Origin of the sequence: Photorhabdus bodei (assembly GCF_003287735.1) — a bacterium.
Taxonomy (GTDB): Bacteria; Pseudomonadota; Gammaproteobacteria; order Enterobacterales; family Enterobacteriaceae; genus Photorhabdus; species Photorhabdus kayaii.
Map to the genome: position 1 here is coordinate 1 of NZ_NSCM01000016.1, position 57,671 is coordinate 57,671.

At 41.4% G+C, this 57,671-nt stretch carries 51 protein-coding genes and 2 pseudogenes (1 of these 53 running past the window's edge); 26 read left to right on the plus strand and 27 right to left on the minus strand.

Features of this window, described 5'->3' with window-relative positions:
• Positions 1-280 precede the first annotated feature (280 nt).
• The 4 genes from CKY02_RS11455 (at position 281) to lhgO (ending at position 6,317) form a co-directional block, all read left to right on the plus strand.
• Positions 281-2,548: a glycoside hydrolase family 65 protein gene (locus tag CKY02_RS11455; RefSeq protein ID WP_205068467.1), complete on the plus strand. Its 2,268-nt coding sequence runs from the start codon at positions 281-283 to the stop codon at positions 2,546-2,548.
• On the plus strand, positions 2,532-3,746 hold the full coding sequence (locus CKY02_RS11460; protein WP_112895384.1) for an MFS transporter: 1,215 nt from the start codon (positions 2,532-2,534) through the stop codon (positions 3,744-3,746). Before CKY02_RS11455 ends, CKY02_RS11460 begins: the two co-directional genes overlap by 17 nt.
• A gap of 11 nt (positions 3,747-3,757) precedes the next feature.
• Entirely contained in the window at positions 3,758-4,858 is a 1,101-nt protein-coding gene (locus tag CKY02_RS11465; RefSeq protein ID WP_112895385.1) for a DegT/DnrJ/EryC1/StrS family aminotransferase, read from the plus strand.
• A gap of 268 nt (positions 4,859-5,126) precedes the next feature.
• Entirely contained in the window at positions 5,127-6,317 is a 1,191-nt protein-coding gene (lhgO, locus tag CKY02_RS11470; protein WP_112895386.1) for an L-2-hydroxyglutarate oxidase, read from the plus strand.
• 261 nt (positions 6,318-6,578) lie between these two features.
• On the opposite strand, the pseudogene CKY02_RS11475 reads toward lhgO, so the two are convergent.
• Positions 6,579-7,141 (minus strand): annotated as a pseudogene (locus CKY02_RS11475) (helicase-related protein); the annotation flags it as partial.
• A 353-nt stretch (positions 7,142-7,494) separates the two neighbouring features.
• Between CKY02_RS11475 and CKY02_RS11480 the strand changes: the two are divergent.
• From CKY02_RS11480 to crtB, 9 genes are all read left to right on the plus strand, one after another.
• Positions 7,495-8,604, plus strand: a complete 1,110-nt coding sequence (locus CKY02_RS11480) for an S-(hydroxymethyl)glutathione dehydrogenase/class III alcohol dehydrogenase (RefSeq protein ID WP_112895387.1) — start codon at positions 7,495-7,497, stop codon at positions 8,602-8,604.
• Positions 8,605-8,724: 120 nt separating this feature from the next.
• Positions 8,725-9,573, plus strand: a complete 849-nt coding sequence (fghA, locus tag CKY02_RS11485; protein WP_112895388.1) for an S-formylglutathione hydrolase — start codon at positions 8,725-8,727, stop codon at positions 9,571-9,573.
• Between the two features lie 910 nt (positions 9,574-10,483).
• Positions 10,484-10,813 carry a hypothetical protein gene (locus CKY02_RS11490; RefSeq protein ID WP_112895389.1) on the plus strand — a complete coding sequence of 110 codons (330 nt, stop codon included), beginning with the start codon at positions 10,484-10,486 and terminating at the stop codon, positions 10,811-10,813.
• A 527-nt stretch (positions 10,814-11,340) separates the two neighbouring features.
• On the plus strand, positions 11,341-12,774 hold the full coding sequence (locus tag CKY02_RS11495) for a carotenoid oxygenase family protein (RefSeq protein ID WP_167405301.1): 1,434 nt from the start codon (positions 11,341-11,343) through the stop codon (positions 12,772-12,774).
• Positions 12,775-12,874: 100 nt separating this feature from the next.
• Positions 12,875-13,777 (plus strand): polyprenyl synthetase family protein, encoded by a 903-nt coding sequence (locus CKY02_RS11500; protein ID WP_112895391.1) that lies wholly within the window; start codon positions 12,875-12,877, stop codon positions 13,775-13,777.
• Between the two features lie 20 nt (positions 13,778-13,797).
• A complete protein-coding gene (fni, locus tag CKY02_RS11505; protein ID WP_112895392.1) occupies positions 13,798-14,829 on the plus strand; it encodes a type 2 isopentenyl-diphosphate Delta-isomerase in 1,032 nt (343 codons plus the stop codon).
• A 113-nt stretch (positions 14,830-14,942) separates the two neighbouring features.
• A complete protein-coding gene (gene crtY / locus CKY02_RS11510) occupies positions 14,943-16,118 on the plus strand; it encodes a lycopene beta-cyclase CrtY (protein WP_112895393.1) in 1,176 nt (391 codons plus the stop codon).
• Positions 16,111-17,592: a phytoene desaturase gene (locus tag CKY02_RS11515; RefSeq protein WP_112895394.1), complete on the plus strand. Its 1,482-nt coding sequence runs from the start codon at positions 16,111-16,113 to the stop codon at positions 17,590-17,592. The genes crtY and CKY02_RS11515 overlap by 8 nt, the downstream gene beginning before the upstream one ends.
• Positions 17,589-18,515 carry a 15-cis-phytoene synthase CrtB gene (crtB, locus tag CKY02_RS11520; protein ID WP_112895395.1) on the plus strand — a complete coding sequence of 309 codons (927 nt, stop codon included), beginning with the start codon at positions 17,589-17,591 and terminating at the stop codon, positions 18,513-18,515. The genes CKY02_RS11515 and crtB overlap by 4 nt, the downstream gene beginning before the upstream one ends.
• Positions 18,516-18,900: 385 nt before the next feature.
• On the opposite strand, the gene CKY02_RS11525 is transcribed toward crtB, so the two are convergent.
• Positions 18,901-19,434: a single-stranded DNA-binding protein gene (locus CKY02_RS11525; protein ID WP_112895396.1), complete on the minus strand. Its 534-nt coding sequence runs from the start codon at positions 19,432-19,434 to the stop codon at positions 18,901-18,903.
• A gap of 234 nt (positions 19,435-19,668) precedes the next feature.
• On the opposite strand from CKY02_RS11525, the gene uvrA reads away from it, so the two are divergent.
• A complete protein-coding gene (gene uvrA / locus CKY02_RS11530; protein ID WP_112895397.1) occupies positions 19,669-22,503 on the plus strand; it encodes an excinuclease ABC subunit UvrA in 2,835 nt (944 codons plus the stop codon).
• A gap of 60 nt (positions 22,504-22,563) precedes the next feature.
• Here uvrA and CKY02_RS11535 read toward each other — a convergent pair whose 3' ends face one another.
• Together CKY02_RS11535 and CKY02_RS11540 are read right to left on the minus strand one after the other, a co-directional pair.
• The gene (locus CKY02_RS11535) at positions 22,564-23,502 is read right to left on the minus strand and encodes a pseudouridine-5'-phosphate glycosidase (RefSeq protein WP_112895398.1); all 939 of its coding nucleotides are present in this window, start codon (positions 23,500-23,502) and stop codon (positions 22,564-22,566) included.
• Positions 23,503-23,504: 2 nt separating this feature from the next.
• Positions 23,505-24,590 carry a PfkB family carbohydrate kinase gene (locus tag CKY02_RS11540; RefSeq protein WP_112895399.1) on the minus strand — a complete coding sequence of 362 codons (1,086 nt, stop codon included), beginning with the start codon at positions 24,588-24,590 and terminating at the stop codon, positions 23,505-23,507.
• 688 nt (positions 24,591-25,278) lie between these two features.
• Between CKY02_RS11540 and CKY02_RS11545 the strand changes: the two genes are divergently transcribed.
• Both CKY02_RS11545 and CKY02_RS11550 read left to right on the plus strand, forming a co-directional pair.
• The gene (locus tag CKY02_RS11545; protein WP_036778089.1) at positions 25,279-25,455 is read left to right on the plus strand and encodes a type II toxin-antitoxin system HicA family toxin; all 177 of its coding nucleotides are present in this window, start codon (positions 25,279-25,281) and stop codon (positions 25,453-25,455) included.
• 51 nt (positions 25,456-25,506) lie between these two features.
• Positions 25,507-25,914 carry a type II toxin-antitoxin system HicB family antitoxin gene (locus CKY02_RS11550; RefSeq protein WP_041380398.1) on the plus strand — a complete coding sequence of 136 codons (408 nt, stop codon included), beginning with the start codon at positions 25,507-25,509 and terminating at the stop codon, positions 25,912-25,914.
• A gap of 71 nt (positions 25,915-25,985) precedes the next feature.
• Here the strand turns inward: CKY02_RS11550 and CKY02_RS11555 are convergent, their stop codons facing one another.
• The 4 genes from CKY02_RS11555 to dnaB form a co-directional block, all read right to left on the minus strand.
• Complete coding sequence (locus tag CKY02_RS11555) at positions 25,986-26,240, minus strand: cloacin immunity family protein (protein WP_112895400.1); 255 nt, start codon at positions 26,238-26,240, stop codon at positions 25,986-25,988.
• 303 nt (positions 26,241-26,543) lie between these two features.
• A complete protein-coding gene (locus CKY02_RS11560) occupies positions 26,544-27,743 on the minus strand; it encodes an amino acid aminotransferase (protein ID WP_112895401.1) in 1,200 nt (399 codons plus the stop codon).
• Between the two features lie 53 nt (positions 27,744-27,796).
• Positions 27,797-28,876, minus strand: coding sequence for an alanine racemase (gene alr, locus CKY02_RS11565; protein WP_112895402.1), 1,080 nt, complete (start codon positions 28,874-28,876; stop codon positions 27,797-27,799).
• A 39-nt stretch (positions 28,877-28,915) separates the two neighbouring features.
• Positions 28,916-30,325, minus strand: coding sequence for a replicative DNA helicase (gene dnaB / locus CKY02_RS11570; RefSeq protein WP_112895403.1), 1,410 nt, complete (start codon positions 30,323-30,325; stop codon positions 28,916-28,918).
• Between the two features lie 170 nt (positions 30,326-30,495).
• On the opposite strand from dnaB, the gene CKY02_RS11575 reads away from it, so the two are divergent.
• A complete protein-coding gene (locus CKY02_RS11575; RefSeq protein WP_112895404.1) occupies positions 30,496-31,479 on the plus strand; it encodes a quinone oxidoreductase in 984 nt (327 codons plus the stop codon).
• A gap of 150 nt (positions 31,480-31,629) precedes the next feature.
• Here the strand turns inward: CKY02_RS11575 and CKY02_RS11580 are convergent, their stop codons facing one another.
• The 9 genes and pseudogenes from CKY02_RS11580 to CKY02_RS11625 all read right to left on the minus strand — a co-directional run bounded on the left by CKY02_RS11580 (position 31,630) and on the right by CKY02_RS11625 (position 37,276).
• A complete protein-coding gene (locus tag CKY02_RS11580) occupies positions 31,630-31,902 on the minus strand; it encodes an ASCH domain-containing protein (protein WP_193493121.1) in 273 nt (90 codons plus the stop codon).
• Positions 31,850-32,083 (minus strand): hypothetical protein, encoded by a 234-nt coding sequence (locus tag CKY02_RS26700; RefSeq protein ID WP_162120112.1) that lies wholly within the window; start codon positions 32,081-32,083, stop codon positions 31,850-31,852. The genes CKY02_RS11580 and CKY02_RS26700 overlap by 53 nt, the downstream gene beginning before the upstream one ends.
• Positions 32,084-32,109: 26 nt before the next feature.
• Entirely contained in the window at positions 32,110-32,499 is a 390-nt protein-coding gene (locus tag CKY02_RS11590; protein WP_112895405.1) for a hypothetical protein, read from the minus strand.
• 319 nt (positions 32,500-32,818) lie between these two features.
• Positions 32,819-33,856, minus strand: coding sequence for a tRNA dihydrouridine(20/20a) synthase DusA (dusA, locus tag CKY02_RS11595; protein ID WP_112895406.1), 1,038 nt, complete (start codon positions 33,854-33,856; stop codon positions 32,819-32,821).
• A gap of 442 nt (positions 33,857-34,298) precedes the next feature.
• The gene (nadS, locus tag CKY02_RS11605) at positions 34,299-34,595 is read right to left on the minus strand and encodes a NadS family protein (protein ID WP_112895408.1); all 297 of its coding nucleotides are present in this window, start codon (positions 34,593-34,595) and stop codon (positions 34,299-34,301) included.
• Between the two features lie 49 nt (positions 34,596-34,644).
• Positions 34,645-34,961 (minus strand): annotated as a pseudogene (locus tag CKY02_RS11610) (type II toxin-antitoxin system RelE/ParE family toxin).
• A gap of 178 nt (positions 34,962-35,139) precedes the next feature.
• The gene (locus tag CKY02_RS11615) at positions 35,140-35,724 is read right to left on the minus strand and encodes a VOC family protein (RefSeq protein ID WP_112895409.1); all 585 of its coding nucleotides are present in this window, start codon (positions 35,722-35,724) and stop codon (positions 35,140-35,142) included.
• Between the two features lie 287 nt (positions 35,725-36,011).
• Positions 36,012-36,437: a tail fiber assembly protein gene (locus CKY02_RS11620; RefSeq protein ID WP_112895410.1), complete on the minus strand. Its 426-nt coding sequence runs from the start codon at positions 36,435-36,437 to the stop codon at positions 36,012-36,014.
• A gap of 2 nt (positions 36,438-36,439) precedes the next feature.
• On the minus strand, positions 36,440-37,276 hold the full coding sequence (locus CKY02_RS11625; protein WP_112895411.1) for a gp53-like domain-containing protein: 837 nt from the start codon (positions 37,274-37,276) through the stop codon (positions 36,440-36,442).
• Positions 37,277-37,776: 500 nt separating this feature from the next.
• On the opposite strand from CKY02_RS11625, the gene CKY02_RS11630 reads away from it, so the two are divergent.
• Positions 37,777-38,967, plus strand: a complete 1,191-nt coding sequence (locus tag CKY02_RS11630; protein ID WP_112877401.1) for a lactate oxidase — start codon at positions 37,777-37,779, stop codon at positions 38,965-38,967.
• A 201-nt stretch (positions 38,968-39,168) separates the two neighbouring features.
• Here CKY02_RS11630 and CKY02_RS11635 read toward each other — a convergent pair whose 3' ends face one another.
• Positions 39,169-40,311: a DUF1266 domain-containing protein gene (locus CKY02_RS11635; protein ID WP_112895412.1), complete on the minus strand. Its 1,143-nt coding sequence runs from the start codon at positions 40,309-40,311 to the stop codon at positions 39,169-39,171.
• 219 nt (positions 40,312-40,530) lie between these two features.
• Here CKY02_RS11635 and zur point away from each other — a divergent pair, with 219 nt between their 5' ends.
• Positions 40,531-41,043 carry a zinc uptake transcriptional repressor Zur gene (zur, locus tag CKY02_RS11640; RefSeq protein ID WP_112877398.1) on the plus strand — a complete coding sequence of 171 codons (513 nt, stop codon included), beginning with the start codon at positions 40,531-40,533 and terminating at the stop codon, positions 41,041-41,043.
• Positions 41,044-41,327: 284 nt separating this feature from the next.
• On the opposite strand, the gene lexA is transcribed toward zur, so the two are convergent.
• Both lexA and CKY02_RS11650 read right to left on the minus strand, forming a co-directional pair.
• Positions 41,328-41,933 (minus strand): transcriptional repressor LexA, encoded by a 606-nt coding sequence (gene lexA / locus CKY02_RS11645; RefSeq protein WP_112877396.1) that lies wholly within the window; start codon positions 41,931-41,933, stop codon positions 41,328-41,330.
• Positions 41,934-42,052: 119 nt separating this feature from the next.
• Positions 42,053-42,424, minus strand: coding sequence for a diacylglycerol kinase (locus tag CKY02_RS11650; RefSeq protein ID WP_112877394.1), 372 nt, complete (start codon positions 42,422-42,424; stop codon positions 42,053-42,055).
• Between the two features lie 129 nt (positions 42,425-42,553).
• Between CKY02_RS11650 and plsB the strand changes: the two genes are divergently transcribed.
• Positions 42,554-45,001, plus strand: coding sequence for a glycerol-3-phosphate 1-O-acyltransferase PlsB (plsB, locus tag CKY02_RS11655; protein WP_112895413.1), 2,448 nt, complete (start codon positions 42,554-42,556; stop codon positions 44,999-45,001).
• A 62-nt stretch (positions 45,002-45,063) separates the two neighbouring features.
• On the opposite strand, the gene ubiA is transcribed toward plsB, so the two are convergent.
• The 4 genes from ubiA to pgi form a co-directional block, all read right to left on the minus strand.
• A complete protein-coding gene (gene ubiA, locus CKY02_RS11660; RefSeq protein ID WP_167405302.1) occupies positions 45,064-45,918 on the minus strand; it encodes a 4-hydroxybenzoate octaprenyltransferase in 855 nt (284 codons plus the stop codon).
• Positions 45,919-45,952: 34 nt separating this feature from the next.
• Positions 45,953-46,459: a chorismate lyase gene (gene ubiC / locus CKY02_RS11665; RefSeq protein WP_112895414.1), complete on the minus strand. Its 507-nt coding sequence runs from the start codon at positions 46,457-46,459 to the stop codon at positions 45,953-45,955.
• 11 nt (positions 46,460-46,470) lie between these two features.
• Positions 46,471-46,620, minus strand: a complete 150-nt coding sequence (locus CKY02_RS24570; protein WP_162120110.1) for a hypothetical protein — start codon at positions 46,618-46,620, stop codon at positions 46,471-46,473.
• A 152-nt stretch (positions 46,621-46,772) separates the two neighbouring features.
• Positions 46,773-48,419, minus strand: coding sequence for a glucose-6-phosphate isomerase (gene pgi, locus CKY02_RS11670; protein WP_112895415.1), 1,647 nt, complete (start codon positions 48,417-48,419; stop codon positions 46,773-46,775).
• A gap of 299 nt (positions 48,420-48,718) precedes the next feature.
• Between pgi and lysC the strand changes: the two genes are divergently transcribed.
• Positions 48,719-50,098, plus strand: a complete 1,380-nt coding sequence (lysC, locus tag CKY02_RS11675; protein ID WP_112895416.1) for a lysine-sensitive aspartokinase 3 — start codon at positions 48,719-48,721, stop codon at positions 50,096-50,098.
• Between the two features lie 530 nt (positions 50,099-50,628).
• Here the strand turns inward: lysC and CKY02_RS24575 are convergent.
• Complete coding sequence (locus CKY02_RS24575) at positions 50,629-50,832, minus strand: hypothetical protein (protein ID WP_162120109.1); 204 nt, start codon at positions 50,830-50,832, stop codon at positions 50,629-50,631.
• Here CKY02_RS24575 and CKY02_RS11680 point away from each other — a divergent pair.
• From CKY02_RS11680 to CKY02_RS26290, 5 genes are all read left to right on the plus strand, one after another.
• Positions 50,815-51,039: an acyl carrier protein gene (locus CKY02_RS11680; protein WP_112877383.1), complete on the plus strand. Its 225-nt coding sequence runs from the start codon at positions 50,815-50,817 to the stop codon at positions 51,037-51,039. The two genes, CKY02_RS24575 and CKY02_RS11680, sit on opposite strands and share 18 nt — an antisense overlap.
• A complete protein-coding gene (locus CKY02_RS11685) occupies positions 51,036-52,238 on the plus strand; it encodes a D-alanyl-lipoteichoic acid biosynthesis protein DltD (protein ID WP_112895417.1) in 1,203 nt (400 codons plus the stop codon). The genes CKY02_RS11680 and CKY02_RS11685 overlap by 4 nt, the downstream gene beginning before the upstream one ends.
• Before the next feature lie 144 nt (positions 52,239-52,382).
• A complete protein-coding gene (locus CKY02_RS11690; RefSeq protein ID WP_112895418.1) occupies positions 52,383-53,507 on the plus strand; it encodes an MBOAT family O-acyltransferase in 1,125 nt (374 codons plus the stop codon).
• Positions 53,504-54,967: an AMP-binding protein gene (locus CKY02_RS11695; protein WP_112895419.1), complete on the plus strand. Its 1,464-nt coding sequence runs from the start codon at positions 53,504-53,506 to the stop codon at positions 54,965-54,967. Before CKY02_RS11690 ends, CKY02_RS11695 begins: the two co-directional genes overlap by 4 nt.
• Positions 54,968-55,143: 176 nt before the next feature.
• Positions 55,144-55,266 (plus strand): hypothetical protein, encoded by a 123-nt coding sequence (locus CKY02_RS26290; RefSeq protein WP_274382158.1) that lies wholly within the window; start codon positions 55,144-55,146, stop codon positions 55,264-55,266.
• Between the two features lie 39 nt (positions 55,267-55,305).
• Here CKY02_RS26290 and CKY02_RS11700 read toward each other — a convergent pair whose 3' ends face one another.
• Together CKY02_RS11700 and CKY02_RS11705 are read right to left on the minus strand one after the other, a co-directional pair.
• A complete protein-coding gene (locus CKY02_RS11700) occupies positions 55,306-56,343 on the minus strand; it encodes a DUF2156 domain-containing protein (protein WP_112895420.1) in 1,038 nt (345 codons plus the stop codon).
• On the minus strand, positions 56,327-57,671 hold the 3' portion of the coding sequence (locus CKY02_RS11705) for an aminotransferase class III-fold pyridoxal phosphate-dependent enzyme (protein ID WP_112895421.1). It continues 1,223 nt past the right edge of the window; 1,345 of the gene's 2,568 nt are visible here — the last part of the coding sequence; its start codon lies off the right edge, out of view; it ends in the stop codon at positions 56,327-56,329. The genes CKY02_RS11700 and CKY02_RS11705 overlap by 17 nt, the downstream gene beginning before the upstream one ends.

Sequence of the window (57,671 nt, forward strand, 5' to 3'; positions counted from 1 at the left end):
CTTTCCGGTAAATAAAAGTAATAGATCAAAATTGGCGATTACCGTCAACCCCACTGATATCATCAATACAAAAAACCTGTGTAAGATCACACTATTTTTAAATCAGAAATACGGTGCGGAATGACGGTTATACAATTCGGGATGCTGTTTTGGAAATATGTGAGAAATGGCAATCGGGTTGGTTTATTAACAGTACAAATGTTCTTACAGATCCTTGCTACCATAATATGCTGAATATGAAATACACAGATTGGTCTTTCAATGTATCAAGGAGTCTTTGATGCTGACCATCACTTATGGAAGAAAAGAAGAAAATATATCTGAAGTCGGTTCTGATTCGTCAGCATTTATTTCATGTGTGACAACATTAGCTAATAGTTTTATGGGACTGCGACCACACGTACCAAAAGCATCTGAACGAGCTCAGCGGGTTCAGCTACTTATGGATAAGGTATATACATCAGGTGTTGGGGTTTCACGTGAAATAGTATCACTGCCCGCACCAAAAATTCTCCGGCTTTATGATGTCGAAACTGGTGAACCAGCAATTCACAAAAATGGCCGAGCCGCGAAAATTATTTTATCTCTCGATACAGCATTTGTTACCAGCACTGAATATTTGTGCGTAAGAGGAGGAGAATTCGAGTTAATCATAAGGCAGTTTATTGATGTTCCTAATAAGCTTGAAGTCTCAACTGTTATTGAATTACGTCAATTAAATACTGAAATTGGTCCACGGAGATTACGGTTGGATTACGGGCTTGATATTTCTGCAGGTAACGAATACCTCGGCACGGCTCCTTGGCTAGTCGCTCGTCATTATGATATTAATCAATGTTATTCCAATAAAGATGGTTTTAGCGCGATAGTTACAACCAAAGAACAAAAATTGCACTATGATGTTCAATTATTCTTTGTCAGATACGCAAGCACATGGTCATATCTGGGACAGAGTTGTGCAACATCCGTAACCTTCGACTTTTCCCAGAATGAACATCATCCTCTATTTATACATTGGAAGGTACGTTCAGGGGATTGCAGGGTAGGACTTGAGATATCCCCGGTGCCATTTAACTTCATCTCCTCCCAGAATGAGCATCGAGCAAGGTGGAATAAATTATGGGAAGAGCATGATGTGACAATCAATGCGTCCGATAAACCCATTGAACTCGGTATTAAATATGCACTTTTCCAACTTTTACAGCATGGTATTGGTGCATATAACCATGAGTCAGGTTTTATTTCACCAGCTCGGGGGTTGACCAGCCCTTATCATTCAGGAGCGACTTTTTTTGATACTGAACTTCATAAATGTATATTTTGGGCTTGGAATGACCCACGTGTAGCAAAAGCATTCATTGACTACCGATACCATAGTATGGAAAAAGCGATTGAATTTGCAAAGTCCACAGGATTTTTTGGGGCGCGTTTTCCAGAGGCTTCTAATGATCATGGTGCTGAAAACGGACCTCACTATGTCCTTTCCTATCCTGATGCTGATATCGTGCGTGAGTGGAGTGTCGATGAAGTATTACACATTTCTGCAGATGTCTGCTACTCCCTATACAGATACTGGTCTGTAACCTACGATGATGCTTATATGAACACTCGTGGTTATAAAATAGTTGCAGAATGTGCAAGATTTGCAGCATCTGTATTTAAGTGGTCCGATAAAAAACAGGCATATGTTATTAACTCTGTAATGGGACCTGATGAATATCATTATCATGTCGACAATAGTTTTTTTACAAACTATCTTCTCAGATGGTGCATAAAATTTGCACTTTCGCTAATTAGCTATAAATGCTTCCCCGAGATTTCTGCAAACGAGATCAAGAATTGGAAAACAATTAGTGAAAATGTCTATCTTCCTTGGATGGTTATTGATGGCGTTTCCATTCCGGAGGAATTCGATGGGTATGCAATTCTTCAAGATACTGAGTTAAGAAACGAAAAAAAACATGGGCCGCAGTTCATAGATGAACATGAACGGTATTCTGCCGAAAAGCTGCAAAATTTCACATCCAAAATCATAAAACAGGCTGATGTTGTTCTGCTTATGTCTTTGTTCCCCGATGATTTCTCTGATGAAGTCAAGCGAGTAGCATTCAACTTCTATGAGCCCCGTACTGTTCATGAATCATCACTCAGTTATGGCCCTCATGCCGTGCTTGCTGCAGATATAGGTAAGATAGATGTTTGTGCCGATTTTATATCACGCGCAAGTCGATATAATCTGGATTTCACCCCTATATTAAATTACAACAATGGATTACATCTTTCAGCTTACGCGGGTGCATGGCAAGGGCTTGTTGAAGGCTTAGCCGGGCTACGTGTCGCAGAGAAAAGACTTTATTTTCGCCCCCGGTTACCATCCGACTGGGATTCCTATCGGTTCATGCTTTATTTTTGTGGGCAACGACTTATGGTCAGTGTACTTGCAGATGGTATCATTGACATCTACTGTGGAGGGAAGAAACTCACTACCGAATGTTGTCCAGATGGACGTATCTATATTTGCGGAGAAACAAATGACTTCATTCGCTGAACGAGCATCGCCTTATGCCGAGGCATTACGTTCCTCATCATTCCGGAAATTGCTTATTGGTCAAGGCTTGTCAATGATTGGTGATGCAGTCTGTTTAGCTGCCCTTCCTGTTGCGTTGATTCATGCCAAACTTAGTGGGGAGGTTTTTGGTGTCGTCATGGCTGCGGTGGGATTAGGGACAGTCATTGGGGCTGTCGCTGGAGGTCTGCTAGCAGACAGAAAGTCACCAAAACACATTCTCATTGCGACAGATACTGCCAGGGGGTTGGCGCAAGTTGCTGCAACTATGTTACTTGTGTTAAACGCCCCGTGGTGGGGATTAGTACTTGCCTATTTAATATTTGGTATTGGCATTGGTGTCTCTCGCCCATGTGCTCAAGTTCTGCTTGTAAACTTGCTACCCAAGCAAGCCTTAGTGGCAGGAAATGGAGCCATGAATTTTGTAGATAACTTTGTGGCAGTAGTTTTTCCTGCCACAGTAGGAGTTATGATCATATTGTGGGAACCAGCATGGGGAATACTGGTTGATGGCATTACGTTTTTCGCAGCAGCTCTTTTTACTGCCCTGATACCCGATATAGGGATTCGTGGTTCCGATGATAAATTCTCTATACGTGAGGTATTGAACGGTATCACAGTCATTACTGGTAACTCTGTATTGTTACTCGGATTTATCGCGACATTGATCCTGAATGTGTTGTGTTTCCCTATTTTCTTAGTCATTGCTCCATACGCAATCAGTGATCGATTCAGTGATACAATGTGGGGGTTTTGTCTGGCAGCTTCGGGAGCTGGTGCATGTATTGGATCTGTTATCACAGTACTTACTGCTGGTCACCAACGTCTAATAAGACTTGCCGTGATCTGTGGTTTATTTCTCTGTAGCGCAATGCTTTTATTGGGTATGGGGGGCTTCTCTTGGATGGTCATTCTGGGGGCAATGTTTGTTGGGATTGTTGAAACATCCTGGCTCACTGGTTGGACCACTGCTATGCAAACCCTCTCTCCGGAAAAAGACCTTGGAAAAGTTGTAGCGGTAGATACTTTTGTTACCAGTGGTGCACACCCATTCATTTATCTTGGAGCAGGAATTATCGGTGCAACAGTGGGATATTCTGAAACACTAACATTGACTGCAATCGTCAGTGCTATTGGAATCACTGCCATCGCACTTTCTGCTATCACTCGAAAAATTTAAAAGGCAATAGCATGATTAAATGTAACAATATTCAAGAGCAGGCTATCGATTTGTCCGAACTAATTTTCAAGCAATGGCAAAATGTTTTGACAACCGGTGATTTTGTGCTTGGTGAAGAGGTTTCAAGATTAGAAAAATGGATGTCACAATGTTGTGGAGGAGCACATGCCATCGCACTCAATTCTGGTACAGATGCTTTGCTACTTGCATTGCAAGCTTTAGGTATAGGTTCGGGTGATGAAGTTATTACTTGTGCTAATACGTTTATAGCAACAGTTGGGGCAATAGTTGCTGTTGGCGCTAAACCAATCCTAGCTGATATTGGAGAGGATGAACTCATTAATGTTGACACCATTGTTCCTCTGATTACTGAACGAACAAAGGCTGTTATACCCGTTTATTTGCGCGGACGCCCCGTAGATATTGCTCCGATTGTCACGCTGTGCCATATGAGGGGAGTATATGTTATCGAAGATTGTGCTCAAGCCATTGGAACTACTATCAATGACCAGCAAGTCGGTACATTAGGCGATGCTGCGGCTTTTTCGCTACATCCACTGAAAACGCTCGGAGGTTTTGGTGATGGTGGGATTCTCATCACTACTAACTCGAAAATAGCTGAGTATGCAAAATTTGCTCGCAATCATGGATTGCAGACACGTAATGAATCTATTTTATTTGGTATAAATTCACGCCTTGATACTTTACAAGCAGCTGCATTAAATATCAAAACTCAGTATTTAAACCAGTGGTTACAACGTCGCAAGGAAATTTCAGCTTTTTATGACAAAGAATTGTTCAATACAAGAACTGGAACAGATTTAGGGGCAGGAAAACCGGGAAACGCTTATTATCATTATGTGGTAAAATCAAAAAACCGAGACAAATTGCAGCAGCACCTAGCTAAACATGGTATTGAAGCCGCTATCCATTATCCAATACCGATTCATCGACAACAAGCATGGCTGCGTAGCCAGCCTCAAATAGCTCTTCCCACTACTGAACGTTTAGCGCAAGAAATTCTCACTATTCCCTGTCATCACCATCTTTCTGACAACGATATTGAGAAGATAGTAATGTTGATAAAGCAATTCGATTTAATTAAGGTTTAATAGAGTCGCACGAATTTACATAAAATTATAATAAACAGAAAACTCCATGAGGTGTGTATCTTTTATCCTCTTATTATTACCGTGTGCCTTTTTCGTGTATTTAAATAGTGTTTGATGGAGTTTAATATCTTTAAAAATGAAAGGTTATGTATACTTAAATATTTATTTAATCTTGATATGAATCATTTTAAATAACATATATGGATACCAACTTTAATTTTTGTCGGTGTCCATATATTATTTAGAAATAAATAAGGAAAAATTAAAAATGTACGACGTTATTATTATTGGAGCGGGATTGGTTGGTCTTGGTGTTGCAAATGCTTTGCAAGAACATAATCCACGATTACATTTATTAATATTAGATAAAGAAAATAGAGTAGCTGCCCATCAAAGTGGACATAATAGCAATGTTGTCCACTCCGGTATTTATTACTCTCCCGGAAGTTTAAAAGCACGTTTAGCAAAAAAAGGAAACCAAACTATATATCACTTTTGTCAAGAGTACGGGTTATATTATGACCGCTGCGGTAAAGTAATAGTGGCAACACATCAAAAAGAGCTTCCTTTGCTGGATAATATCTATCAGAGGGGATTACAAAACGGGATTGAAATTAATCGATTATCACGATCTGATTTAAAAAAGCGCGAGCCTTATGTCAATGGGTTGGAAGCTATTCTGGTTCCGGATGTAGGAATTGTGAATTACCCAGAAATTGCGGAAAAACTAGCTGAGATTATTCAAAACAGAGATGGGAATATTTATTATCAACAGCAGGTGTGTTCAATTCATGAATATACCGACTACGTTGAAATACAAACCTTACATGCGAGTTATAAGGCCAAACAGATTGTGAACTGTGCTGGATTGTATAGCGATAGAATTGCTAAGTTAGCGGGGTATGAAACAAGAATGAAAATTGTACCATTCCGTGGTGAGTATTACGTTCTGGATAGTAGTAAAAATTATTTGGTCAATCATCTGATATATCCTGTTCCTAATCCTGATTTTCCATTCCTTGGTGTGCATTTCACACGAATGTTCAATGGCAAACGGGATGTTGGTCCGAACGCGGTATTAGCTTTTAAACGAGAGGGATATTGCAAAACTGATTTTTGTCTGCAAGACATGATGGAGATAGTCACTTATAAAGGTTTTTGGAAGATTGCTACACGTTATTTCAGTGAAGGTATAGCAGAAATTCGACGTTCGTTTTCACTCCAACTTTTTACCGAAAATGCCCGTCAGCTTATTCCTGATTTGCAATCAGAGGACATCTCTTTGGGGGCAGCTGGAGTTCGTGCCCAAGCATTGACAATTGATGGAAAATTGGTAGATGATTTTCATTTTGTAGTTGGTCATCGTTCATTACATGTTTGCAATGCACCTTCACCAGCTGCAACGGCATCAATAGAAATTGGACGAGAGATTGTAAGAAGATATTTTCCAACTTTTTGAATATAGTAGAACGGTAAAAGTAATCATCAATCACTCCCAGCCGTCTGTTTTTTTACCTTATATTTTGATTATCACTTTAACAGGGCGATAATCAAAACATAAAGTTGGTAGATTTTGAAAAGTATCACCCGACATTCCTGAATTGGGTGCGGAATGTCGGATTTAAAAAAACATTTGCTCGGAGTCTATTTACTCACAGAATAATCTTACTATGCGAAACTGCATATTATAATTAACGGGCTAATCGGCCCGTTTAAAGATTTACGCATTGCTATTGGTTGGCGCTTCTGGTTTTGAATTACCGGAAGGTTTACGGCGTTTACCGATATTTTTGCTATCTCGATGACGTATTTTAGCTTTTTTCTTCGATTCTTCCGCTTTCTTTTTCTCTTTGCGTTTAGCCAATACTTTTTTCGATGGCTTATTGTGGGCTTTGTCACTTGTGCTTTGGTTGTTGGGCGAAGTTCATCAACAATCCGCGACGTGAGTGGTTCATTCAGATAGCGACTGATTTTGCCTAATAAAGGATGATCATGCGCTTCCACTAAGGTAATTGCAGTACCTTTACCTGCACGAGCTGTCCGGCCAATACGGTGTAGATAAATATCGGCGGTGCGCGGTAAATCAAAATTGAAAATATGGCTGATATCATCAATATCCAATCCACGGGTAGCAATATCTGTTGCAACCAGAACAGTGATACTGCCATCATTCAGGTGCTTAACTGCTTCCGTCCTTTTAGCCTGTACCATTTCCCCTTCAAGGTATCGGGCTTCAATGCCGGCTTGATGCAATTCATCCACAAGTTCATGAACACGTTCACGTTATTTAGTTAAAACTCCCAATAATCTCATTGTCTAACCGATACTTTACCAGCCAGTAGAACTATATTGGATATTATGGAACTCGCAATGGCTGGTGCAAAGTTAGGTTATTTCTCCGCAGCCCGACTTTTCCTGAAAGGATATCTGTAACCATGACAAATCATAGTTTTCCAATTATCTCTAGTACGCTATTTTAAAAATACGTATTAATGTTAAAATTTTTGTACCATTTCTACAGATGCGAAATCATATTCTTAATAAACTATTACAAAGATATCTTCGCTGACAAGCCGATTGACTTTATTAATCTGTATTCGCAAACGCGTAGCACTGTCTATTCAGAAGGAGAGCTTATGAAATCAAGAGCTGCTGTTGCATTCGGACCGGGCCGTCCCCTTGAAGTCGTTGAAATCGATGTAGCCCCGCCCCAAGCCGGTGAAGTGCTGGTCAAAATCAGTCATACCGGTGTGTGTCATACGGATGCCTTCACCCTGTCAGGAGATGATCCAGAGGGCGTTTTTCCTGTCATACTCGGGCATGAAGGCGCCGGCGTAGTCGTTGAGGTTGGTGAAGGCGTCACTAGCGTCAAACCCGGTGACCACGTTATCCCTCTTTATACCGCAGAATGCGGAGAGTGCCTGTTCTGCAAATCAGGAAAAACCAACCTGTGTGTGGCTGTACGGGCAACTCAAGGGAAAGGCGTAATGCCGGATGGCACAACCCGTTTTTCCTATAAAGGGCAGCCTATTTATCATTATATGGGATGCTCCACATTCAGCGAATACACAGTCGTGGCCGAAGTATCACTGGCAAAAATCAACCCGGAAGCAAATCATGAAGAAGTGTGCCTGCTGGGCTGTGGTGTCACTACCGGCATCGGTGCAGTGCATAATACCGCTAAAGTACAGTCCGGTGATTCCGTTGCCGTCTTTGGGCTCGGCGGCATTGGCCTTGCCGCAATCCAAGGCGCTCGTCAGGCAAAAGCTGGCAGGATCATTGCCATCGATACAAATCCGGCAAAATTTGCGCTGGCAAGACAGTTCGGTGCAACCGACTGCCTGAACCCAAATGATTATGACAAACCTATTCAGCAAGTCATTATCGAGATGACTGAATGGGGAGTGGATCATACCTTTGAGTGTATTGGTAATGTCAATGTGATGCGTGCCGCGCTCGAAAGCGCACACCGTGGCTGGGGGCAATCAGTGATCATTGGTGTAGCCGGTGCGGGACAGGAAATATCAACCCGACCATTCCAACTGGTCACCGGTCGTTCGTGGCGAGGCACCGCCTTTGGCGGTGTTAAAGGCCGCAGTCAGTTGCCTAAAATGGTGGAAGAGGCAATGAAAGGTGAAATTGAATTAAAGCCTTTTGTGACTCACACCTTGCCGCTCGAACACATTAATGAAGCATTCGATCTAATGCATGAGGGCAAATCGATTCGCACAGTCATCCATTACTAAGCTGTTCTGAGGGAGTTAAAAACCGTGCTGTAATAGGCGGTTTTTAATAAAACAGGAAACGATAGCCCCAGGTTCACCGTGAAATGAGTGAACTTGTATGTTTTACGGAGAGGAAAAAGAATGGAGAGAATTGAACGCCACGCTTGTTTTGGGGGATGGCAAGATGTTTATCAGCATGAATCGGCCGTACTTGGCTGCACCATGAATTTTGCAGTCTACCTTCCTCCTCAGGCTGAACATCAGAAATTACCAGTGCTGTATTGGCTCTCGGGCCTAACATGTAATGAGCAGAATTTCATCACTAAAGCGGGAGCTCAACGCTACGCTGCCGAACAGGGTATTATCCTTGTCGCCCCAGATACCAGCCCTCGTGGTGAGAAAGTTGCAGATGATGACGCTTATGATTTAGGTCAGGGAGCCGGTTTTTACCTCAACGCAACACAAGAACCTTGGGCACCGCACTATCGCATGTATGATTATGTGGTGTCAGAGCTACCAATACTGATCGAAGCACACTTTCCGGTAACAGCCGCTCGGGCCATCAGTGGTCATTCGATGGGAGGCCACGGCGCACTGATAATCGCACTACGCAATCCAGATCGTTACCACAGCGTATCGGCCTTTTCACCGATTGTTGCTCCTTCTCAAGTTCCTTGGGGAGAAAAAGCTTTTCGCGCTTATTTGGGTGAAGATCGTGACATATGGAAAGCCTATGATACAGTCGAGCTGTTGGCTAATAACGCCGAGCCATTGCATATGTTAATTGACATTGGTACCGATGATCCGTTTCTTGAAGAGCAACTACGTCCTGAACTGCTAAAAGATGTATGCGAAGACACTGGGCATCCCTACACACTGAACCTACGCACTGGTTATGATCATAGTTACTATTTTGTCGCCAGTTTTATCGGTGAACATATCGCATATTATGCCAATGTATTGAAGGAAATTTGTATTGATAATCAATAAATTACATACGAATCCATTAATATTTTTATGATAAAAGGATGACTAAACCAATACACGGGTGGTCATTTAGTCGATTTGATACAAATTCAGACAAAAAAACCTACGTTAATAAGGTATTAAAGAAATTTTTTACCCTATTTACTTTGGGTCAATCCTGTAGAGTAGGCCGCTGATTTGAAGTGAGTTCTCCAGCGGCATCCCATCAACCCCCTGCAACAACTTTATGAAGAGTTACTTGAACAACTTAAAAGGGCAGAAGATATTAGGAAACAGACTTTTCATCGGCGACAAAATGGAAAATAAGATTCTTTATGAATAAACTGAATAATCGCCTACATCAAACATTAGGATACTAAACACCTAATGAATTATTTTTAAATCAAAAAATTATCTTATAGTATTAGATAAAGTCATTTTCACTTATTTATAAAAATATACAGATTTTAATTAAGCATTAAGAGATAAATTATTGTCATAAACTAATAAAATAATCGACTGAGAAAAAATCAAGATGGAAAAATATCTAATGACTCATTAAATAAATACGAAATCATTTATTAACAGCGTCATGATGTTGCAATTACTATTATAAAAAAACATTATAAATTGAAATCATTACTAATCAAAACAATAAAGTCATTTTGTATAAAAATAAATATCTCATTTTATTGTGTTATAAAGAAAAAATAGGAACCATATTACATATCTAATGAAAGAAAATTACTTATTTTGGTAATTGTTAAAATAATTTTTGTTTTTTATAAAACACACATAACAATTATTTGTCCTAGTGGTTTTAATGTGTTATTTATTCCACTCGTTAAGATTTATTTTTTATTTAACACACCTTAGATGACTTATATAGTTGAATAACTAAATGTTATTAGTTTTTTCTCAAAAGGAGACTGTGATGACATTGCAAGAAATTGGCAAGATGAGTCTTAAAAATTCAGGCGGATTTGTTGCTAGAATCCAATTTAGTTATATGGATGGCGACGGTGAAAAGCATTTAAGTCAGCAAGGTAATGATATTACTCTTGGATTAACAGATACTGTTGACCCTGGCGATCTTGGCGTTCCTGATGGCTCAATAGTTTTTATGCATGTGTTTGTAGTATGGGGAAATGATAATGAAGCCCGTAAAGCTTTTTTATACAAAAAAGGAAGTCAAGTACTTGCCAGCTACAATATCAGTGGTACGACATTAAGCAATGATCTTGGTTTGATTGATATCTCGTAATACATACAAACCCACCATATTTAAATTGTCCCCCTATGTACGGATTGAAGTCCAACATTTGGGGGACAGTTCATGCTTGCACTCTCTCACGTTCCAAGCCTGAATACACATTTATCTGGCGTTGCTCCTAATGCTTCAGTCACCCTTCTACATGTAAATAGCTTTCCATAATACCGATACACCTATGCCTTTTGTTTTCTTTTTGAACAATATTGGTTCTGTAGCCTATCTCATTGATTCTACGGACCACTTGGATGAAAAGGCTGTATGTCTTGGTACACAAGGGCTGGTTGGAAGTGGAGCATAATTATGAAAACTTATTTACTCCATCACATCAAAGGTGTGTTACTGTTTATAGTTATAGAAAAATTCTTCTTCGTGATTTCAGTTACAAAAACCCCTTTGGAAAAAAATAATTCTGTTCATCTTCAATAAAGTACTGTTATTTTAGTATAGTTATATCTTCTTATAGAGCTCCTGTATTAAATCATTACCTATTATTCAGTTGGAAATATAGAGGTGAAGGCTTGAGCGATTTTGTATTCTCGAAAAACCATCTAAATCCCTTTCAATCCCAGTTAGAGGAACTTGATTCAAAATTAGTTCCTATTGAAGGAGAGGTTCCTTCAAAGTTAAAAGGTACTTTCTTTAGAATTGGTCCCGGTCGCCTGCACAGGGGAGACGAATATTATAATCATCCATTTGATGGGGATGGGATGATATTTAAAGTAACGTTCAGTGATAATGGGGTATTCTATAGAAACAGACATGTGTTAACAAAGGAATACTTAAGAGAAGAAGAAGCTCAAAGATTACTGTATCGCTCAGTTGGAACCGTCCCCAAAAAACTAAAACTCAGGATGAGATTTTTTATTATTAAAAATCCGGCAAATACAAATATTGTGTATCATTCTCATAAACTTCTGGCGTTGTGGGAAGGAGGGATGCCACATTTAATTAATCCGGTAACTCTTGAGACAATTTCAAAATATGATTTTTCTGGAAAGCTAAGAGCACGATTCTCTTTCCTCCCCAAACTTAACCTTCGTGAAGTACCATTTACAGCACATCCTAAAAAAATACCAGATGATGATAATTTATATGGATTTGGTGTGACATATAGTATTGGATCTAAGTTGACGCTATACAAAATAGACAATACCGGTGACATGACTGTTATATGCAACATTCCGCTTAAGAAAAGGTACTTAATTCACGACTTCATAGTGACAAAAAATTACTTTTTATTTTTTTTAGGTGGGCCGCATATAAATCTTAAGTTGAGGAACATAATTGGCAATGAAAGCATACTTGCATCTATGAATTCACGTGAAAATGAAGATGGCAGGGTTCTTTTAGTTTCAAGAGAATGCCATGATGCGAAATTCTATGATGCAGCTCCTGGATTTATTTTTCATTTCACAAATGGCTATGAAGATGCCGATGGGAATGTGATTTTTGATGCCTCATTTTGGCGATCATTCCCAGTATTTACACAGAATATATTTAAAAATAATAGTTCAGAACTTTGTCGTTTTACTTTATGCACTGCATCCGGGAATGTCGATAAAGAAATTTTATTCAGGGGGAATACTGATTTCCCAGCCATAAACCCTACAGTCTGTGGTAGAAAGCACAGATATGCCTGGTTCGTTTGCTGGGGGGATTCTGAAAGTGAAGAGAAATCAATAATTAAATTTGATTTTTTTGACAAGAGTGTAATAAGCCACAGTTTTGATAATGATTTGCCTGAAGAACCTGTTTTTGTAGCCAAAAAGGGTTCTGTTAAAGAAGATGATGGTTGGCTTATTTTTAAGGTTTATGTCGAAAAATTGCACTGTACAGATGTCGTGGTTTTAAATGCTGATGATCTCTCAATGGTGTGCAGATTGCGTTTGCCGCACCATATTCCAATGGGAATGCATCACTGCTGGATAAATGAAGTTATGCTGGAAGACTAAAGCCTAAAGCCTAAAGCCTAAAGCCTGTAGTAGTAATATAAACTTATCATTGTTTTTCAAATAGCTTAGTGAAATTATTTACGTGATTCGGGAAATATTTATGAACGTTAGTACTGCACGAGTTATGAATTACGAAGAGACATTACTGGAGTTACAGAGTGCACTACAACAGCACCTAGAACTGGTACTTCCTTCAGGAGCCCCGGATGACAAAGTCTGCGCAGCCATGCGAGAAAGTACACTAGTGTCTGGAAAACGTATCCGCCCCCTCTTATTGTTGCTCATAGTCCTGGATCTTGGAGAAAACCCCTGGAAGACCGACTTTCTACAGCTGGCATCTGCAATTGAAATAGTACATGCAGCCTCATTAATTTTAGACGATCTTCCCTGTATGGATAATGCGGAGTATCGGCGCGGACGCCCGGCTATTCATCGGCAGTATGGTGAAAGTGTAGCGATCCTAGCGGCTGTAGCCTTGCTGAGCCGGGCTTTTGGCCTCATTGTAGAAACAAATCTTTCTGAATACGATAAATCTGCTGCTGTCGCCATACTTTCTCATGCAGTTGGTTTAAACGGTCTTGTCCAGGGGCAGTTTCGCGATCTGAACAATACATTATGTACTGGTAATTATCACACCATTGCGGCCACCAACGATTTAAAAACCGGTTTGCTTTTCGACGCAACATTTCAGTTAGCGGCAATTGCTGTGAATGCACCTGATATAACTCGTCAGGCATTACGTCATGTATCACAACATTTGGGGCAGGCATTTCAATTACTGGATGACTTGAGCGATGATCTAAATAATACAGGGAAAGATATGTCTCAGGATAAGGGAAAGTTAACAATGGTTACACTGCTCGGAAAATCTAAAGTGCATGAGCATTTACGCAGGCACATCAGATACATTGATAAATATTTGGCGGTAGCGTGTCGCAGAAATTTAGCCTCACGATATTTTATACGATATTGGTTTGATAAAAATATTGCGATGTTTAATTAATTTCAACCTTGGCCAAAAAAATGAAAAAGATCGATCACACTCAACGTAAAAATGAGCATCTGGATATTATATTCCATTCTCCTCAAACTGAGACCCAGGTAAAAACAGGGTTTGCTGAGTGGCGATTTCAGCATTGTGCTCTGCCAGAATTGGATCTGGACAGAATAGATCTTAAGTGTTCCCTCTTTGGAAAAATTTTGCAGGCACCATTGCTCATAAGCTCAATGACTGGAGGGGTTCATCGTGCTCATGCGATTAATCACCATCTTGCAGAGGCAGCTCAAATATTAGGAATTGCAATGGGGGTCGGGTCGCAACGTGTTGCTCTTGAAAATGAAGCAAACGATGGGCTTAGCCGCTCACTACGTCAGATAGCTCCTGATATTCTCCTTTTCGCTAATTTAGGGGCAGCCCAAATTCGTGGCGAACACGGGTTTAATTATGCTCTGCGAGCAGTACAGATGATTGAAGCCGATGCTCTAATTATCCATCTGAATCCGCTACAGGAGGCGCTGCAACAGGGGGGAGATCGTAACTGGTGCCATATTCTATATGCTATTGAACAACTCGTAACAAAACTTGGGGTTCCCATAATTGTTAAAGAAGTAGGTTCAGGTTTATCGCTGCCTGTCGCACACCAATTGGCAGAAGCTGGAGTCAGTATGCTGGATATAGCCGGAGCTGGAGGAACCAGTTGGGCAGCGATTGAAGCAGAACGAGCATCCACACCGTATCACCGCGCATTGGCTATGGCATTTGCTGACTGGGGGACCCCAACCACGACGGCACTGCGTGAAATACGCGAGGCACTTCCAAATATGCCATTGATCGCCTCTGGTGGTATCAGAAATGGTGTTGATGCTGCCAAAGCTTATTGCATGGGGGCACAATTGGTCGGCCAAGCCGCTGCCGTCATACATAGTGCAGCCCTCTCCACAGATGCAGTTATAGAACATTTCCAATTAATTATTGAGCAGATAAAAGTCGCCTGCTTTTGCACAGGAAGCACTGATATTGCTGCTCTGCGTACAGCTGTTCTGCTACCAACATGAGCTTTTCCGCTATGATTGCATATCTTTAATCTCTTTCAACAAACACGAATTTCCGTGATGTATATGACTCTTGATGAGGTTAGTAACTTTGTGATTGCCGGAGGATCAACAAAATGATGTACGACTGGGATCTGATTTTGGTGGGGGGAGGATTGGCTAACGGACTGATCGCGATGCGTCTCCAGCAGTGTAAACCACATCTCCGAGTGTTGATGATTGAAAACACAGAAACAATAGGAGGCAATCACACGTGGTCATTTCATCAACATGATCTTACTGAGGCGGAACATGGGTGGATAGCACCGCTGATCACCTATCGCTGGTCAGGTTACGACGTAATTTTTCCAGCATTTCAGCGCACATTGCCACATTCATATTTCAGTGTCACGTCCCAACACTTTGCAAACATACTCCAAGCATATTTGGGCGAGCGTATACAGACTCGTTTATTAGTAAAGGAGCTAACTCCACAGAAGGTTTACTTACAGGACGGTTCGGCTCTAAGTGCAGGCGCAGTCATTGATGGGAGAGGCTGGCGACCAGGACCATTTCTGGGGAGTGGTACCCAGGCATTTTTTGGTCAGGAATGGGAACTGGAAGAATCGCACTCTTTAACCCGCCCGATTTTAATGGATACCAGTGTGGGACAGAATACAGGTTATCGATTTATCTATGTCCTACCGTTTTCCTCAACTCGTCTGCTGATAGAGGATACTCATTACGTTGATCGGGGACTACCGGATAAGACCTTGTCACAGGCAACTATCGCAGAATACGCGAAGAGGCATGGTTGGAAACTGGGTAAACTAGTTCGAGAAGAGAGCAGTTGTCTCCCGATTACACTTACGGGGGATTTTACCTCTTTCTGGGCACAACTAGCAGGCCAGCCCACCAGTGGGTTACGTGCAGCTTTATTTCACCCCACAACAGGCTACTCTCTGCCACACGCTGTTCGGTTGGCAGATCGTATTGTTGCTCTGCCAGAGCTTACCGATACCTCCTTATTCATTACCCTCAGGGATTACGCACGGCAGCAGTGGCAACACCAGCGCTTTTTCCGTCTTCTAAATCGCATGCTCTTCCTCGCTGGGGATCCACAACAACGTTGGAAAGTGATGCAACGTTTTTATCAACTTTCCCCAGATCTGATTGCACGTTTTTATGCAGAGCGACTTAATTTCGTCGATAAGGCCCGGATTCTCATAGGTAAACCGCCGGTGCCGATAAAGGGTGCCCTAAAGGCAATGTTTAAACAACACAAGAAGCTTCAGGGTTTTTATCATGATTAAAGCGCTGGTAATTGGTGCTGGTTTTGGTGGGCTGGCGCTGGCAATAAGGCTCCAGTCCGCGGGAATTCCGACATGTATTTTGGAACAACGGGATAAACCAGGTGGGCGCGCTTATGTTTATAAGGAACAGGGGTTCACCTTTGATGCTGGCCCCACCGTAATCACCGCTCCCAATGTCATTGAAGAATTGTTCACACAGGCTGGTAAACGTATGGCTGATTACGTCGATTTACTTCCCGTACGCCCTTTTTATCGGCTCTGTTGGGAATCAGGCAAGATATTTGATTACGACAATGATCAGCAACATCTGGAAAAACAAATCCATACGTTCAATCCAGGTGATGTTAACGGGTATCGACACTTTCTGGACTACTCTCGGAAGGCCTTTGATGAAGGCTACCTGAAACTTGGAACAGTGCCCTTCCTCTCTTTTCGCGACATGCTGAGTGCGGCTCCACAGTTGGTACGTCTACACGCATGGCGTAGTGTTTATCGCCAGGTGGCACACTATATCAAGGATGAGAGTCTGCGCCAGGCATTTTCATTTCACTCGCTACTGATAGGAGGTAACCCTTTTGCTGTATCTTCTATCTATACTTTGATCCACGCACTGGAACGAGAATGGGGAGTCTGGTTTCCGCGTGGAGGAACCAGCGCCTTGGTCGAAGCAATGGTGAAATTGTTTACTGATATTGGTGGAAAAATTGAGCTTAATGCAAAAGTAAAACGCCTCACCACTCATGGTAATCGGGTCACAGGCGTACAATTGACGGATGGACGAAATATGACATGTGACGTTGTGGCCTCAAATGCCGATGTTATTCATACCTATAAACATCTGTTGGGTGAGCATCCGGTCGGAATGGCCCGCGCCCGAACACTGGTGCGTAAACGAATGAGCAACTCACTGTTCGTGCTTTATTTCGGTCTGAACCACCACCATGCCCAATTAGCCCATCATACCGTTTGCTTTGGTCCACGCTATAAGGAACTCATCGAAGATATTTTTTATCATGACCGACTGGCGGAGGATTTTTCGCTCTATCTCCATGCCCCCTGTGTTACTGACCCATCCCTTGCGCCCCCGGGGTGCGCAAGTTACTACGTTCTGGCCCCTGTACCACATCTGGGGACAGCTAATCTCAACTGGGATATAGAGGGGCCACGCTTACGCGACCGTATTTTCGCGTATCTGGAAAAGTACTATATGCCCGGTCTGCTCAAGCAGTTAGTCGTTCATCGTATTTTTACCCCATTTGATTTTCGTGACCAGCTAAATGCCCATCTAGGTTCGGCCTTCTCCTTTGAACCGTTGCTGACACAAAGCGCCTGGTTCCGACCACACAATCGGGACAGCCGTATTGATAATCTGTACCTTGTCGGCGCAGGAACGCATCCTGGAGCGGGTATTCCCGGCGTAATTGGATCAGCAAAAACCACAGCCACATTGATGTTAGAGGATATAGCCAGATGAATCCCGCGCTACTTAAACACGTTACTCAGATAATGGAGCAAGGCTCAAAAAGTTTTGCCAGTGTCACCCGACTTTTCGATACGGCAACACAGCACAACACAATGATGCTGTACGCCTGGTGCCGTTATTGTGATGATATAATAGACGGGCAAGAGCTGGGGAGACAAATAAGCAATGTTGATAAGTATGACGCCCACGAGAAACTTCAAATGCTGCAATACTTGACGAGGCAGGCTTATGACGGCTTGCCGATGACCGAACCTGCTTTTGCAGCCTTTCAGATAGTTGCTCTGAGTAATGAAATCCCTCAGCAACAGGCCTTCGAACATCTGGAGGGATTCGCGATGGATGTACGCGGTGACCCTTGCAGAACGTTAGATGATACTCTGAGATATTGTTACCATGTCGCGGGAGTGGTTGGGCTGATGATGGCAAAAGTGATGGGTGTTCGCGAGGCGAGTGTGCTGGATCGGGCCTGCGATCTAGGAATTGCTTTTCAGTTAACTAACATTGCTCGGGATATTATTGAGGACGCGAAGACCGGGCGTTGCTACCTTCCGCTAGAATGGCTTTACCAAGAAGGGCTAATGCCGGACACACTTATTTATACCGAAAACCATCCTGCGCTAGCTCGGGTGGCATCCCGATTGATTGTGGAAGCGGAGTCTTATTATACCTCTGCTCTGACAGGTCTTGTTGGTTTACCTTTGCGTTCAGCCTGGGTCATCGCTTCTGCTCATGGTATCTATCGTGAAATCGGCATTAAAGTGCAACAAGCAGGAGTACGGGCCTGGGAATGCAGACAAAGAACTAATCGAGGAGAGAAGGTTACCTTATTAATGGCCGGCGCAATGAAGGCGCTTATATCTCGGGTGGCGATAACAACGCCTCGCGATCCCAAATTGTGGCAGCGACCTCATTAAAAATTAACTCCACTTTGTGGTGTAGCACCCTGCATTTCGTCACCTAAACAGAGATGTTAACTATGAATGTCAATAATGGGTTAAAAATGGGCCTTCCACATTTTGAATGTAAGTGTCCAGCAAGCAACCGTCTCCCATGTCTGAACTCTTGTCGATAGCGTAGACGTCAACCTGTTGCAGAAGGAAAAACAAGAGTGGCTGGCGCAAAGTAGGTTATTTCCCCGCAACCAGCCTTTTCCTGACATGCTGCACTCCCCTTCCTCTTTCAAGGTTCAAACCCATTACTGGATAAGGATAAGTCAGGCTTGCAATAGGCACTCCAACAGCCTATGATTAACTCAATAAATTAATTAACCACTTGATTTACAAAGCAAAAACGGCGAACCTAGAACGGAATATCATCATCAAAATCCATTGGTGGCTCATTGCTTTGTGGAGCAGAGGATTGAGCAGGACGCGAAGGAGCGCCGCCGCCGCTGAACTGCTGAGATTGTTGCTGTGGTTGTGGCTGCTGTGGCTGTCCCCAACCGCTGCCTTGTGGTTGGCTATCCTGGAAACTACCACCACCAGCACGACTTCCCAACATCTGCATGGTACCGCCCATGTTTACCACCACCTCCGTGGTGTAACGCTCCTGACCGTTCTGATCCTGCCATTTGCGGGTTTGCAGAGAACCTTCAATATAAACCTGTGAACCTTTACGCAGGTATTCACCCGCGACTTCCGCCAGTTTGCCAAATAAAACAACCCGGTGCCATTCAGTCTTCTCTTTCATCTCGCCGGTCTGTTTATCTCGCCAGCTTTCAGAAGTCGCCAGAGTAATGTTAGTCACTGCACCGCCGTTTGGCATATAGCGGACTTCCGGGTCTTGCCCCAGGTTACCGATTAAAATAACTTTGTTTATGCCTCTGCTGGCCATTGGGAATACTCCTGATGAAATGAATTTCTACAATTATTAAGCAACACAGTTTAACATGCGACGCTAAAAATGAAACGCAACCGCTTTAAAGCAGACTTTGCGAAGCTCACCGTAATTTAATTCCGTACTTATTACATTATTTCACTTAAATACTGTATATCTAATCAGTCAACTCTGTGTAATAATAACTCACTTATTTAATTATGCACGTATGAATAATCCGGGAAATGATTCATGGATAACATCGAAGTTCGGGGCGCACGTACCCACAATCTCAAAAATATCAATCTGATAATTCCCCGAGACAAGCTGATCGTTATCACCGGTTTGTCCGGCTCAGGTAAGTCTTCTCTGGCATTTGATACGCTTTATGCCGAGGGGCAACGTCGCTATGTGGAATCGCTTTCAGCTTATGCGCGCCAGTTCCTGTCACTGATGGAGAAACCCGATGTTGACCATATTGAAGGATTATCCCCGGCCATTTCTATTGAGCAGAAATCCACGTCCCATAACCCACGCTCAACCGTAGGGACTATTACCGAAATTCATGATTATCTGCGTTTGCTGTTTGCACGCGTAGGTGAACCTCGTTGCCCAGATCACGATATTCCATTGACGGCACAAACTGTTAGTCAGATGGTAGATAATGTGCTAACACTGCCAGAAGGTCATCGCCTGATGCTGCTGGCGCCTATCGTCAAAGAGCGAAAAGGCGAGCATACTAAATTGTTGGATAATCTGGCAGCACAAGGTTATATCCGCGCCCGTATTGATGGTGAAGTCTGTGATCTATCCGATCCGCCGAAATTAGAATTACAGAAGAAACATACCATTGACGTGGTCATTGATCGCTTTAAAGTTCGTGCCGATCTGGCACAACGCCTCGCTGAATCTTTTGAAACAGCGCTGGAACTTTCAGGCGGCACCGCTATTGTCGCCAATATAGATGATAATACAGCCGAAGAGCTGATTTTCTCCGCTAACTTTGCGTGTCCTGCATGTGGCTATAGCATGAGTGAGCTGGAACCTCGCCTATTCTCTTTTAACAACCCTGCCGGTGCTTGCCCAACTTGTGATGGTTTAGGTATTCAGCAATTTTTTGATCCTGATAGAGTCATTCAGAATGGTGATATCTCCCTGGCCGGTGGTGCAATTCGTGGCTGGGATCGCCGTAATTTCTACTATTTCCAGATGCTATGTTCATTGGCAGAACATTATAAATTCGATATCGAAGCACCCTTCAATTCCCTCGGCACCAATATTCAGAAAGTGGTGTTGTACGGTTCCGGTAAACAATCCATCGAATTTAAATACACCAATGACCGTGGCGATACCACAGTGCGTAACCATCCGTTCGAAGGTGTACTGCATAATATGGAACGCCGTTATAAAGAGACGGAATCCACCGCCGTTCGGGAGGAACTGGCGAAATATATTAGTAATCGTTCATGTATTTCCTGCCACGGAACTCGTTTACGTAAAGAAGCCCGTTACGTATTTATTGAGAATACCACTCTGCCGGAGATCTCTGATTTCAGTATCGGCCATGCGATGGATTTTTTCCAAAACATTAAACTCAGCGGTCAACGTGCACAAATTGCTGAAAAAGTACTGAAAGAGATCCACGACCGTCTGAAATTCCTGGTTAATGTTGGTCTGAATTATCTGACGCTCTCCCGTTCTGCCGAAACTCTGTCCGGGGGCGAAGCTCAACGTATCCGCCTTGCCAGCCAGATTGGTGCAGGTTTAGTGGGAGTGATGTATGTACTTGATGAACCTTCTATTGGGTTGCACCAGCGGGATAATGAACGCCTGTTGGAAACGCTAATCCACTTGCGCAATCTGGGAAATACCGTGATTGTGGTTGAGCATGATGAGGATGCCATCCGGGCTGCCGACCATATCATTGATATCGGCCCCGGTGCAGGTGTTCATGGCGGTGAAATCGTCGCGGAAGGCACAGTTAAAGACATTATGGTGAGCAAAGATTCACTAACAGGTCAATTCCTGAGTGGAGAGCGTGAAATTGCCATCCCAGAGAAGCGTATCCCGGCAGATCCGAAAAAGGTGCTGAAACTGATCGGAGCGAAAGGTAATAACCTGAAAAATGTGACGTTCAATCTGCCAGTTGGGTTATTTACTTGTATTACCGGGGTTTCTGGTTCCGGTAAATCGACGTTAATCAATGATACGCTGTTTCCGATTGCTCAACGCCAGTTAAATGGCGCAACCAATATCACCCCTGCGCCTTATATCGACATTCAAGGGCTAGAGCATTTCGATAAAGTGATTGATATTGACCAGAGCCCGATTGGCCGAACTCCCCGCTCTAACCCGGCAACTTATACCGGCATATTTACACCAGTCCGGGAATTATTCGCTGGCGTACCTGAATCACGCGCTCGTGGTTATACACCTGGACGATTCAGTTTTAACGTTAAAGGTGGGCGCTGTGAAGCTTGCCAAGGTGATGGCGTTATTAAGGTAGAAATGCACTTCTTGCCTGATATTTATGTCCCTTGTGATCAGTGCAAAGGTAAACGTTATAACCGTGAAACACTGGAAGTCAAATATAAGGGCAAGAATATCAATGAAGTCTTGAATATGACGATCGAAGAAGCGCGTGAATTCTTTGATGCAGTTCCTGCTCTGGCCCGTAAACTACAAACCCTCATGGACGTTGGCCTTTCTTATATCCGTCTGGGGCAATCAGCAACCACGTTATCAGGCGGTGAAGCGCAGCGAGTAAAACTGGCACGTGAACTATCCAAACGCGGAACTGGGCAGACGTTATATATTCTTGATGAACCAACAACAGGTTTGCATTTTGCTGATATTCAACAACTATTAGCGGTTCTGCATCAGTTACGCGATCAAGGGAATACCATTGTGGTTATTGAACATAACCTTGATGTGATTAAAACCGCTGACTGGATCGTGGATCTTGGCCCAGAAGGAGGTAGCGGCGGCGGTGAAGTTCTGATTTCTGGTACCCCAGAAGAGATCGCCAAATGTGAGAAATCACATACTGCACGTTTCCTAAAATCTATATTGAAGAAAGAGGCATAATTCATAGATAGGGGCTCAATTAGCCCCTTATTTTCTAGCCGCAACTTTTTGAAACGGATTTCACATGCGGCGTTCCCAATAGCAACAGGCAATTTTCGCTGCCAGTTCAGCGTTATTGAGCACTAACTGAATATTGGAAGATAGGCTATTGCCCCCGGTTAACTCAGAGACTCTCGCTAACAAAAACGGCGTACACGCTTTCCCATTTACTCTCTGTTCTATGGATTCGCGTACTGCCTGTTCGATAGCAGTATTGATCTCCGCTTCCGGCATGGCGTATGGCTCAGGGATAGGATTGGCAATCACCAAACCACCCTGTAATCCAGTATCCCATTTTACTGCCATCGCCTGAGCTATCTGTTCTGGGGAATCCAGACGAATATTGACGGGAAATGGGCTGGTACGGCAGAAAAATGCCGGTAAAGAGTGAGTCTGATAGCCAATCAGTGGTACGCCATGAGTTTCGAGATATTCTGTTGTCAGGCCAAGATCCAGAATAGATTTAGCACCAGCACAGACTACCGCGACACTGGTTTTCGACAATTCCTGTAAATCGGCCGAAATATCAAAAGTCTGTTCCGCTCCCCGGTGCACACCACCAATACCGCCGGTAGCGAAGATTCTAATCCCGGCCATTGCCGCAATAATCATGGTAGAAGCTACCGTCGTCGCGCCATTTTTTCCGGCCGCGATAACAAAGGGTAAATCACGACGACTGACTTTAGTTATCTTGTCACCTTCTCTACCCAAAAACTCTATTTCTTCATGCGACAGACCTGCTTTCATCATCCCATTGATAACAGCAATTGTCGCAGGAACAGCTCCATTTTCCCTGATTTTCTGCTCAACTTGTAGCGCAGTCTTTATATTTTGCGGGTAAGGCATTCCATGAGCAATAATGGTAGATTCCAACGCAACAACCGGTCGGTTATTCTCTAAGGCCTCTGTAACTTCCGGGGAAATATCCAAATATTTATTGCTAATAGCATGATTTTTCATGATTATAATTCCAACAGTTTTTGGACACTGCCATTTGACAGATTTGGATTATTGGTCAATTCGCAAGAGAGCGTGAGCGCAGAGCACCCTTGAGCAAAGCGAACACTTTCTGCCAGCGTCATATTTTCTAGCCAGCAGTTCACCAGCCCAGCCATCATGGCATCTCCGGCACCTGTTACATTGACAATCTTGATACTGATGGGAAGTGACCAGCCTGCCACACCATTACTTTCACTAAAGTAGACACCTTCTACGCCCATGCTGAGTACCAACCGCTGTACACCTTGATCGTGAAACCATCGCGCCACTGCCGGAACATCGGTAGGTTGGGTGATTTTCATTCCACTCAGTGCTTCCGCCTCCAGACAATTAGGTTTTAAGGTGTGGATATAGGAAAGCCAGTTTTTAATCTTAGGTGCTTTAAATGCGGATACTGTATCCACAAATACCGGTACCGTTCCGGCATTAGTCAACAGCCAAACCAAAGCTTCTTCAGATAAATTGCAATCAATAACCAGTACGCCAGCGTGCTGAATAAGATTACAATGATTCGCTAACAACGATGGCGTCAGTTTTTCCAAAATATGCATGTCATTGATGGCAACCAACATCTCACCACCGTCATCTAATAAGGAGACATATGTCGAGGTATTTTCACCATAAAACTTATAGCAATAGTTGACATTAACACCTGCGCATCTGGCCTGATCCAGTAAAGTGCTACCATAGAAATCATCGCCAACCACAGAAATAAGATGACATTCTTTACCTAATAACGCGATATTTTGGGCAATATTTCTGCCTACACCACCGGGGGTACATTTTATTTTTCCTGGGTTAGAGTCTTGATAAATGAGTTTATTCGATGCATAACCGTAAACATCCATATTAATAGAACCAACCGCCACCACATAATTGTGATCAGACAAAATATAACCTTTTCCTTTTATATATCCCTTATTCATTAAATTCATAATATGACCAGCAACACCGGAGCGACTTATACCTAAAATATCGGCCATTTCCTGCTGTGGAATTAACGGATCTCGTCTCAGAAGCTGCAATATTTGTTTTTCCCGATTCGTCATTTTTGGACACTTGTTTGTTCTTAAACACACGTTTGTTTTATGTGTTAAAGGAAAAATAGTAAAGTGGGATTTTTTACTTTACAACGAAGTTGGGAGAACGATCGTAAGAATATATGACTGGATTATCAGCCCTATTTTATGTGATAACCATCAAGTAAAATCCTGCTAAACAATCCTTTTTGCTGCATATTAATAATCAACCCGTGTTTTACGCTAGAAATAAATTCAACAAAACAAAGATCTAAGTAAACCCTTATCGAAAGCTAACAAATGTTTGGATATACCTTGAAATGGTGAGAATTATTTTTCACCATCTGAAACATGTTTCATGAAAAATTGATCTGCTTCACATTAAAAAACATACTTCATAGCCGAAAATATCCATGAACAAATTATATACGCTGCGATTATACCCTATGGATTTCAAGATGCATCGCGACGGCAAGGGAGTGAATCCCCGGGAGCATAGCAAACTATGTGACCGGGGTGAGCGAGTGCAGCCAACAAAGAGGCAACTTGAAAGATGACGGATATAGAATAATTTTCACGTCAGATTTCATCCTATAAAGAATAAATCTAAATGTTCATAACTCTATTACGCTTATAAACAAAAATGCTTATAAACCTCTTGCTTATATAAACAAAAATGTTTATGTTTATTTTCAAGTTAAACAAACAGGAGGAGGCAGTGAAGCAAAGCGAGTTTCGCCGGTGGCTTAAAGCTCAGGGAGCAGAATTCAAAGATGGGACTAACCACTTGAAAGTTTTCCTGAACGGTAAGCAAACCACGATGCCAAGGCACCCTAGTAAAGAAATCCCAGAACCACTGAGGAAATTAATATTAAAACAGCTAGGCATCAAATGACAGACCGGCCCCAAGGGGCTGGTTACTCGCATAAATTCACTGAGTAAAAATATGCGATATCCAGTAAAATTCGAACATGACGAAACAGGTTGGGCTGTGATGTTCCCAGATATCCCAGAAGCCTTAACAGGCGGAGATACCAGAGAAGAAGCATTAGCTATGGCGCAGGATGCTCTGGTTACTGCGTTTGATTTCTACTTTGAAGACCGGCGCGAAATACCAACACCATCGACTAAAGGTGAAGCTTTTGTCGAAGTACCAGCCAGTATAGCGGCTAAGGTTTTACTGTTGAATACGATGCTTCAAACAAGAACAAGCAACGCAGAACTTGCACGGTTACTGGGAACTCGACCGCAAGAAATTCAACGTATAGTGTCATTAAGTCATAGCACTAAAATTGACACTATCGCGAATGCGTTAAATGCCTTGGGTAAACATCTGGAACTTGTTGCCATTTAAACATCACCATCAAATAGTCTTAAACCTTGCCGTGGCAAGGTTTAAGTAAATAAATTTAAATTACAGCTTCACTACCATTTATCTCGATAGTCAAATGATATTTGATACCAATATTTATCTGTTTCAATTTTATTTTTAAAACATGATTCAAGTGTTGTCACCCATTCTTTTTTTACATCGAATACACCATTATTAATATTATCTTCAATAGGAAGCCCTAATTTTTCTATTACTGAACCATCATCTCCCAGATCTCCAGAATATTCCTCACCAATAAACTCTTCCGTTTTTTTATCAAACCACGCAATATTTAACTTTAATCCCATAATTCACCTCATATATAAACACAGACAATTAAGGTAGAAAAAAATTGATCTCAAACAATAATGATTATCATTATTTATATAAAATAAACACCAATTAAGATTAATAATACTCGTTACTAACTCAGTATAGAATGGAAGACTGAAAAGAATATGTGAATGAAGTTACTATAAATTCGACATATTAAATTAATATTAGGAAAGAGAATAAGCGCACCATAAATAGTGCGCTTTAAGGAGGTGTTTACTGCTATTTTACAAAATTGTCGATCATTATCATCGATAGTAAATCATTTATATTAAAATTTATGACTTATTTACCATCGCAAATGTTTCAGCAATACGTGCAACATTATGATGGTTGACGCCCGCCATACAGACTCGGCCATTACCGACCAGATAAACAGCAAATTCTTGGCGCAAGCGATCCACCTGTTTCTCGCTAAAACCGGTATAGCTGAACATCCCGCGTTGTTTCAGAAAATACTCAAAGTTTTTCTCTGGTAATGCGATTTTCAAAGCATCCACCAGCACCGTACGCATTTCCAAAATACGTAAGCGCATATGTTCAACTTCTGTCAACCATTGTGCCTTCAAAGCAGGATCAGTTAGTACTTTAGCCACAACCTGTGCACCAAAACTCGGTGGGCTAGAGTAGACGCGACGCACACCCGCTTTCAACTGCCCCAATACCCGCTCTTTGGTCTGTTCATCATCACAAATGACAGACAAGCCACCCACGCGCTCACCATACATAGAAAATATCTTGGAGAAAGAGTTGCTCACCAGACAAGGCAAACCAGCGTTCGCCATTGCACGAATAGCATAAGCATCTTTTTCCATACCATCCCCAAGCCCCTGATAAGCAATATCAAGGAATGGCAATAATTCTCTCTCTTTAACAATTTGAACAACCTGATCCCATTGCTCATAGGTTAGATCCGATCCGGTTGGGTTATGGCAACAAGGGTGCATCACAATAATGCTTTTTGCCGGCAATTTCCTGAATGTTTCCAGCATTTCATTGAATTTTACCCCTTTAGTCTGTGTATCAAAATAAGGGTAATAGTTCACCTTAATACCCGCCCCCGTAAAAATAGCCGCGTGGTTTTCCCAAGTTGGATCACTGCACCACACTTCTGAATCAGGGAAATAGCGATGCAAAAAGTCAGCACCAATTTTAAGGGCGCCAGAACCGCCTAATGATTGAATCGTTGCCACCATCCTCTGTTTCAACACCGGATGATCTTTACCAAATAGCAGTTCCTGAACCGCAAGACGATAGGATTCCAATCCTTCCATTGGCAGATAAAGAGAGGCCGTTTGTGATAACGCCCTAAGTTGTTCTTCCGCGGTAGCCACCGCCTGCAATTGCGGAGTCACTCCCTGCTCATCGTAATAAAGCCCGATGCTCAGATTAATTTTTTCCGCACGGGGATCTTTTTTAAACTCTTCAGCCAGCGAAAGAATCGGATCACCAGCATAAGCATCAACATTCTGGAACATCAGGCTCTACTCCTTATCAGTTAGTTATTCAATAAACAATATAACCTACAACATTATTCGTCCAGGTATTCCATTACCACTCTGGAAGTGAGTTTAGTCACCAGCTCATAAGTAATGATACCGGTGCGTTCAGCAATCCGCTCCACCGGCAGCACATCTCCCCAGAGGACCGCTTCATCACCCACTTTATCTGTCGCATCTGGCCCCAAATCAACAGAGATCATATCCATTGAAACACGGCCAGCAATCGGCACTTCACGGCCATTAATATGTATTGGCGTTCCTGAAGGCGCACTGCGCGGATAACCATCACCATAACCGATAGCCACAACGCCAAGACAAGTATCACGTTCACTGACCCAGGTCCCGCCATAGCCAACCGACTCGCCAGCTTTATGCTTACGAACAGCAATTAAGCTCGACTTTAAGGTCATTGCTGGGATCAAGTTAAAATCCACGGCCGTTTTATCAGACAATGGCGATACACCATACATCATCAGCCCAGGACGCACCCAATCTTGATGGACTTCCGGCCACAACAGGATACCTCCCGATGCATCAATAGATTTTTCTCCCGGTTTGTCAGCACAGAAAGCCTGAAAACAGGCTATCTGCTGGCAAGTGGTGTCTACCGTTGGTTCATCAGCCCGGCCAAAATGGCTGACAATATTGACGGGCTGCTGTACATTTTTACAACGACTTAGCCGTTGATAAAATTCTTCCGCATCTTCCGGCCTTACACCTAAGCGATGCATCCCGCTATCCAGTTTCATCCATACTTTTACCGGATGAGATAACTTAGCTTGTTCCAGTGCTTCCAACTGTTCAACACTGTGAACCACCGTTTCAATATGGTTAGCAACCAGTACTGGCAGGTCAGTCGCATCAAAGCATCCTTCCAGTAACAGAATCGGTTTAACGATACCACCATGACGCAACGTCAAGGCTTCACCAATTCGCGCTACACCGAAACAATCGGCATCGTCCAGCGTATGTGCTGTCTCCAGTAAACCGTGGCCATAAGCGTTTGCTTTCACAACTGCAATCAGATTGCTTTTAGGAGCAAGCTCCCTTACCCGTTGCAAGTTATGTCGCAGAGCGCGGCGGTCAATAACTGCGGTTGCCGCTTTCATTCTATTCCTTAAATTTATTAATTCTTTGGTGGTTAATACTTATTCGTCGTCATAACTTGGCCCGGCATAGTTATCAAACCGCGACCACTGACCATTAAACGTGAGGCGAACTGTACCGATTGGGCCGTTACGTTGCTTACCAAGAATGATTTCAGCCACACCTTTCATGTCGCTATTCTCATGGTAAACCTCGTCACGATAGATAAACATAATGAGGTCGGCATCCTGCTCAATAGAGCCGGATTCACGTAAGTCAGAGTTAACCGGGCGCTTATCTGCCCGTTGTTCAAGGCTACGGTTGAGCTGAGAAAGTGCAACCACCGGCACTTGAAGCTCTTTAGCCAAGGCTTTTAATGAACGGGAAATCTCCGCAATTTCCAAAGTACGATTATCGGATAAGGCCGGAACCCGCATTAATTGCAGGTAGTCGATCATGATCAGGCTCAATCCACCATTTTCGCGAAAGACGCGCCGAGCCCGGGAACGGACTTCGGTAGGTGTCAGGCCAGACGAATCATCAATATACATATTGCGTTTTTCCAGCAATATGCCCATTGTACTGGAGATCCGCGCCCAATCTTCATCATCAAGCTGACCGGTACGAATACGGGTTTGATCCACCCGTGAAAGGGATGCCAGCATACGCATCATGATCTGGTTACCGGGCATCTCAAGACTAAAAATCAAAACCGGCTTATCCTGCATCATGGCTGCGTTTTCACACAGGTTCATGGCAAAAGTGGTTTTACCCATCGAAGGACGAGCCGCCACAATAATCAAGTCTGATTTTTGTAAGCCTGCGGTTTTCTTATCCAGATCCTGATAACCGGTTGAAACACCGGTTACACCATCATGAGGGCGTTGATAGAGTTGCTCAATCCGCTCGACGGTTTCTTCAAGGATCTGTTCTATTCCTTTCGGCCCTTCATCTTTACTGGCACGATTTTCAGCGATCTGGAACACCCGCGATTCGGCTAGATCCAATAATTCTTCACTGCTCCTGCCTTGGGGATCATAACCCGCATCTGCAATTTCGTTTGCGACAGCGATCATCTCGCGGACAACAGCACGTTCGCGGACAATATTCGCATAAGCATTAATGTTAGCCGCGCTTGGCGTATTTTTGGACAATTCGGCCAGATAAGCAAAGCCCCCTACATTATTCAGCTCCCCACTCTGCTCAAGGGATTCCGATAATGTAATCAGGTCGATGGGGTTGCCCATCTCCAGCAACCGCTGCATTTCAGCAAAAATGCGCCGATGTGGGCGGCTGAAAAAATCATTGCTAGTAACACGTTCGGAAACATTATCCCACCGGTCGTTATCTAGCATTAAGCCACCTAACACAGACTGCTCTGCTTCCAAAGAGTGTGGCGGAAGTTTCAGCCCTTCCATTTGGCGATCTTTTGGTTCAGCCATTTTGTTGTGAGTTGATTTTTTTCCCGCCATGAATCCCGCAATAATCTACTGATAAATCTGCAACAGCGCATGAGTATACGCTATGAAGTGCCTTGAGTAATTACATATAGTTTGTAATTATTTCTAGCACACTAAAGCCTGTTCACAATGAGTTCAACTACTACGTGCACACATTTCCCTTACATTGATGAGGTTGAGTCATGGCAAAACATATCGAATTTTCCTCTATTGGCGGTCCCGAAGTCCTGCAATATTGTGAATTCACCCCCAGAGCTCCTGCTGACGATGAAGTACAAGTAGAAAATAGAGCGATTGGAATCAATTACATCGACACTTATATTCGTAGCGGGCTATACCCACCGGCACAATTACCAAGCGGCCTAGGCACTGAGGCCTCGGGCGTAGTGACCAAAGTGGGTTCTGCCGTGACTACCATAAAAGTGGGTGACCGTATAGTTTATGCACAATCAACTTTAGGCGCTTACAGTGAAGTGCACAATGTCGCGGAAAACAAAGTCGCTGTTCTGCCAGATACCATCTCCTTCGAACAAGCTGCTGCTTCTTTTCTGAAAGGTCTGACAGTCTACTATCTTCTACGCCGTACCTACAAAATCCAGTCAGGCGAACCCTTTTTGTTTCATGCCGCCGCGGGTGGCGTTGGGCTGATTGCCTGCCAATGGGCAAAAGCTTTGGGTGCGAAACTGATTGGAACAGTCGGCTCTGAAGAAAAAGTACAACGCGCTAAAGATGCCGGGGCATGGCAGGTTATTAACTATAACCGTGAAAATATTGTCGAACGAATTTATGAAATCACCAACGGTGAAAAAGTCGGTGTAGTTTATGATTCTGTTGGTAAATCGACCTGGCTGAACTCGCTGGATTGTCTGAAACGCCACGGATTAATGGTTAGCTTTGGCAATGCATCCGGGCCAGTTACCGGTGTCGATTTGGGAATTTTGAATCAAAAAGGCTCACTGTTCGTTACCCGACCTTCTATCGCCGGCTATATTTCAACGCGCGAAGAGTTGGATGAAGCGAGCAAAGAACTGTTTGATCTGATTGCCAGCGGAAAAATTAATGTGGATGTACCCGAAAATCAGAAATTCCCGCTAAGTGAAGCGACAAAGGCACATCAGATTCTGGAAAGCCGGGCAACGCAAGGATCAAGTTTACTGATCCCTTAACAGTAAGTTGAGCGGGTTATTAACTAAGCCAGCAAGTCTAATACCTCATTATGCCGCTATTGCCTGCACGAATAACCTTAGACCGGAGGGCAATGCTGGCTGAATATATGAAAGATAAAACAATACCCCTCTTGGCAGGGGTATCACACCTCAGGCAGATAAATAACGATAAGATTGAGGTGCTGTTATCCCTTGACCAAACACATTTAAAGGCAGAGGTTTATCGTATTTTTTAACATTACCAATACTAATCGCGACAGCCTTCTCTCTTCCTTCAAAATAACTATCAAAAAAATCCTTTGTTGTACCTGCAAATTGATGAGTCATTTCCCATACAACGGAAGGAACGTCAGAAATAATATCTTCAATTTCAAACTCGCCAACAACCATACCTATCGGCATAGTTGCATATATACCTGTCATCCTTCAAGTTGCCTCTTTGTTGGCTGCACTCACTCACCCCGGTCACATCGTTATCTATGCTCCCGGGGATTCGCTCCCTTGCCGCCGCGATGCATCTTGAAATCCATAAGGTATATAACAACGGATTGAACCTGATTATTTTTAAAGGCAACTTTCCTAAATTCAAATTTCTTTGAACCATTAAGTATTCTATCAACATACTCTGGTTTAATTGATAATAAAACTTTCATTGGCTTTGCTCAGTTTGATAATGTTATTAAATTGATCATCAGTCAATCTCATGATTCCCCAATAATCACTTTTATTTAAACCGACTTCATTAATGAGTCTATCACGAATAATCCTTTTGGGTAAAGCCACATTATAAGTAAATCTTACTATATATGGATACTGCCTTCTTCTATATATTTCAGTTAATTCATTTACACTAAAGACACTAAATTTACTACAATAATCAATATAGCTTTCTAGCATTGAGAACTCACTAATAACCCTGACTTCTTCAACAACGCAAAGTGAACTAATCACAGATCTATATCGTGCTGGCCCTTGTTTATCGGCCGTTCTATATATAACAATAATATCCCCTCTCTTCATATGAAGGACATCTTGCATTGCACATATATATATTTTATGAATGCTATTGTTGTTATATACTTACTATCAGCAAGAATCACGTAAACTGGGATATTATTGCCAAGAATAGTTGTTCAGATTCTAATATGGAAAAATGAATTTATTAGAACAGCATCACAATGTTTTGAAAAAATATATGGATATCTGTTTTTGTCCGATAATGGAAAGCTAACCCGAAAAAACAGATTAAAGCACGGCAAAAAATCACGCAGTATCCATAAATATTTTAGTGCTCAATTCTCATATATGACTGTGCCTTTAACCGTAAAATGAGCGGATATTACATCCGCTCAGTCACCATGGCTAACGCCTGCTCCACAACAGAAACATCCGCGCCCGGTTTATGTGCATTTTCACTAAGATGACGACGCCACTGACGTGCCCCCGGAATCCCCTGGAAAATACCTAAAATATGGCGGGTAATATGTCCCAGATATGTTCCTTTTGATAACTCCTGCTCTATATAAGGATAAAGTGCTTTGACCACCGCAACAGTATCAACTACCGGCATTGAAGCATCAAATAATTCATGATCAACCTGTGCCAAAATAGACGGGTTCTGATAAGCCTCACGCCCAATCATAATGCCATCTACATATTGTAAATGCTGTTTCGCTTCTTCCAGCGATTTAATACCGCCATTAATAGCAATCGTTAATTGAGGAAAATCCTTTTTCAATTGATAAACTCGTGGGTAATCCAGCGGTGGAATCTCACGATTCTCCTTTGGGCTTAAACCAGAAAGCCAAGCTTTACGGGCATGAATAGTAAATATATTGCAACCACTGCGTTGCACAACAACATCAATAAAATCACATAGAAATTGGTAACTGTCCTGTTCATCAATACCGATACGGGTTTTAACTGTCACCGGCACATTAACCACATCCTGCATGGCTTTGACACAATCAGCGACCAGTTCAGCTTCCCCCATCAGGCAAGCACCAAAACGGCCGTTTTGTACCCGGTCAGAAGGACAGCCGACGTTTAGGTTAATTTCATCATAGCCACGCTCCTGTGCAATCTTCGCACAATGCGCTAACGCCTGCGGATCACTGCCACCCAGTTGTAATGCTATCGGATGTTCTTCCTCACTGTATGCCAGATAATCGCCTTTACCATGAATAATCGCGCCGGTTGTCACCATTTCGGTATATAACAGCGTTTGCTGACTTAATAAACGATGGAAATAACGGCAGTGGCGATCTGTCCAGTCTAACATCGGGGCGACGGAGAAACGGTTAAGGCTATATTTAACCGTCTCTTTATCTTTCTCACTGAATTTAAACGTTTTTTCAATTTCTTTACTTTGGTGCATTGCTATACTTTTTAGATTATTTTGATATTCTCAGTACACCATTAAGTACATCATATACATGGTGTACTCGGATGCAGGAACTCACTGGAATGCGGCTTACTATAGCATAGTAAAAAGCCCTCGTACTGATGGAACTATCAGGTTTTGTTCCCGTAAGCCTCAGCTACGTCACCTTAACTCGCAAATTACGTACCACCCGTATCCAAAACACCAACAGCTCCAACCTCCATTTTGTTGGCAAGTTTCAGCATATTGCCCATGTTCACCAGTTCGGCCGACAAGACCGAATGAACGCAGGCCGGAAGTGGATTACACTCAGCGCTAACTTTTAAAATTTTCAGCGGAAGGGCTAAGGGCTGCGGATGGCAAAAGAATCGGTTATCAAATATCTGGCACAATAACGAAAACACGCCCATACAGGCACAGGCGCATTGTCACTCAATTAAATCATTTTAAGCTGGTTGATAATAAAAGGGTTCTCTTGAAGCAACAACAACAGTTTTCTTGATGCGCCAGTGGGATAACGGCGTTGACTTTCCCAACTTTTCACCAAGTCATAACTTACCCCGACCACCACAGCAAAATCTTGCTGCTTCAAGCCGGTAGCTTCGCGTATTGCTTTAACATCAATCTCGGTGAAAGTATGAACATGTTCTGGTTTCGGTGTCAGCTCACCCTTCTCAATTTTCACCATTTCTTCTGCACTGGCCGGCAGATCGGCAAATATTTCATCTTTCATGCGATTTCTCCGCTCTTTGGCGCGGGAGTTACTCCCACAAATAACGCAACTAATTCAGCCTATCCGAAAGTTGCTTAAGCATTTTTTTCTGCTCATCAGTCAAATTATCTTGCTCATTCTTCGGATAGACCAACGCCAGATAAATTCAACCTTTACTGGTAACATTATAATAAATAACTCTAACTCCCCCACGTTTGCCCATCCCGAACGACTCCAACGAATCTTACGAAATCACCCCGTATTCGCAATGGTATCTCCAGCATCAGGATCATTAATTAGCGTTTCTTGAAACTCCCGATATTCATCATCGGGTAACAATCCTGGTCGCCGCTTACTGAAGCCTTGCAGCTCAATAAAAGTAAACATCGTGCTCCCGGTCTGATTATTATCCTTTCATCCATAGTAAGTGTACTGAGTACATAAATAAAGTCATACCGGTGTACCAAGTACACTTTTATTAACTTAGATACCTCACTACACTTGTAACGACACTATCTACCGTTTCAGCAGCAGATCGACAAATAAAATAATTATTAAGCATTATTTAATCAGTGCCAATATCATCATGGCCCTCTTCAAACTCCCATTGAATATTATATTTGTCGATAAAATAAAAATATCTTATCTTGCCCATGATCTCGCAAGTTTTTTGTTTTAAAACAGAGTTTTTTTCATCCTCCTCGTTAAAGAACATAAATTCATCACTGGTAATTTCATCTATTTTGTATGGCTTATATAATGGTGATGAATTTATCAATCTAACATCAGGAGAGTTTTTTATATGTTCAAATACACTATCTATATTTTGTACTCTAAGACAAATATGCCCAATACCACCAATATCATTAGCTTCCTTTATTTTAACCCTTTTTGCTCCCGTCGGATGATGATATTCCATTAACTCAATAAAAACCCTAGCTCCAGGAATTTCCAAAAATGCCATTGATACATCAATCTGTTCAGGGTTATCAATAAAACCTGCTGACTTTGCAAAACCCTTATTTTTAAAATGAGGAAAGAATTGTCTTGGTATTGCCAAAAATAGATTTTTATAAAAATCCATTGCTGCCATCATGTCATCTACAACGATATTAATATGACCCAACCCTTTAAAGTCTATACCCGTCATCTTTCAAGCCGCCTCTTTGTTGGCTGCACTCACTCACCCCGGTCACATAGTTATCTATGCTCCCGGGGATTCGTTCCCTTGCCGTCGCGATGCATCTTGAAATCCATAGGGTATATCATTATTTTCTCCATTAATTTATATAGGGAATAATATCTCATCCAAAATAACAAATAATAAATTTATCCTACAGAAGACAATCAAAAATTAAGGTTAAATTTGGAACCCTGATATACCCCCAAAAAATCAAACAGGTCAATTTTGGGGGTGGACTAAAAAATTGCGTTTATTTATCCCTCTGGTTTTTCCGGCCAATCAATATCCATTGCTTGTGAAACATCTATCCGATTCAGTATTATCCTATATTCTTTCCATGCCAATAAAGCTATTTCCTCTTCCTCAGTCGCAATACCTAAATCAACAGCATCTTGCAATGGTGCAATTTGATTTGTTGCCTCAGCGATGAGTTGTTGTTTTTGGAGTTCAGCATATTGCCGTAATTCATCTTTCGTTGGCGGAGGAATATCTGCCCATTCCGGCAAACCGTTTTTATTTGCTACACGGTGTTTTCCTTCTGGCGCATTATTAGCAGCATATTCCTGATAAATATCATTACTGACTTCTATAATATCATCCGGCAGTGAACCAGCAGCAATATAATTTTGTTCCAATTCTACCGGATAGAAAGCATTTGTTTTTGCACTGTAATAATACATAATTAATATCCTATCGCTATCCAAAAGAATGGGCTATCCCATTTGGCATTTACCCAAGAATTTAATAAATCGAAAGATGAATTATCAATTACATTTACATAGCCAACAGATGCCCCCATAAAACCCATTTTACTTTGAATAGCATTAATATTGACGGCGTAATGCTTATTGGAAAAACTAATTGGTAATTGAATACGTTCTATATAGCCAGCATCAATGACCTTAGTACGCCCCCATTGATAGATAACGCCTGTATCTCCACATCTCCACCAACCATTAATCGCTTTACTGGCACTATTCCTATTACCTTTGGCATTAACTTCATTGTCTACTTCTTCTTTTGTGTATACCCCGATATCCACGGCATCCAAATCAATATCCTCAGACAACTCCTTACCATTCACCTGCCGGATATTAGGTACTCTGCTATTAATACTTTCACTTAACGAAGTTATCATTTCCTGGACAAGCTTTTGCGTGACCGCCAGAGTATTACTATCACCAAGTACATCTGTAAGTTGAATAACACCTTTTTGTGTTAATGAAGCACTTGGAATCTCTGTTAAAGCTTTTTGCTCTAAAGCGATATTTAATTGGGTGGTGAGCTTGTCTATATCGCCATCATCCAAAACATCATCACTACATTGTGTAGAGATAAAATTAGCCACCACCGATGATATCGTTGACGACTGACGCAAAACCTTATTTAATAAACCAATGGAAATAATATTAGGGGGAATTCCCGTATTCAATTCCTGACTTTCTTCATATTCTCCTTGAGAAACAACATTAGCATCCTGACTAATAGAAAAAGCTTTAAAGTCATTTTTATTACTCATGAGTTCTCCTTAAGGAAAAAACTTATTTTTTCATTAAATAAAACTTTGAATTAATGAAAATCAAAATATCTACTTGATCATCGTATATAATTTTCAGATCGCATTTCAATAATAGTCTTTTTCTGATAAAGAATGATGAAATATTTTTATAACTTAGAGAAATTAATTATTTTCTTATAGTTGATGTCGTTAATAGATCAATGCCTGAAGCCAAATTTATACCTAAACTATTCATTTACATTCAGCATCCGAAAGTCCCTCTATTTGAACCATTCCCCAAAAATTCAGGTAAGCAGAGAAAATAAGCCACCATATTTTAATCTGAGTTTTGTGATGCTCCTCTCACAACAAAAAACCGGCCGTTCCAATAGGATCGATCAGCTTATAAAAACATTATTGAGGATTTATTAGCTTGAATTATTCAGAATAGGTCTATTCTTAATATGTGGACAAATTCTATTGTCAATACTTATTAAACCTACTAAGTAAGGGAAAATTATATGCCATCAAGAAGAGACGTCATCGTTGGAGGATTAAGTCTTGCTGCTGCCAGTACACTATCCGCTGCATCCTCAGCCAACGCCGCAACTGCTAACATAAAACCGACAAGAGCCTATAAAACAAATAGTGCAGAAAAATCCCTTGATATTATTAATCTTTATGACTTGGAAGAAGAAGCACGTAAATTGATTCCAGCGCCCCAATTTGGCTATATCAGCAGCGGTTCAGGTGATGAATGGACTCTACGTGAAAACACCAGAGCCTTTGACGATTTCCAAATTATTCCCCGCTATCTCGCAGGAGTAAAAGAGCCTGACACAACAACCGAATTGCTCGGCAGTAAAGTGGATATGCCTATTTTCATTCCCCCAATGGCAGCACATGGGCTATCTCATACTACCGCTGAATTGGGAACAGCGAGAGGCGCTGCCGCTGCCGGTACCCTGTTTACTGCACAAACTCTAGCTAATTCACCTCTTGAAGAGATAGCGAAAGTGAGTAATGGCCCCAAATGGTTCCAAATTTATTTTACCAAAGATATGGGCATTAACCGCGAAATGATACGCCGAGCCAAAGCGATGGGGGCAACCGCAATCGTCTTTACAGTCGATTTAGAGTGGAGTGGTAATAGAGAAACCGATAAACGTAATAAATTTGTTTTCCCACATTCATTACCATTTCCTAATATTCCAGGCGTTCCCGCAGGGGCAACCTTATCAGAGATTACAGCGCTATTTAAACGGGATCTTAATTTCAATGATTTGGAGTTTCTCGCTAAAGAATCAGGCCTTCCAATCATCGTGAAAGGCATTCAATCTGCCGAAAATGCTAAAGAGTGTGTTAACCACGGTGCCGCAGCGATTCAAGTTTCTAATCACGGTGGCCGGCAGTTGGATACTGTCCCGGCAGCAATTGCTTCATTACCACACATTGTTGAAGCTGTTGGATCTAAAATTCCAGTCTATCTAGACGGAGGCATCCGCCGTGGTACCCATGTGTTTAAAGCGCTCGCATTGGGTGCCAAAGCTGTCGCTATCGGTAGGCCCATTTTGTATGCGCTGGCATTGGGTGGAGCACCAGGCGTAACTTCTATTTTAAACCTACTGAAGGATGAGCTGAAACTTAGCATGAAGCTGGCAGGATGTGCAGCCATTAAGGATATAGAGAGAAAATTTATTAGTTTGATTTAACCCATTAACTAATAAAGCAAATATTGGCCCCGTTTCATTTGAAACAGGTGATTTCAGGAAACGGGGTAAATTATGTTACCTTTAGAAATAATAGATACCATAATGAAAAAATCCGTTCTCTCACTTTACACCATTATTTCCTATTATTAATTATTGCTTCCCCTTGAAATGTTCTTCAAGGGGAAATGTTTCATGTAAATATTAATGGAGTACACGAGACGCTGACAGCTCAGTAATATCAAATTCATAACTTTGTTGTTCTTCCATGTTACTGCGTAAAACATCTTCTACTAATGCAGAAAAACCTGTCATCATCTGCCTTTCCATAATAACGCCTTTTGGTTCAGGCCACGGCAAACTAGCAATTGGCCAGTCACAATGTGACTTATAATAATTAAATTGTTCCAGCCGCTCTTTAGACCGATCAAAATCATTACTCCAGTAAGCATTGCCTAGCCGAAAATTTGTATAAAACTCATCAAAACTACCGAAGATTTCATAAATATAATCAGCGGTTTTCAGCATATTTTTCCATGCTACTTCTTCACTGATATAACCGGCACAAAAACAGTTACGACTTAAAACAATTGCAAGCCACAAATCAAATCCCCACACTAATGCCGGAGGGCGTTTATTAATAGGTTTGGCACATTTATGAATATAGTCAGGTGTTACTTCAACTAATTTGGCAAGCACTTTAAACATTTTCCCATCACTAAGAGCAGCATCAATAGCAAAATGTTTTGAATGTACCCCCTCCCACAAACCTGTTAGCATTTTCATATACCCTTCTTCATCAATAATTCCCCAGTCGCTGTATAATTGGGATTGATGTTCCTGAGTCGGAGATAATGGAAGCAGACAGTAACGATAGCTATCATGGGCAACCCGTGACTGTAGAGGATAATGCTCTAGAGTTTCACTCCAAAAACCTAGCCAATAGTCACTAACAATATTTAGTCGTAATACCTGACGCTTATCTTCTGGTAAAAGAGATAAACCTGCTTGTTGATAATAACGCCGTTGTTCCCATTCTGGGCGCTTAACAATGCGATAAATAATAACCGAGAGTAACATTACGCCAAATAATGCTATACCGCCTACTTGTGCCAGAAGTAAATAGTCCGTATCAGGGACAGATACATTACCTATTATAAATAAAACAATTGCTACAGATAATACAATACCCATACATACTGCCATTACAAATAAAATATTAATCAACGCATATAATGCACTTAGAAAAGGCAACTTTCTTTTTTCAGAGATAATATGCCTCATTACCTGATAGCCTTTAACGGGGAACTGTCTATAATGAGGCTGATTTTGTAAAAGCTCTTTCATCACAAATGCTTCCTTTCCGAAAATTATCTGTCATATACGATAATTCTTGTCTGTATTATCATAAACTTCAAGAAAACATTATTTTTGCTACTGAGTACCAATTTAGCCAAATTAACTCCATCAGGGGACAATCACAATGAACTTTTCTGGATAATATTTTCTATTGAAGAAACATGATAACATCACAATATTATCATCGTACTGGTTGTAAGAGGCGTAATGAAATTGATTAATCAAAAAAAGTTACTGGAACAGGCCGAAGTTATTTGCCAGGCTCGTGGAGTCCGCTTTACTCCGCAGCGGCTTGAAGTTCTGCGTCTCATTTCAGAGCAACCCGGGGCAATCAGTGCTTATGATTTACTGGATTTGCTACGGGAAGCAGAACCACAGGCCAAACCGCCTACCGTATATCGGGCACTGGAATTTCTGTTGGAACAGGGGTTTATTCATAAAATAGAATCCACCAACAGTTATGTCCTATGTCACCATATTGAACAGCCAAGCCACACTTCAGCAATGTTTATTTGTGACCGTTGTGGTTCTGTCACAGAGCGAGATGGTGGAACCGTTGAATCCGCCATCCAACAGTTAGCAAAAACAGCCGGGTTCAGTTTACGCCATACCATCATCGAAGCGCATGGCTTATGTTCACCTTGTGAAGAGATCGAATCCTGTATTAAACGAGATGAATGCCAGCATGACCACAGAATTGAAGGAAGTAAAAAGAAATAGATATATCCGTTATCTTTCAAGTTGCCTCTTTGTTGGCTGCACTCATTCACCCCGGTCACATCGTTCGCCATGCTCCCGGGGATTCGCTCCCTTGCCGTCGCGAAGCATCCTGAAATTCATGAGGTATAGTAAGTAGATACTTACTTTTGGTACAGAGTCAGACTGAAATAAACAACCGCAGAATCACATTTAAGATAATCACAACAATAAACTCAACAACATGATTCTGCCGGAATATTGCAATTCGTTAACAATTCCAAAAACAACAATTTGATATTTTACTATCAGGACCAGTTGGCGTTACGAATCACCCCAACCGCCAATCCTTCAATTGTCAGGCTCTGCTCACGCAAATCCACCACAATTGGCTTAAATTCTGGGTTTTCGGCCAACAATTCAACTTTATTTCCAGTCTGTTTAAAACGTTTTACCGTCACTTCATCTTCAATGCGGGCAACAATAATCTGCCCATTACGAACATCTTGTGTTTTATGCACAGCCAGCAGATCACCATCCATAATCCCAACATCTTTCATAGACATTCCGCTGACCCGCAACAGGAAATCCGCACTTGGCTTAAACAATGCAGGATCAACCTGATAATGACTTTCAATATGCTCCTGTGCCAACAGTGGTTCACCTGCGGCTACACGGCCAATTAACGGTAAACCAGATTCTTCCAACAGCAAACGGATTCCCCTAGATGCCCCTGCAACAATCTCTATCACCCCTTTACGAGCCAATGCTTTTAAATGCTCTTCAGCCGCGTTAGGTGAACGAAAGCCAAGACGTGCTGCAATTTCAGCACGCGTTGGCGGCATACCTGTTTGCGAAATATGGTCACGCACCAAGTCATAAACTTGCTGCTGCCTTGCGGTAAGTGCTTTCATTTCGTCCCCTGTTTGTTTATACAGTCAATATGTAAGTATATACAGCTAAATAACGATTGGGAACCTACTAAGGCAGAAAATCAGCCAATTATAATATAATACCTAATTATTAAACCAAATCAGACCATAAAATAGCGCCAAAGGATGGTCCCCCAGACAATTAATGACAGCATCATTGTCAGAAAGACAGCCGCCGATCCCATATCTTTCGCACGACCGGACAATTCATGGAACTCACTGCCAATACGGTCAACAACTGCTTCAATAGCACTATTCAGGATTTCCATAATCAACACCAGCATCACTGAACCAATCAGTAAAATGCGTTCAATAGCGCCGATATCCAGATAAAATGCAACCATCATAGCCAATATCGCTAAAATTATTTCCTGACGGAAAGCCGCTTCATTTTGCCATGTCGCCCTAATACCCTTCACCGAATATACGATTGCTTTAATGATACGGGTCAAGCCCTTGGATTGATTCGCCATAAATTATTCACACCAAATATGAGGTTATTTGACACTTTCCACTCTTATTATTGTCTTAACACAACAGATCTCAACACCCGTTTCTGATATGCTGGCAACGTGTTGCTAACAAGAGGCTTCAAGATATTTATGTCAAGTTGGCGTAAAATATATTATAAATTATTGAATTTACCACTAAAAATACTGGTAAAGAGCAAACTTATTCCTACAGATCCGATTACTGAATTGCGGCTCGATACGACACGCCCGATTCTGTACGTGCTACCGTATCACTCCAAAGCAGACTTACTGGCATTACGTCAGCAATGTCTTGAGCAGGATCTGCCGGACCCATTAAATTTACTGGAGATTGGTGACACTGAACTTCCCAGCTATGTATTTATCGATAATGGTCCACGTGTATTCCGCTATTGTGCACCAAAGCAGGAATCCGTAAAAATTTTCCATGCTTATCTAGATCTGCATCGCAATAATCCCAATCTGGATATTCAAATGCTGCCAGTTTCTGTCATGTTCGGCCGTTCCCCCGGGCGCGAAGGGCAGAGCACACCACATTTGCGGCTACTCAATGGTATCCAAAAATTCTTTGCCATTCTCTGGCTAGGCCGAGATAGTTTTGTGCGCTTTTCAAACACAGTATCTCTACGCTATATGGCTACTGAGCATGGTACTGACAAGACTATTGCCCATAAGCTGGCTCGTGTGGCACGAATGCACTATTCACGCCAACGCCTGGCAGCCGTTGGCCCACGCCTGCCGGTTCGGCAAGAGCTGTTTAACAAATTACTGGCTTCAAAAGCAATAGAAAAGGCAGTCTCTGATGAGGCCCGTACCAAGAAAATCTCACATGAGAAAGCCCGACAGAATGCCATTAACATGATGGAAGAGATTGCTGCGAATTTCTCTTATGAAACGTTACGGCTGTCAGGCCGTGTACTGGGTTGGACCTGGAACCGTCTGTATCAAGGGATCAATGTTCACAATGCTGAACGCATCCGCCGTCTGGCACAGGATGGTCACGAACTGGTTTATGCGCCCTGCCACCGTAGCCACATGGATTATTTGCTGCTCTCCTACGTGCTCTACCATCAGGGCTTGGTACCGCCCCATATCGCCGCTGGCATCAACCTAAATTTTTGGCCAGCAGGGCCAATATTCCGCCGCCTTGGTGCATTTTTCATCCGCCGCACATTTAAGGGTAATAAGCTCTACGCCACGATATTCCGGGAATATCTAGGTGAGTTATTTGCCCGAGGTTATTCTGTTGAATACTTTATGGAAGGCGGTCGCTCCAGGACAGGTCGCTTACTCGATCCCAAAACGGGTACGCTGTCCATGACGTTACAGGCGCTGTTGAGAGGCGAATCACGCCCAATTACCATTATTCCGATTTATATCGGCTACGAGCATGTGATGGAAGTTGCCACCTATGCCAAAGAGCTGCGTGGCGCAACCAAAGAGAAAGAGGGCTTTTTCCAGATGATACGTGGTTTGCGCAAACTTCGTAATCTGGGGCAAGGCTACGTCAACTTTGGCGAACCCATCCCGTTGATCCAATACCTTAACAACCATGTTCCTAGCTGGCGCGATTCTATTGATCCAATAGAATTCCATCGCCCCGAATGGTTCAATCCGACAGTCAGTCAACTGTCTGAGAAGATTATGGTAAACATCAACAACACAGCGGCGGCTAACGCAATTAACTTGTGTTCAACCGCCCTGCTTTCGTCACGTCAGCGAGCACTTACTCGTGAGCAACTGCTTGAGCAACTGGATTGTTATATACAGCTCATGCACAATGCACCCTACGCTGCTGATGTCACCGTACCAAAGAAAACCGCGGAGGAGTTGCTAGAACACGCTCTGCAAATGGATAAGTTCGAGGTAGACAAAGACAGTATGGGTGACATTATCATTCTGCCACGTGATCGTGCAGTTTTGATGACCTACTACCGCAACAATATTCAACATCTATTAGTACTGCCATCACTGATTGCCTGCATCGTTATTCATCATCGCCGTATCAGCCGCGAAGCGCTGTTAAGCCAGGTCGCGATCATTTATCCACTCCTTAAAGCCGAGCTGTTTATGCGTTATAGCAAAACAGAGCTGCCAGAAGTGGTTAATACGCTGATCAACGAACTGACCCGCCAGTGCCTTATCTGTAACAAGGAGCATGGCATGCTGGTACTTAATCCAGCACGTATCCGCCCCCTGCAATTGCTGGCAGCGGGCATCCGTGAAACACTGCAACGTTATGCCATCACACTCTCTTTACTAAACGCCAACCCAGTAATCAGCCGGGGAGTGCTGGAAAAAGAGAGTCGGATGTTAGCGCAACGTTTGTCGGTATTGCATGGCATCAACGCACCTGAATTCTTTGATAAGGCGGTATTTACTACATCGGTCCATACACTGCGTGAAGAAGGTTATATCAGTGACAGTGGTAATGCGATTACAGCAAATACCCAAGAGCTGTATCAGGTATTAGGTGAACTGATGTCACCTGAGATTCGTCTTACTATCGAGAGCGTCAGTTTGCCACCAGAGCATAACGATACCGACGAGAATGCTTAAGGAAGGATAATCGTCTTAAATACTGGTGATAATGGTTGTTATTCACATTATCACCAGATGTTTCAGACATAGCTGAAGAAGATGCCAAGGAATAGTACCAGACCAACGTAGTTATTATTGAGGAATGCCTGGAAACAAAGCTCTCTTTCCCGACCAGCGATCAGTTTCTGCTGATAAATAAATAAAGTGCCCGCAAGCAACAGTGACCAATAGTAGATACCGCCCAGATTCATCATATAACCCACCAGCACCAGCACCAGTAACATAGCGAGTTGCAATAACCCAATAATCAACTTGTCGAAACGACCAAACAGAATGGCGGTGGACTTCACGCCAATTTTTAGATCATCATTTCTATCGATCATCGCATACTGTGTATCATAAATAACCGACCAGAAGATATTAACCAGGAATAACAACCAACACTCTAGTGGTAAGGACTCACTAACTGCCGCAAATCCCATAGGAACAGCCCAACCGTAAGCGGCCCCCAGTACAAACTGAGGAAGATGACTAAACCGTTTAACAAAGGGGTAAAGCCAAGCCAGAGCCAACCCAACGACTGACAACCAGATAGCCATTTTATTCAGGGTCAGCACCAACCCGAAAGAAACCAGCGCCAGTACGACAAATAGGATCTTGCTCTCTTTCTCGCTGATAGCACCACTCGGCAGGGGACGTGTTTTTGTGCGTTCAACATAACCATCAAATTTTCTGTCAGCAAAATCATTGATTGCACACCCTGCCGCACGCATCAGAAACACACCGGCAGTAAAGACCAATAATATGTGCATATCTGGAATCCCTTTCCCAGCTATCCATAAAGCCCAGAAAGTCGGCCACAACAACAATAATGCACCTATAGGTTTATCAATGCGCACTAAACGGCAATAGGCCTGCCATTTACTTTGCGCCATACTTCCCGCCACTTCTGTTTCCCCCTTTTAAATTTTACCTTTTATACACAGGTGATTCAGGTAAAAAGACTTCGGTTAATAATAATGGCTTGCCTGATAACCTCAGCAATGATCGTCTTGCCCAACGGTTCCCCTGCTGCCCTACATGAATATAGTCCCGCGTCAATTTATTACCACTAAAAAGATATCGCCCCAGTGGGACTGTTCCTAAATCAACCAAACTTTCATCAGGACCGGTTAATGTTGCTTCAGGGATTAACGTCCGCCCCAATAGCCAAGGGATATTATCACCGCACAGTACGATCTCACGCAGCCAATATCTTTGACCCGTTAGCAAACGCTCATTTTCATCAGCAAGTTGTTCCTCGGTAATAAAACATTCTCTGAATGGTATGATACGAACACAGTTGCAGTATTGCTCAAAACGGCGGGTCATTGAGCCCAACTCCATCAACCAGTCTAAAACCTCATCAGGCAAAACGGGTGAATCCGCCGAAAGCCACTGAATAGGCACCATTGTTAATATTGAGTCAGTTGACATATGCTTTTCCATTAGGACAAATTTCTTCCATCCGACAGTACAATTGATAACCGCAGAGAATACCACGTTGCAGGTATACAGAATAAAAAGTTATAACAAATTCTATACCCGTTATCCTTCAAGTTGCCTCTTTGTTGGCTGCACTCGCTCACCCCGGTCACATAGTTACCTATGCTCCCGGGGATTCACTCCCTTGCCGTCGCGATGCATCTTGAAATCCATAGGGTATATAAATACTGTTGACCAAAAATAAGCGAATTATGATGAACATAATTCGCTCATATCAATTAATTTTCTGACTCAGAATAAGTGACTAACGCCATGCTTTAAAACGATTAATCAACCCATTTGTTGAACTATCGTGGCTGGTAACTTCTTCACTATCCGCAAGCTCTGGCAAAATACGGTTAGCCAATTGTTTACCCAATTCAACCCCCCACTGGTCAAAAGTAAAGATGTTGAGAATCGCCCCTTGCACAAATATTTTATGTTCATACATGGCAATCAACAGCCCCAAGCTAAATGGAGTCATTTCACGTAACAGAATAGAATTAGTCGGGCGATTTCCTTCAAACACTTTAAATGGTGCAACATGTTCAACTTCAACCGCCGTTTTACCACTGGCGACAAATTCAGCATCCACCTGCTCACGAGATTTACCAAAGGCTAATGCTTCTGTCTGAGCAAAAAAGTTAGATAACAATTTGCTGTGATGGTCACTCAATGGGTTATGGCTGATGGCTGGCGCAATAAAATCGCAAGGGATCAGTTTAGTTCCCTGATGAATAAGCTGATAAAACGCGTGCTGACCATTTGTTCCAGGTTCTCCCCAGATGATTGGGCCAGTTTGGTAATCCACTGGATGACCATTGCGATCGACATATTTACCATTGGATTCCATATTGCCTTGCTGAAAATAGGCAGCAAAGCGATGCATGTACTGATCGTATGGCAGAATCGCTTCAGTTTCCGCGCCAAAGAAATTGTTGTACCAAATACCAATTAACGCCAGCAATACAGGAATATTCTGCTCAAATGGGGTATTGGCAACATGCTGATCCATTGCATGTGCACCACTAAGCAATTGTTCAAAATTTTCAAACCCAACAGAGAGTGCAATAGACAAACCAATCGCTGACCACAACGAATAACGGCCACCAACCCAATCCCAAAACTCAAACATATTTTTGGTATCAATACCAAATTGCTTAACTTCCTGTCCATTTGTGGAAAGCGCCGCAAAATGCTTTGCAATATGTCCTTCATCACCCGCACTTTTTAAGAACCAGTCACGGGCAGAGTGAGCATTGGTCATCGTTTCCTGAGTAGTGAACGTCTTGGAAGCAATGAGAAACAGCGTCGTTTCCGGGTTAAGTACTTTCAAGGTTTCCGCAATATGGGTTCCATCAACATTAGAAACAAAATGCATATTCAAGTGATTCTTATAAGGTTTCAGCGCTTCCGTCACCATATAAGGGCCAAGATCTGAACCACCGATACCGATATTCACAACATCAGTAATCACCCTACCGGTATAACCTTTCCATTCGCCATTAATTACGCGTTCACTGAAATCTTTCATTTTTGCCAACACCGCGTTGACCTGCTGCATAACATCTTCCCCATCAACCACAATCGGGGTGTTGCTACGATTACGTAGCGCAATATGCAGTACAGCGCGATCTTCCGTACGGTTAATTTTCTCACCCGAAAACATACCGCGAATCGCCCCGGCAACATCCGTCTCTTTAGCAAGTGCCTGTAATTTTTCTAATGTCTCCGTTGTGATGCGATTTTTTGAAAAATCTACCAAGATCTGGTCATCGAATGTCGCTGAGAACTTAGCAAAACGATTTGGTTCCTGTTCAAACAATTCACGTAGGTGAATATCCTTTATCTGCGCAACATGTTGTTCTAACGCTTTCCAAGCTGAGGTTTGACTAGGATTGATATTTTTCATAGCTATGCTCTCTATCAACTGACTGTAATTAATTGGGAGTTAAAGAAAGATTGTAACCTGTAATTCTGTGATTCGAGCCTCTTTTCCTTTAATCGCTGATATTGGTCAAAACGATTAAGTTTTTCTAGTTCCATCTACCGGAGCGTACAAAAAACAATCGCCCCTCTCTACTATCCTCAATTTATTTTATGATTCTCATCGCGTCATGAAAGATATTGATGTCACTCTTCACTCCGTTGACTCAAACCCGTTAACCCGATATTTCTAAAAGACTATCCAGTTAACAGAAGGTTATCGCAATGAGTCCTGTTTCATTCCAATGCCCAGAAATTGGCGGGCATGTAGTCGCAAAATTTGGTGGTACCAGCGTGGCAAATTTCGATGCCATGAATAACAGTGCAGATATCGTACTGGCAAATAAAGCAGTACGTGTGGTTGTGCTGTCTGCTTCTGCCGGTATAACAAACTTATTAGTTACATTAGCGGAAGGCTGCGATGCAGATAAGCGGGCTGACTACTTGAAACAGATCCACTCCATTCAATACGCAATTATTGATCGTTTGCATGAATCCGATACGATTCGTCAAGAGATTGATCGTCTACTGGAAAATATTAAAACCCTTGCTAAAGCCGCATCTCTGGCAACCTCTGCGGCTCTGACAGATGAATTAGTCAGCCACGGTGAACTGATGTCCACACGATTGTTTACCGAATTGCTTCGCCAGCGAGGGAAAAATGCCGAATGGTTTGATATACGCAAAGTGATGTATACCGACGATAGTTTTGGCCATGCAGAACCAAACCATGAACAACTTCAATCGTTGGCAACGGAACATCTCTTACCACATCTGAAAAATAGCCTGGTCGTCACCCAAGGTTTTATTGGTTGTGAAGAGAACGGCCGTACCACTACACTGGGGCGCGGTGGCAGCGATTATACCGCGGCACTCTTGGGAGAAGCCCTTGGCCTGAAACGCGTTGATATCTGGACAGATGTTCCGGGCATTTATACCACTGACCCGCGAGTCGTTCCAACTGCCCAACGAATTGATAAGATTGCCTTTGATGAAGCGGCGGAGATGGCAACATTTGGCGCCAAAATCCTACATCCGGCAACACTGTTTCCTGCTATTCGCTGTGGTATTCCAGTATTTGTCGGCTCTAGCAAAAACCCACAGGCCGGCGGTACGCTGGTTTGTGATACCACAGAAGCCCCACCACAGTTCCGCGCTATTACCCTACGCCAGAAACAGACGTTATTGACACTACACAGCCTGAAAATGCTCCACGCACAAGGTTTTTTGGCTGAAATATTTACCATTTTGTCACGCCATAATATCTCAGTGGATTTGATCACCACCTCCGAAGTTAATGTGGCATTAACACTCGACACCACTGGCTCCACTAGCACAAATGGCAGCCTGCTGACCAATGCACTGATGACGGAGCTTTCGACGCTGTGTCGGGTTGAAGTGGAAGAAGATCTGGCGCTGGTGGCAATTATTGGTAATCAGCTTTCTCAAACCAATGGATTAGGAAAAAAGGTTTTTAGTGTGCTGGAAAGATTCAATCTTCGTATGATCAGTCATGGTGCCAGTAACCATAACCTGTGTTTGCTTGTTCAAGGCAAAGATGCAGAACAAATTGTTCAAACGCTTCATCAGCGTTTGTTTGAATAAGTATAGTTTTTCAGGTACTTGATATCCTTCTCAGTTAAAAGGCTGAGGGGGATATTACGGTAAGTCCATTATTTGACTTACAAATTCATTGTGTAGGAATATCTGTTTTTCATAATAGCGAGACTCCCTCTTTCTTCATTATTATTTTTACTTCATGCTGGCAAAATCATAAAAATTTTCTTTTGATTTTACTATTTATTTTTAAATAGCTTTCTGCTGAAAATTCTAGTGTGAATTAGTTAACATTTTTAATTACATATTTAATTATATTGAGGGATAGTAAATCATAGGATATTTTTTAACAAAATATTATTTTCTCACTTATTAGAAAATTGTACGCAGAACAATCATATTATCTTGATAAAAAAAGGACTATCAATTAGTATGCATCACGATTAAAACTGAGGTATTGATATCCCATACTGTTGAATAACATATGTAAAATCAATCAAATGAACTGAAGGAATAACAGTTATATTAGCAAGCAAATATACTTTAGCTTGTGCGGTAGCTATTATTTTTTCTAGCCATCAAGCAGTATCTATTATAAAAAAATCATACAAATACAATCTTGGTATATACCTGTCATCCTTCAAGTTGCCTCTTTGTTGGCTGCACTCACTCACCCCGGTCACATAGTTATCTATGCTCCCGGGGATTCGCTCCCTTGCCGCCGCGATGCATCTTGAAATCCATAAGGTATAAAAGGATAATATATGGAACTTGAACAGCAAGTATTATCGATAGTCAACAAAATTGCCAGAAAAAATGTTGAGTTAGATGATGAACTTTTGAAGCAAAATTTAATAGATTCAATTACTACAGTCGATCTCATCCTGGCATTACAAGAGGAATTCGATTGCTACATATCAGCAACTGATGCTGAATCTATTCTCGAAACCCCTGAGTCAATTATCCACTATTTAAACAACTTAAAATGATGTTAAAAAAGATATCCATTAATATCGCAGCGTTATTATTCGCAGCAATTATTTTTTCATCTATTATATTATTTATTAATAATTTCACTTCGAAAATAGTAGAATACAAATATATTAAAGACGATAATAAATCGAATAATTATATACCTACGATTACAGATCAACACAATGCCATTGATTTCTCAAAAGAAAAATCACTTGAATATGGATTTAAAAATAATCATGTCATTTTATTTGGATCTTCTGAATTAACAAACAGAGCGCATCAATTCATTCCATATAATTTCTTAACAAAAAATTTAAATATTCCCACAATAGGTATTGGTAAAGCACATTTTGAATTATTAGCAATTTACGGTTATTTATCAGCTTATCAAGAATATTTAAATAAAGATAGCAGAATAGTCATTATTCTGTCGCCAGGATGGTTTGAAAAAACAGACTTGTTACCACAAGCATACAATTCTCACTTTCCATCCTATATCGCAAATAAACTCGCAAATGATGAAAATGCAAAAAATATATTTTCTAGCTATCTCAATGAAAACAAAGATAACTTTGAAAATTTAAACGCTACCCAATTAAAGTTGATTCATAAAGACAATATAATAGTGTCATCAGTTGCAAATGTTTTAAACTATATAGCAGAGGCAAGAATAAACATCAAAAATATAATAACCGACAATCATGAAATTAAAGCTGACAATATTTATGTCCTTCATAAAGATCCTTTAATGAAAAAACAATTTAAAATTGTCAATACCGAAGTTCAATGGCTAGATCTAGCTAATGATGCTAAAAATATTGAACTTAACAATATGAACAAAGAGACGCAATGGGTAAATAAAAAATACTATGAAAAGTATGTAAAGGATAAAAAAAGTAAAAAAGCATTTCCTAATGGCATCAATTACAACAAAGAAATGCATGCTCTTGACAACTTATTAGATTTATTAGCGAAATATAATGTCGATGCTCTGTTTATTATGCAGCCATTAAACCCTTATGTATACACAGATACAAACGATTTTAAACCCGTTGAAAATATTATATCAGAGAAAATAAAATCTCATGGTATGGGATATTTAAATCTTATTGAAGAGCAATATCAGCCAGGAGTATTAACGGATATTATGCATATGGGGGAATATGGTTGGTTATTAACTGATAAAGCTATTGTGGAACATTTTGCGAAATGAAATATTTTATAAAGGCTTTTTTATTATATCTTTTTCTAATGCTTACCTTATTTTATCATTCTGATTCTATCGTCAATGGTAGCAGTGAAGTTAAAGTAAAATATGAATATCAGCAATTTTAGAATAAAAAAGGCATAAAAAAACATGTTCGCAAATTTTAACTTTTTCATTTATCTATTTTCAGCCTCATTTGTTTTTTCTTTATTTTTTCTATTTTTTAATAAAAAAATAAACTCTAAAATTGCATTAAGTGTACTTTCTATTATTTGCTGGTGTATTATTTTTAGATATAAAATTTATATACCTATAGCATTATCTGTTTATTTCTATTTAATAACTTTAATTTTCAAAAAGAATATAATTAATAAATTAGTATCTTCTCTGCTAATAATTTCACCTTTATTTTTAGTTAAATTAAATTTGGAATTTAGCCATCTACTTAGTGTTATCGGTTTATCCTTTTTTACATTCAGAGCTATAGATGTCATTTTATTCTCTAGCAAGCAACAGAAAATAGTAATTTATGAATATTTTGCCTATTTATTCCTACCATTAGCTTGGCTGGCTGGCCCTATGTATAGATGGAACAGCTTCAAACGTGATTTACTTGAATTACAAGTGCCAGTCTCTTTAGAAAAATGGTTTGCCGGTACTGGACAAATATTATATGGTGTAGTTCAGAAATTTTTATTCGCAGCCATTATCTATAACGTATTTTTATCTGACTATATTAATAAAGACACTATTGAATCATACTTAGTAGTTGCTATAAGTTATAGTTTTTATTTATATTTTGACTTTGCAGGTTATACCAATATGGCTTGTGGAGCCGGCAAGCTATTTGGAATAAATTTACCTATTAATTTTCATTATCCAATTTTAGCCAAAAATCCACAGGACTTTTGGCGTAGATTTCATATTAGTTTATCTGAATGGTTAAGAGACGTCATCTTTATGCCATTATATAAGATGCTAATGGAAAAAGAATTTTTCAAAAATCATAGACTTTTTGCCCAGAATATCAGTATTTTTATCACATTATTTTGTATGGGTATTTGGAATGGACTAGAACTTAATTACATTATAAGTGGTGCTTTATTTGGTTCTTACTCAGTAATGCATAACTGTTTAATTAATTACACCAGAGATAAAGAAAACATCACTAATATCTTAAATACAAAACTCATCTCTTTCTTTGGTAGACTGATAACTTTGACTTTAATTTGTTTTTCTTTATATATATTTAGTGGATACAGTTTTATAAAATGAAATATCTCAACGAATATAGTGAATCAAACTTTGATTTATTCATTAACGATAGAATCATAGCGCCTTCTCATCCAGACACCCCCGTCATCGTGGGTTCAGATCAAGTCATTTATTGGCGTAATTTATATGATGAAATTAAAAAGTGGCATTCTAAATATTTAGAATTAAATTTAAACCGCAACACGCCTTTGATCTTATACGGACACAAAGAAGCTAATTTTTTAGTTTCAATTTATGCATGTATAACCTATAAAATCCCATTTATTCCAATCGATATAATTTATCCAATACAACGCTTGTTAGAAATTGCATCACTATCCAACACGCCTTATTACTACGATGTGATTAACAATCAATTCAAAACAACAAACGTTGATTATATTGAGTTTGATGAAGATAATGTTGCCTATATCATGTTCACATCTGGTAGCACAGGAAAACCTAAAGGCGTAGTCATTGGACGTGAAAGCGTTTATGATCTTATGCGATGGATGTACAATGATTTCAAACTTGGTGAAAAACCTGTTTTCATGAATCAAGCGCTATTTAATTTTGATTTATCCATGTATGAAACATTTGGCACATTGGTATACGGTGGTACATGTATTTGCATTTCTCAAGAAACAACGACTGATTCTGAAAAATTCTATCAAATTTTAAATCATTATCAGCCAACGGTATGGGTTTCCACACCCTCTTTTTCCTATAAGCAATTGCTATCGCAAAATTTTAATTATTCCTTTTTAAAAAATCTAAAACATTTCCTATTTTGTGGTGAAATTCTAAGTAAAAACCTCGTTAAACATTTAAGGAAAAGATTTCCATCTGCCATTATCTATAACACTTATGGTCCTACAGAAGCTACTGTAGCAACAACATTAATTGAAATTAGCGATCAACACCTCCATTCTGATATGGAATTATTGCCAATTGGCGAGTCAAGATCAGGCTCTACTCTGACATTAGAAAATGACGAAATTGTTATCTCTGGCACTCATGTTATGAGAAAATATATTGGCGCTAAAGCGGAAGATAATAATAGATTGACAATTAATCAACATGGAATGAGAAGTTTTCGAACCGGAGATACCGGCAAATTAATTGACAATATCTGGTATTGCTTTGGCAGGAAAGATAACCAAATAAAACTAAATGGCTATCGCATTGAGCTACATGAAATTGAAGAAAGGCTGATGAATCTGCCTATTGTTGATAGTGCTGTTGTTTTGCCATTAAAAAAAGAAGATGGTTCTATTGTTCGCCTGGTTGCTTTCTGTAAATTCAAAACCATTATTGATAAGGGAAATTTAGTTAACCTTCTTAAAAAGAATTTACCCTCCTATATGATACCCAGTGAATTTATCAATATTGATAACTTTCCAGTCACCAATAACAGTAAAGTTGACACAAAATCTTTACTGTCAAGATATAACAATAATGAATGTGAAATTATAAAATAATTAACGGAAAGCCGAAAATAGAAAGAAAAATAAGGTATAAACAACCTATAAAGAAAGAAATAATTTTAAATATATATGCTCAGTGAAAATAGGTTCACCATAGAAAACATACCCTATGGATTTCAAGATGCATCGCGACGGCAAAGGAGCGAATCCCCGGGAGCATAGATAACTATGTGACCGGGGTGAGAGAGTGCAGCCAACAAAGAGGCAACTTGAAAGATGACGGGTATATATCAATAAGCAAGCAATTATACCCTATGGCAGGTGATCAGCCCGGTATTTTCACCCCGGACTGATCACCTGTTACCTAATATTAAAAAAAGCTTTTTATAACATTAAATACTGTTGGTCGTTCGCAATGTTGACCACAATGCCTTCATGGCCTTTCCTCTAGGGAAAGCAATATATTCCGGTTCAATTAACGACGGCCGCCAGCTCATTTTATATTGACGTTGCGAAGCAGCAGGATAAACAATGCCACCTTTTGATGACAACCATTTGGCAACTTTATAAAAGATTGCCGAGTCATTAATGTATCCCTCCTCGCCGAACTCCACCAAAGGGGTGAAGCCCAAATGAAGGTAGGAAACTACACCCTCTTTCAGGAAGTCATTAATCGCCGTTTCATTAATAAATTGCATAGTGCCGTCGGGTATATCCGGTTTTTTTCGAGATAGATTATGAAACCATCCCGATGTCTCCCCCCAAGTGTAGCTATAAACAATATATGCCTGAATTTGTTCTCCCTGTGTTGCAATATAGACTCTGTGCTGGCCTGAACTCACTTCCACCGTATTGAAATCAATCACCAATTTTTTCAGGGCCTTCGCGTGTTTTTCTTTCAGCCAAAGCTGATTAATATGTTCTAGTTGTGGTTTAAATCGATAATATTCCTCTTGCGAGCAGATCTCTCGAACGGAAATCCCCGCTCTTCTGGATTTACTGATTTTATTTCTAAGCTGCTGAAACCGTTTGCCTTTCATATCATATCCATCAAGGCTCAATGAATAACTCGCGCCAAGCTGGTTCACAGAAAAGCCATTATTTTTCAACAACACAAAATCGCTCTCATCACCGTGCAGAAAAACCGGGAAAGCCCGCTTTTCTCTGGTGAAGTTGAGAAAAGAGTGCAAAAGTGCAGCTCGTTCTTCGCCAGGAGCCAAAATACCGCCTACACACATATGCAGATTTTTGTCCTGAAAGAAACCAATAGCCCCCTTTTGATTAGTAAACCAATATGTTTCACTATTGAACAACAGGCTACTCAACGGGTGCTTTGCATAGCAAAGCACTTTTCTAAGATGACTGTTGCCAAGAACATCTTGAGCGTTCCCGGTGGCAATAATCTGGGGAGCATCAAGCAACATGCTCATAACGCTCACCTTGATTATTTCGGGAATACTGGACAGGGATGAACCCATGCTTCCTGGCAATATCCCGAATCGCCAATGCATCATTATAATCAATAGATTTACCGATGCTTTGATGAACACTTACCCCTTCAAGCGCCACAGCGATAGTTTCTGATAAACAGGCGAGATTTACCCCCGCAGGTACATCGATCACGTTGCAATCGCTATAAGCCACTTTCTCAGGCTGATAGACCAATCCCCCCTCGTAAATTTGACGGTTGCCATCACGAATGAAATCGAAAGGTCTGGCCGCATCAAAAACGATGGCAGAATCTTTCAAGTAATGTGTATTCAAGAAAGGCTTACCTTCACTCGTTGCCGAAACAATAAAATCAGCCTGACTCAAAGAATGTTCATAACTATCTATCGCTTCCAAACCAAAGGTACCAACGACTTCAAGAACTTGCTGATGTAATATTTGTGCATCTGTCACCCCCGGATTTTGTTTAAAAAGCCATTTTCTCATCTTATCCATGACCGAATCTGGCTGGATAACATCATGAGTCCTTAACACTGCGGAAAGAAGCGCCTTGGTCAGTTCAGAGAGCAATATGCGTGCTTTATTGGGGCGGCTAACCAAGATAATCCGGCCAAAATTATGAGCTAAGCCGATGACTGAAAGCCTGCCTACGGAGCCTCTGGCACCCACTACCGCCAATGTTTGCCGGGATGCATTCTCAATCAACATTGAGCGTATCCCCTCAATCACCGCCACCGCAGTCAGAGAGTTGCCATTAGTCAATATCCGACCCTGCCGATTATTCACCACGCTATTACCACCATTAGTAATAACCGAGGTATAAGCACCTAAGCCAACGATTTCAGCGCCATTTTTCTCTGCCACATCAAGATATTCCCTCATCAATACCGCCCGTTCTTTCGCTGACAATGCCATCATATCTTCGGGACTAATGGGTGAGAAAAGGAGCATACCATTAGCATATGCCGTTGAACTTTCGACACCAAACTCAATAGCGACATCAGGATTAAAATCGATCGAGGAAACCTGTGTGATCCAATTACCGAGCTGTTTCTGCTGCTCCAGCGTGTAATTCTCCTTTATTGACAAGCAATAAGAATGAGCGAGCTCATTGACCGAAGTGGTATGAATCAAGAAAGCGAATTTCTTACCCTCAATCAATCCAGGGATAGGCGCTTTAATCTGGGCCAAGTTGTTATTTTTTGAAATCGGATAACTCACCGAAGCGGGTGGGAGATCCGCAACAGGTATATCTATCAAGTGTGAAAAAAGAATGTCATATCGTCCATTCTCAACTAGTTGGCATACC

Coding starts and splice junctions, on each gene's coding strand:
- CKY02_RS11455 (WP_205068467.1), top strand. CDS start 281: ATGCTGACCATCACTTATGGAAGAAAAGAAGAAAATATATCTGAAGTC.
- CKY02_RS11460 (WP_112895384.1), top strand. CDS start 2,532: ATGACTTCATTCGCTGAACGAGCATCGCCTTATGCCGAGGCATTACGT.
- CKY02_RS11465 (WP_112895385.1), top strand. CDS start 3,758: ATGATTAAATGTAACAATATTCAAGAGCAGGCTATCGATTTGTCCGAA.
- lhgO (WP_112895386.1), top strand. CDS start 5,127: ATGTACGACGTTATTATTATTGGAGCGGGATTGGTTGGTCTTGGTGTT.
- CKY02_RS11480 (WP_112895387.1), top strand. CDS start 7,495: ATGAAATCAAGAGCTGCTGTTGCATTCGGACCGGGCCGTCCCCTTGAA.
- fghA (WP_112895388.1), top strand. CDS start 8,725: ATGGAGAGAATTGAACGCCACGCTTGTTTTGGGGGATGGCAAGATGTT.
- CKY02_RS11490 (WP_112895389.1), top strand. CDS start 10,484: ATGACATTGCAAGAAATTGGCAAGATGAGTCTTAAAAATTCAGGCGGA.
- CKY02_RS11500 (WP_112895391.1), top strand. CDS start 12,875: ATGAACGTTAGTACTGCACGAGTTATGAATTACGAAGAGACATTACTG.
- fni (WP_112895392.1), top strand. CDS start 13,798: ATGAAAAAGATCGATCACACTCAACGTAAAAATGAGCATCTGGATATT.
- crtY (WP_112895393.1), top strand. CDS start 14,943: ATGATGTACGACTGGGATCTGATTTTGGTGGGGGGAGGATTGGCTAAC.
- CKY02_RS11515 (WP_112895394.1), top strand. CDS start 16,111: ATGATTAAAGCGCTGGTAATTGGTGCTGGTTTTGGTGGGCTGGCGCTG.
- crtB (WP_112895395.1), top strand. CDS start 17,589: ATGAATCCCGCGCTACTTAAACACGTTACTCAGATAATGGAGCAAGGC.
- CKY02_RS11525 (WP_112895396.1), bottom strand. CDS start 19,434: ATGGCCAGCAGAGGCATAAACAAAGTTATTTTAATCGGTAACCTGGGG.
- uvrA (WP_112895397.1), top strand. CDS start 19,669: ATGGATAACATCGAAGTTCGGGGCGCACGTACCCACAATCTCAAAAAT.
- CKY02_RS11535 (WP_112895398.1), bottom strand. CDS start 23,502: ATGAAAAATCATGCTATTAGCAATAAATATTTGGATATTTCCCCGGAA.
- CKY02_RS11540 (WP_112895399.1), bottom strand. CDS start 24,590: ATGACGAATCGGGAAAAACAAATATTGCAGCTTCTGAGACGAGATCCG.
- CKY02_RS11550 (WP_041380398.1), top strand. CDS start 25,507: ATGCGATATCCAGTAAAATTCGAACATGACGAAACAGGTTGGGCTGTG.
- CKY02_RS11555 (WP_112895400.1), bottom strand. CDS start 26,240: ATGGGATTAAAGTTAAATATTGCGTGGTTTGATAAAAAAACGGAAGAG.
- CKY02_RS11560 (WP_112895401.1), bottom strand. CDS start 27,743: ATGTTCCAGAATGTTGATGCTTATGCTGGTGATCCGATTCTTTCGCTG.
- alr (WP_112895402.1), bottom strand. CDS start 28,876: ATGAAAGCGGCAACCGCAGTTATTGACCGCCGCGCTCTGCGACATAAC.
- dnaB (WP_112895403.1), bottom strand. CDS start 30,325: ATGGCGGGAAAAAAATCAACTCACAACAAAATGGCTGAACCAAAAGAT.
- CKY02_RS11575 (WP_112895404.1), top strand. CDS start 30,496: ATGGCAAAACATATCGAATTTTCCTCTATTGGCGGTCCCGAAGTCCTG.
- CKY02_RS11580 (WP_193493121.1), bottom strand. CDS start 31,902: ATGACAGGTATATATGCAACTATGCCGATAGGTATGGTTGTTGGCGAG.
- CKY02_RS26700 (WP_162120112.1), bottom strand. CDS start 32,083: ATGGTTCAAAGAAATTTGAATTTAGGAAAGTTGCCTTTAAAAATAATC.
- CKY02_RS11590 (WP_112895405.1), bottom strand. CDS start 32,499: ATGAAGAGAGGGGATATTATTGTTATATATAGAACGGCCGATAAACAA.
- dusA (WP_112895406.1), bottom strand. CDS start 33,856: ATGCACCAAAGTAAAGAAATTGAAAAAACGTTTAAATTCAGTGAGAAA.
- nadS (WP_112895408.1), bottom strand. CDS start 34,595: ATGAAAGATGAAATATTTGCCGATCTGCCGGCCAGTGCAGAAGAAATG.
- CKY02_RS11615 (WP_112895409.1), bottom strand. CDS start 35,724: ATGACGGGTATAGACTTTAAAGGGTTGGGTCATATTAATATCGTTGTA.
- CKY02_RS11620 (WP_112895410.1), bottom strand. CDS start 36,437: ATGTATTATTACAGTGCAAAAACAAATGCTTTCTATCCGGTAGAATTG.
- CKY02_RS11625 (WP_112895411.1), bottom strand. CDS start 37,276: ATGAGTAATAAAAATGACTTTAAAGCTTTTTCTATTAGTCAGGATGCT.
- CKY02_RS11630 (WP_112877401.1), top strand. CDS start 37,777: ATGCCATCAAGAAGAGACGTCATCGTTGGAGGATTAAGTCTTGCTGCT.
- CKY02_RS11635 (WP_112895412.1), bottom strand. CDS start 40,311: ATGAAAGAGCTTTTACAAAATCAGCCTCATTATAGACAGTTCCCCGTT.
- zur (WP_112877398.1), top strand. CDS start 40,531: ATGAAATTGATTAATCAAAAAAAGTTACTGGAACAGGCCGAAGTTATT.
- lexA (WP_112877396.1), bottom strand. CDS start 41,933: ATGAAAGCACTTACCGCAAGGCAGCAGCAAGTTTATGACTTGGTGCGT.
- CKY02_RS11650 (WP_112877394.1), bottom strand. CDS start 42,424: ATGGCGAATCAATCCAAGGGCTTGACCCGTATCATTAAAGCAATCGTA.
- plsB (WP_112895413.1), top strand. CDS start 42,554: ATGTCAAGTTGGCGTAAAATATATTATAAATTATTGAATTTACCACTA.
- ubiA (WP_167405302.1), bottom strand. CDS start 45,918: ATGGCGCAAAGTAAATGGCAGGCCTATTGCCGTTTAGTGCGCATTGAT.
- ubiC (WP_112895414.1), bottom strand. CDS start 46,459: ATGTCAACTGACTCAATATTAACAATGGTGCCTATTCAGTGGCTTTCG.
- pgi (WP_112895415.1), bottom strand. CDS start 48,419: ATGAAAAATATCAATCCTAGTCAAACCTCAGCTTGGAAAGCGTTAGAA.
- lysC (WP_112895416.1), top strand. CDS start 48,719: ATGAGTCCTGTTTCATTCCAATGCCCAGAAATTGGCGGGCATGTAGTC.
- CKY02_RS11680 (WP_112877383.1), top strand. CDS start 50,815: ATGGAACTTGAACAGCAAGTATTATCGATAGTCAACAAAATTGCCAGA.
- CKY02_RS11685 (WP_112895417.1), top strand. CDS start 51,036: ATGATGTTAAAAAAGATATCCATTAATATCGCAGCGTTATTATTCGCA.
- CKY02_RS11690 (WP_112895418.1), top strand. CDS start 52,383: ATGTTCGCAAATTTTAACTTTTTCATTTATCTATTTTCAGCCTCATTT.
- CKY02_RS11695 (WP_112895419.1), top strand. CDS start 53,504: ATGAAATATCTCAACGAATATAGTGAATCAAACTTTGATTTATTCATT.
- CKY02_RS11700 (WP_112895420.1), bottom strand. CDS start 56,343: ATGAGCATGTTGCTTGATGCTCCCCAGATTATTGCCACCGGGAACGCT.